Raw genomic sequence first — 56,760 nt, 5'->3', positions numbered from 1 at the left:
AAGAGCTTCGTCGCCGAACTCACCGAGGTCGTGGCGGAGGACCGGATCGCCTGGAAAACGACGGAGGGCGTCCACCACGCCGGTGTGGTCACCTTCCACCGACTGGGCGACGAGTCGAGCCGGCTGACACTCCAGATCGAATACGACCCCCAGGGATTCGTGGAGCACCTGGGAGCCCTCACCAATCTGGACTCGGTTCTGGCCAACTACGACCTCGGTGAGTTCCAGAAGCTGGCCGAGCGGACCGCCGCGGGCGACGTGCCTCCGGACGGTCCCCGCCCGCGGTGATCCACCCAGGGCGCCTGGCGGCAGGTGCCGACGCCCTGCGGCGGGCGCCGGCACCTGCCGCATCGGCTACCTCACCGCCGTCGGCCGACGGGACAGGCTCGTCGCATCCCGCACGTTTGTGAGCGGCCGCAGCCGGTACGTGTACGCGTAGTCCCGGTCGGCGAGCAGCTTGTACGCGTCGTGCGTGTGCGCGCCCCAGCTGTTGTCGCCGCCGACACCCATCTGACGATGGCTGACCCGAAGGATCACCTCGTCACGAGGCGTGAGCTGGTAGTCGTGGCGGGCTCCGACGGACAGGTCCTCCGGTGTGAAGTGGGAGGCGTTCACCTCCAGGAGTCCGTCGCCGCTGACGAGCAGGCCGCGACCGTGCCGGTCGGTGAGCGCCGCCCAGCGTACGTCGGTCCTGTTCCCGTTCTCCTGCGGCCGCAGGTACGGGGTCCACTGCCCGGTGACGGTCCCCGACCAACGCCCCACGTCCGTACCGTCCTTGCGGTCCCAGTGACTTTCGTCGGGGCCTCGGCCGTAGTAGTGGAACTGCTCCAGTGCCGCGGGAAGGCGCAGGATCGTCCCGATCTCGGGAATGTAGGGCAGGGACGGGTCGCCCGGAGCGAGCGTGTTGTCGACCTTGATCTCGCCGTTGCCGAAGACGGTGAAGGTCGTGCTGAAGGCCGAGTCGGTGCTTGTCGGCAGCGTCCCCCGCACCGAGATCTCGACCGCACGCCCTTCCAGCCCGCGCACCGTCACATCGGTCACCTTGCGCCGTGCTCCCGCGTCCCGCCAGGTCTGATTGCGGGTGTGCTGGCCGTTGCCGCGGTCGTTGTCGGTCGGGGCACGCCAGAAGTTGGGCGCGGGGCCGGAAACGAGGAGCTTCGTGCCGGCCGCCTCGTACGACGTGATGACGCCGGTCGACTTGTCGATGACGACCTCGAAGCCGCCGCCGGTGACGGTGACATCCAAATCGCCGCTCCGGAACGACACCTTCGGCACCTCGGCCAACGGAACCGGCACGGTCTCGGGGCCGCTCCCGCCGAGGGGCAGCTGCACCCGCGCCACCTCGAAGCCCTCGTCCGCCCACGGTGTGCGTTCCTTGGTCGTGAAGGACAGCTGGAGGAAGTACTCCGCCCCGTGCGCAGCGCCGCGGGGCAGTTGCACCGGCAGCGTGATGGTCTTCTCCGTCATCGGCGCCACGTCGAGCTGGTCGCGGCGGATGCTGCCGCTCCGTACCGTCTCGCCGTCGGCGGAGAGTTCCCAGGTGCCGTTGTACGTACGGAGGTTGGTGAAAAGGTTCTCGTTCGTGAGGGTGATCTCGCCGGGCGCGGCGTCGTCCGCGCGGGTCGCGTGGATCGTCTGGTAGATCCGTTTCACCTCGGCCGCCTTGCCCGTGTGACGGCGGTCGGGCAGGACGATGCCGTCGCCGGCGAACGCGCCGTCGTTCGGATTGTCGCCCCAGTCGCCGCCGTAGGCGTAAAAGGTCTTCGTCCCAGCCTTCTTCTGCTCGTACCGGGCGGTCCGCGCGTCGAACCAGAAGCGCACGCCGTCGTCGCCGGGACCACGCCCCTCGTCGGCGAGTTCGGCGGCCTTCAGAGCACGTGCGTACACCCGGGCCCGGCGGATGGTCCCGCTGAACTCCCGTGTCGGGTTCTCCACTTCACCGGCGAGGGAGAGCGACGCGGTGCTGCTGCTGGGCTTCCGGTCGGTGTTCTTCGTGGCCTTGGCCTCGCCGTCCACGTAAAGGGTCAGCGTTCCCGCGTCCGCGTCGAAGACGCCCGCGACGTGATGTTCCTCGCCCGTCCAGCCGTCGTCCGGGGTCGTCCAGGAGGCTGCGATCCACTGCCCGTTCGCATAGATGTAGAACTCCAGGCCCTTGTCGGCCTGCTTCAGCGCGTACTGGGTGTCGCCCTTGGCCAGGATCGGCTGGTGGAAGCCGCGGACGTGCGGGGTCAGCCAGGCCTCAAGGGTGAGCGACCCCGTGAGATCGAGCCGGTCGTCGCGCGCGAAGACGGTCGCGCCGCTCACTCCCCGCTCGTGGCTGAACGAGCCCGAGGGGTTGATGACCTCGCCCTTCAGGCCCGTGGGCCCGGTCTCGGTGAGCAGCTTGCGCGTGGGCGTCGGCCAGGTGAGCGCCTGATCGACGAAGTCCCAGATCCAGCCGCCCTGCAGGACGTCGTAGCGGCGGACGACGTCCCAGTACTCCTTGAAGTTGCCGGTCGAGTTCCCCATCGAGTGGGCGTACTCGATCATGACGTAGGGCCGGGTGTCGGAGGTGTCCTTCGCCCGGGCCTCCACCCGGCTCGGCGATTCGTACATCCTGGAGCGGATGTCGCTGGTGGCGGGGCCGTCGTCGCCCTCGTACTGGATGACGCGGCTCGGATCGTAGGAGCGGATCCAGTCGTGCATGGTCCGGAAGGCGGACCCCGAGCCGGCCTCGTTGCCCAGCGACCAGATGACGACGCAGGCGTGGTTCTTGTCGCGGTGGACCATGTTCCGCGCACGGTCCACGCACGCCTCGGTCCAGTCGGCCCGGTCGGTCGGGTACCGGTCACGGATGCCGTGCGTCTCGAGATTGGTCTCGTCGACGAGATAGAGGCCGTACTCGTCGGCGAGTTCGAGCCAGAGCGGGTTGTTGGGGTAGTGCGAGGTGCGGACCGAGTTGATGTTCAGCCGCTTGATGAGCGTGATGTCGTCGACCAGGTCGGCGCGGCTGAGGGCCGAACCGCGGTCGGGGTGCATCTCGTGACGGTTGGTGCCGCGGAAGGTGACCGGCTGCCCGTTGATGCGCATCAGCCCGTCCTCGATCGCGAACTCGCGCAGACCGACCCGGTGCGACAGCGTCTCCACGACCTTGCCGGAAGGATCGCGGAGCTGAAGGACGGCGGTGTACAGATACGGGTCCTCCGCCGACCACAGGCGGGGCGAGGGAACGGACCTGGCCCCCGTCACGCCCACCTCGCCGCCGGCCGGCGAGGCGCTCCGGGCCAGCGGACGCGACCACACCGCGTGCCCGCCGGCGTCGTAGAGCTGTGTCTCGACCGTGTAGGCCGCTGCGCCCGCGCCGCCCGTGGAGTCCCGTACGTGGGCGGTGACGGACAGCTCGGCGGTGGTGAACCCGTCCCCGAGCGGGGTGTCGAGCTTGAAGTCCCGGACATGGACGCCGGGCGTGGAGTACAGATACACCGACCGGAAGATGCCGCTCAGCCGGATCATGTCCTGGTCCTGGAGCCAGTCGCCGTCGGAATAGCGGTAGACCTCGACGGCGATCAGGTTGGTGCCGTCCTTCAGGTACGGGGTGATGTCGTACTCGGCCGGGGTGTACGAGTCCTCGTGGTAGCCGGTGAGATGGCCGTTGATCCACACGTAGTGAGCGGCCTTGACTCCTTCGAAGTGCAGAAACGTGCGCCGGTCCGCCCAGTCCTCGGGCACGGTGAAAGTGCGCCGGTACTGGCCGACGGGGTTGTACCGGGTCGGAGCGGCCGGCGGCTGGGCGTCCTCACCGAGGCCGTTGGGGCCCCACCACGGATAGGTGATGTTGACGTAGACCGGGTAGTCGTGGCCGTGCAGCTGCCAGGCCGAGGGGACCGGGGTGTCCTCCCAGTCGGAGTCGTCCAGATCGGTGCGGTAGAAGTCCGCCTTCTTGTCAGCGGGCCGGTCCACGTAAGCGAACTTCCATGTCCCGTCGAGGCTCTGACGCCACGGGGACGTGGTGCGGTCGGCGGTGAGCGCCTGCTTGAGGTTCGCGTACGGCATGAGCGTGGCGTGCGGAGGCTCGGTGCCGAGCCGGAAGACGCCGATGTGTCCGTTCCACTCGTCGCCGCCGGCCGGGATTTCGCCGGTGGCGCCGAACGCGTGGGCAACGGGCGGGGCGCCGGAGAGAACGAGGCCGCCGAGCACGGCGGCGCCCGCCTCGATGAGGCGGCGACGGCTCACGTAACCGCGCTGAGGGGCGGAGTGGGGGGACGAGTTCGGGTGGGCCATGGCAGGGCCTTCCTAGTGCGCCAGGATGTGCAACTGGTGTGATGGGTGACACCTGTTGAGACGCGCCCACCCTAGAAAGGGAACACAACCACCACAATGACAACGTCAGGTTTTGTTGTTTTCTGACGGCTGGGTGTCCTGGGCCGGACCGGACCACCTGCGTCGCCCGGTCTGCTCCGGCCACGGTGACAGCAACGGCTCGACCACCGTCCGCAACGCGGCGTCCATGATCCGCGGTCGGGTGCCACGCCATACGAATGGCCGAACAGGCAACGGTGCGATGCCGGTGGGGCCTCTCGAATGCGCGGCCCCGCCGATCCGATGACGCGCGGTACGTCAGTGGGCGTGCCGACAGGACCGCGAGGATGCCGGGGCGCCCGCTGGTAAACTGGGGGCACGCTTCGAAGCCGCCGGGGCCCGTACCAAGGGGTACGGGCCCCGGCGCGTGCCGGGCGCCAGGCCGAGGAAGGTTCCCCCCATGAACGCGAAGCAGTCCGCCCCGAAGGACGACCCCGTAACGTCGCGGACGGCGGCCACCGGCCTGCCCCCGGCCGAGTCCTTCGACGCACTGGGGCTGCCGCCGGAACTGACGGCGACGATGACCGGCCTCGGCGTGACGGAGCCCTTCCCGATCCAGGCGGCCACCCTGCCCAACGCGCTGGCCGGCCGTGATGTCCTCGGCCGCGCGCGGACCGGCTCCGGCAAGACGCTGGCCTTCGGGCTGGCGCTGCTGGCGCGGACGGCGGGCATGCGAGCGGAGCCGAAGCGGCCGCTCGCACTCGTCCTGGTGCCGACCCGGGAACTGGCGCAGCAGGTGAGCGACGCGCTGGCACCGTATGCGCAGGCACTGAACCTGCGGCTGGCGACAGTGGTGGGCGGCCTGGCGATCAACCGGCAGGCGGCACAGCTGCGGACCGGCGCGGAAGTGGTCGTCGCGACCCCGGGGCGGCTCGCCGACCTCGTGTCGCGTCGGTTCTGCGAGCTGCAGCAGGTGCGGATCACCGTGCTCGACGAGGCGGACCAGATGTGCGACCTGGGGTTCCTGCCGCAGGTCTCGGAAATCCTGGACCAGGTCCGCCCCGACGGACAGCGGCTGCTGTTCTCGGCCACGCTCGACCGCAATGTCGACCAGTTGGTGCAGAACCATCTGCACGAGCCGGCCGTGGCCTCGCTCGACCGTGTGGCGGGCTCGGTCACCACGATGGAACACCATGTGCTGAACATCCACCCCGCCGACAAGTACGCGACCGCGACCGAAATCGCCGCGCGGGACGGCCGGGTGCTGATGTTCCTGGACACCAAGGCCGGCGTGGACCAGTTCACCCGCCACCTGCGCGCCAGCGGTGTACGGGCCGGCGCCCTGCACAGCGGGAAGTCGCAGCCGCAGCGCACCCACACCCTCGCGCAGTTCAAGGACGGCGAGATCACCGTACTGGTGGCCACCAACGTCGCGGCGCGAGGCATTCACATCGAGGCCCTCGACCTGGTCGTCAACGTCGACCCGCCGGCCGACGCGAAGGACTACCTGCACCGTGGGGGGCGTACGGCTCGCGCCGGCGAATCCGGGAACGTGGTCACCCTGGTCACCCCGAACCAGCGCCGGGACGTCAACCGGATCATGACCGAGGCCCGGATCCGCCCGACCGTCACCCAGGTGCGCTCCGGCGAGGAGAAGCTGACCGCCATCACCGGCGCGAAGCGCCCGCCGATCGAGGGCAAGGGCAGCGGCAACGTCGCCTTCCGAGGCATGGGCACGCGCCCGGGCCGCCCGAAGGAGTCCCGCAAGACGGCCGACGCCCGTAGGACAGCGGAAGCCCGCGCGGCCGCCCGGGTGCGCAAGGGCCGTTGACCCGGACGGACTTGCCGGGCACTATCCCGGCCCTCGCCGCGAGAAGGCCTGCATGACGGTCTGGCGCGGTCTCAGGCCGCGACCCGCAGGGTGTCGGGTGGCGCGCCCCGGATCAGGCTTCGCTCTCGTGGGCGGCACGCTCGTCCCGACTCGCGGGACCACACGATCGCCCGGGCGGCGGTCACGAGGGGACGCGTCGCCTCAACCGGCCGTGATGGCGCTGTGGACGCAATCGCGGAGCAGGGCGCGGCGCCGGTCATGCACGTCATCGGGTTCTTGGCTGTTCGCCGCGTAGACGTTGCTGACCGGTGACCAGGCCATGGACATGGCGATGACCATGGCCATGATGTCGAACGGGTCGCCCGCGCGGACCCGCCCGGCGGCCTGGGCCTCGGTGATGGCCGTGAGCTTGCGGTCGTCGTAGTGCTGGTGCATCTCGACGAGGTGCCCGGCAGGACGGCGCTCCAGTCGTGTCCAGGTCGCCAGCCGGATGAGGTCGGGGCGGCGCAGGTATTCGTCGTAGAGGCGGACAGCCCAGTCCGCGAGATCGTCGGCGTCGATGGGTACGACGTTGGTGATGCGCTCCAGCGAGCTGAGGAAGATGGCGTCGAAGAGTCGTTCCTTGTCGCCGAAGTAGGCGTAGAGCTGTGCCTTGTTGGTGCGGGCTGCGGTCACGATGCGTTCGATCCGCGCTCCGGCGATGCCGTGCTGGGCGAACTCTTCGGTGGCCGCGTCCAGGATGCGCTGGTAGGTCGCGGCGCCTCGCGAGGTCTGGGGCTGTTCCGGCATGCCCGCACTCTACCAAACAGAACGGTTGGTTTGTCTTGCGAGTGCGCCGCGCGTACGCTGCAACAGACAGAACAGTCTGTTTAAGGAGTCACGTATGCGAACGACCATCGGATGGCGTGCGGCCGGCCCGACAGCGCTGCGGCGCAGTTCGCTGGAGCGCCGTGACCTGCGCCCGGATGACATCGCGGTGCGGGTCGACTACTGCGGCGTGTGCCACACCGACCTGCATGCCCTGCACTCCTACGACCAGCACACGAAGGCACCGCTGGTGCCCGGTCACGAATTCACCGGCGTGGTGACCGGGACCGGCTCCGAGGTGACCACCTTCTCGGTCGGCGACCGCGTCGCGGTGGGCAACATCGTCGACTCCTGCGGTGTGTGCGCCATGTGCGAAGCCGGACAGGAGAACTTCTGCCACTCCTTCCCGACCCTGACCTACGGCGGCACCGACCGGCAGGACGGTTCGACCACCCTGGGCGGCTACTCCCGCGAGTACGTCGTGCGCGACGCCTTCGCCTACCCGCTCCCCTCGAACCTCGATCCGGCCGCGGCCGCCCCGCTGATGTGCGCCGGTATCACCGTCTGGGAACCCCTGCGCTCGTTGGGTGTGGGCCCCGGCAGTCGCGTCGCGGTGGCCGGCCTCGGGGGCCTGGGCCACCTCGCCGTCAAGATGGCCGTGGCCCTCGGCGCCACCACGACCGTCATCAGCCGTAGCCAGGACAAGCGCGACGACGCCCGCAGGCTGGGCGCTCACGACCTCATCGTTTCGACCGACACCCGGCAGATGGCCACGGCGCGCGACACCTTCGACGTCGTCATCGACACCATCTCCGCCCCTCACGACCTCGCGCCCTGTCTGAAGCTGGTGGCGATGGACGGCACCCTCAGCCTCCTCGGGTACCTGGGTCCCGTCACCGTCGAGGCCATGGACCTGCTCGTCGGCCGCAAGAAGCTCAGTTCCGCGGGCAGCGGAGGCCGCCGGTCCACGGCCGAGATGCTTCAGTTCTGCGCCGACAACGGCGTCGCCGCCGACATCGAAGTGCTTCCGTCGTCACAGGTGGACACGGCGCTCGACCGCCTCCGGCGGAACGACGTCCGCTACCGCTTCGTGCTCGACATGTCCGACCTGGACTGAGGAGACAGCCGGCCGGACCATTGCGTGCGGGCGGGACACCGGGCGGGCGCAATGGGGTGGCGGTCACGACCGCCTTCAGCCGGCGCGCGCAGGTCTTTCCCTTGCCGGGCACCTCTGCGTCGACGCTGAGCGCGCGCCCACCGTCGGAGAGCCGGGCGGCCGTCACACGGAACGGTGCGAACGTCTGCCAGTGCGGCGCTTGCGTCGTCGTCGGCGACCCGGCCCCGACCCGCTGGGTCCCGCAGGCGCTGAGCAGCAGCGCGACGACGGTACTCAACAGCACGTCGCCGTGACGGCTCCACCGGTGGTCTTCCCGCACATATGGGACAGGGCCAAACCAGGCATCATCGCGGTCAACGACGCCGGACGCCGGTTCGTGGACGAATCAGTTTCCTACCACCGCTTCACCCGTGCCACGTACGAATCCCATGCCTCCGTGCCGACGATTCCCGCCTGGCTCGTGACCGACGCACGCGCCCTGGCCTCGTACGGCCTCGGCATGATCCACCCGCACACACCCCGACCCCTTCCCAAGCGGCACATAGCCTCCGGCTACCTGCGCTCCGGCCGCACTCTTCACGACCTGGCGACCGTCATCGGGGTGGACCCCCATGGCCTCGCCCGCACTGTCGCGGCCGGCAACCGACACGCCCGAACCGGAAGCGACCGGGAATTCGGCAAAGGCCGACACGCCTTCGGGCATCAGTACGGCGACCCCGCCCATCGACCGAAACGTCAACCTCGGCCCGATCGATCGAACGAGCGCCCTTCTACGCCGTCGCCGTCGTTCCGGCACCCTTGGCCACCTCCCTCGGGCTCCGGGTCGGTCCCGAGGCCCAGGTCATCGGCGAACACGGGCAGCCGGTCCCCGGCCTGTACGCATGCGGCAACGACGCGAACTCCGCCATGGGTCCGGAGTACCCGGGCGCGGGATGCCAGATCGGTGCCGGGCTCACCTTCGGGTACCTGGCCGCCCGTCACGCAGCTCGCACAGCTTCGCGACGCGGCTGATCCAGGGCCCTGTGGGTCTGCCGCTGTGGCAGCCGTCCTACGAGAGGTGGTCGGTGTCGGAATTCGCGGCCGGAAGAACTGTTATGCGGGCCGCCTGCGGCGGTCTCCCAGTCATCGGACATCATCGGTGGCTGGCGGACAGGGAAATTCTTACATGAGCAATCAGTACACAACGGACCCGGTAGCTCTGGTGAATGCTGCTCGCGACGGGGACGCGGAGGCACAGGACGCACTGGCAAGTGCGTACCTTCCACTCCTCTACAACATCGTGGGCCGAGCGCTGAACGCTTCGTCGGATGTGGACGACGTGGTGCAGGACACCATGCTGCGTGCGTTGGACGGCTTGAATGGCCTGCGGACTCCGGAGAGCTTCCGTTCATGGCTGGTGGCGATCGCGATGAATCGCGTCCGCGCACACTGGCAGGACCGCATGGTCGCTCCGGGCGCGTTGGAGGAGGCCGGTGAGGTCGCCGACCCCGGGGCCGACTTCGTCGATCTGACGATGGTGCGACTGCAGCTGCGCGGACAGCGCCTGGAGACGGCGCGTGCGACGCGGTGGCTGGAGCCCGACGACCGGAGCCTGCTGTCGCTGTGGTGGCTGGAGTGTGCAGGGGAGCTGACCCGGACCGAGGTCGCCGAGGCCCTTGAGCTGTCGTCGCAAACCACTGCGGTCCGAGTGCAGCGGATGAAAGCGCAACTGGAGACGGCCCGCGTCGTTGTGCGGGCACTCGACGCGCAGCCGCCGTGCCAGGAACTTCGCAGGATGCTCACGGCATGGGACGGCCGCCCCTCGGCACTGTGGCGCAAGCGCATAGCCCGGCACGCTCGTGACTGCGTCCGGTGTGCCGGAATGTGGAGTGGCCTGATGCCCGTCGAGGGACTGCTTGCGGGGCTGGCGCTGGTACCGGTGCCCACGGCGCTGCTCGCTCTGTATCCGGTGCAGGACGGGAGAACGGCACCCGTCGCCGCCGCACGGCCCATCGACTCGGCGGTGAGCGATGGCGATACAGCCGCCCCGTCCGGTCGGCACCGTTCTTCGGGCAGCCGGAACCCACGCGGTCGAAGCACGTCGCGCGCCGACGCGCGCCGACGCCGTCGGAACCAGCGTCGGGCGGTCGGTGGCGCGGTGCTGGCTGCCTGTATGACCGGGGGAGGCCTGTGGTACTCGTCCATCGGGCCCGGAGCCGGCAGTCACGGCGACAGCACGGCGCGCACCTCGGCGGCACCCATCGCTGACCTCGCGGCCCCCGAAACCGCCGCCCCCACGTCACCGCCGCCGCTGCCGTCGCAATCGGCGTCCGCGGCAGCCTCGCCCTCCGCGAAAAGAAGCGCCTCCGCCGCGCCCAGCCGGATACCGAAGAAGAGTGCCGCTCCGACGCCGTCTGCCGCGCGTGCGCCCAAGGCCTCCGCCACACCGCCTGTCTCCGCGAGTACCACGGCCCAGGTCGTCGCCCTGGTCAACAAGGAGCGGGCGGCGGCCGGATGCGGCGCACTCACGGAAGACGCGCAGCTCACGGACGCAGCACAGCGCCACTCGGAAGACATGGCAGCCCGCAACTTCTTCGAGCACACCAACCCCGACGGCGCCGGCCCCGGCGAGCGCGTCACCGATGCCGGATACCGCTGGTCGGCGTACGGCGAGAACATAGCCCGGGGCCAGCAATCTCCCGAATCGGTGATGGACTCATGGATGAACAGCCCCGGCCATCGCGCCAATATCCTCAACTGCTCCTTCGAGAACATCGGAATAGGCATCCACAAGGGTGCAGGCGGGCCGTGGTGGACCCAGGACTTCGGTGCGAAGTGACCGGCCGTCAGCGGCCGTCAGCCCCAGGAGCAGCCGTCCGAGGGAGCGTCGCATCCGCTGACCCCCTCGCCGGGAACAGGGGCCCAGCCCCATCGGCGCCCGACTCCGCGCGGGCCCGCCGTCGGTGACGCAGTTCGAGGCCGGCTCCTTGCTTCACGTCTGCGTTCAGTCAGTGCGTCGCGAGGGTCGTCGCGAGCCGGAGCGCTCCCAGGAGTTCGGCCCCGGTGCCCAGGCCGGCAGGAAGGATGTCGAGGACGGCGGCGATGGCGGGCTGAGCGTACCGGCTGACCGCCGTGGTGATGCCTTGGACGAGAGCACCGGTCGAGGCGCCCAACTCGCCGCCCGCGATGAGCGCTTCGGGGTTGAGGAGGTTGCAGAAGGCGGCAAGGATCCCGCCGAGCGTTCGGCCGGCGTCGTCCAGGATGCGCTCGGTGACGGGGTCGTTCACCTGGAGCGGGAAGCGCAGATCCGTCTCCACCCCGGGGTGGGTGTGAGCGATCTGCGCTGCGAGGGCGGACACGGACACCACGGTCTCCAGACAGCCGCGGTTGCCGCAGCGGCACAGCTCGGTGTGCCCCCGCAGCGGTGTGTGCCCGATCTCGCCCGCGAAACCCTTTGATCCACGGTACGGTTGCCCGTCGATGACGAGCCCCGCCCCGATGCCGTGCGACACCTTGCCGTAGAGGAAGTTGGCGTAGCGGCGGCCGGCGCCGAGGTGCAGTTCGCCGTACGCCCCGAGGAGGGCGTCGTTCTCGGCGTGCACGGGAACGCCGAGGCGCTGTTCGAGCTCTTTCCGTGGGTCGAGCCCCACCCAGCTCGACAGGATCGTCGGGGAGCGCACGAGTTCCGAGTCGGTGTCGAGCGGACCTGGGACACCCGCGACTACCGCCGCGAGGTTGTCGATTCCGGCTGACACCCGTAGCGCGTCGAGCAGCCTCGCGGCATGGTTCATCGCCTCGGTGGCGCGCAGATCGACATCGAGGCCTCGACAGGTTCCACCGCGGGAACCGCCGGCCTGTCTGTGCCGAGCCCAACGGTAACGACGACGTCGGAGTGTTCGCCGTCCCGGAGAGCGCGGTCCGGCTGCTGGCCGCCGCAGACCTCGCCACCCTGCACGAACTGGCCGCGCACCGGACTCGAACGCTCAGGTCCGACGGCGAGACGTGTCTGTCCGACGACGAGCTGCTGAAGACCGTTCAGGAGGTCTAACCTCTCCTCTCGAGGGGTGGGAATGGAAGATCCGTACTTGGTCGAGGCCATCAGGTATTCCGCAGCGTGCCAGGGGTGCGGTGCCCAGGAGGAGCGGTGCGGAGTGCAGGCGCTGGTGGGCGAGGAGCTGCGCTGGGATGTTGAGTCAATGTGTCCGGCCTGCGGGTTTGCCGTCGCTGTTTGTGGTGATGACCTGCCGGATGAATTGCGTGGACGGCTGCTCGTTGAGTACGGGCCGGCAAAGTTGCAGGTAGCCCAGCCGACGAGAGGTGCCGCCGTCATGCGGGTGCTGCGGGCGGAACTCGGCATCGGGCTGGGCGGTGTCCGGGCGGTGCTGGAGCAGGTGCTGGCCGGGCAGTACTCGGGGACCCTGCCCGAGATGGAGCTCATGGCCCGCAAGCTGAGGGCATCAGGTATCGAAGCGGCCGCGTCGCGGACGGTGAATTGAGCGAACCTGTCCGGGCGCGACGAAGCACGGCTTGCTGCCGCCCGTCCCAACCTTGCGGGGGTGGGGGGAGGGAGTCGGCTGGTTCGCGGGTCCTGGCGTTCGGGGACGCCAGGACGAAGTGGGGTGCGCTGACCGAACGTCTCCCTCTTCCTGCGGCACTCGACCTGGTTGACCTGGTGCCGCATCAGGAACGTTGGCCCCGGCTGTACGGTCAGGACATGGATGCAGGGCACCAGCCGACGCTTGATGAGGTTGAGGATCGCCTCACGTCGCTCATCGAGGGTCGGCTGACAAGGGCTGAGGCCGACCGCTGGGCTTTTCGGTGGGTGGCCGACGACCGGCTTGCTTGGGACGACATCTCGTGGTGGGCGCTGAACCTCCTGTGCGGAATTGACCTGCCCGCAGATGAGGGCGGCGGCTACCTGCACGACGACGAGCAAGTACGGGGTTGGCTTGCTGAGCTGAGGAAACGCCGAATGATGTGACACGGCCGCGATACTGGCAGCCGGGGGTCAGGGCGCCGGCGGGCTGTGCGCATGGCCGAGCGGGTACTCATGCGTGAGATCGATGATGACGAGCAACTGCCGGCGCACTGCCAGGACGACCTCCTTGGGCTGGAGCAGCTTTCCGGAGAACGACAGCGCGGAGCCCGGGTGGTGCGGCTTGTCGTGCAGCACCCGGGCTCCGGATGCCGTCCGGGCAGGCGCAGGAGATGTCGATGTCCCTGATGCTCGCGACCTTGAGGTCGGCCATTGCGCTCAGCCTGAAGCCGATCGCCGCGTGCTTGGACGCCGCCAGGGGGCGTTGGCGTTCGGAGGGATCTCTCGGTCGAACCGTTCGTGGTACTTGCGCACGCGAGGGATCTTCGACAGTTCCGGCTGCCCGTTGTCCAGGGAGATGCCGTTCTCCGAGGAGACCCGGACGCCGGCTGGCATGAAGGAGAAGGGCCGGGGCCGGGTGCAATACGTCGCAAGCGACTCGGCGGTGGTATTTCCAGCCGAGATGATGCACTACGGCGTGTCCAAGACGGGGCTGCCGGCGGTAGCCCGTTGATTCGCGAAGGACGCCGCAGGCACGGGTGTGACGGTTGGCTCCGTCCCTGCCCTGAGCCCGGCCGGGGAAGGTGTGGCCCGAGTCATGCCGCACCGTTGAGCGGGCGGCCCGATGGTCGATGCCCCTCGGCGGGCACGCGTCCGGGGAGCAGTGTCCCCGGACGCGTGGTGTCCCTCAGGTCTGCGGACGGCTGCCGTGGTTTGCGCCGTTCTTGCGGCGGGCCTTCTTCTTGCGACGTCGTTTCGAGGACATCAAACTCTCCCTGATCTGCATCGTTCGAATGTTTCTGCCGAATTGTCGCCCATGGCGATCACTGACCCCATACCCACTCGCACGGTGAGAAACTCTCTCAGTGGGTTCATCCGTGTGATGGGCGTCACTGCGTCCGTCATCAGCCGCTCGGCCGCAAGGGATCGGCCCTTCGGACGGTCCCGCGGACTGGTTGGGGTGACAGTGCCGGCATGGGTCTGGGTGATGAGTGGCCAGTGCCGAGGCGACGAGCCCGGCGCGTGGCTCGCAGCATCGGGTGCGAGCGCCGATCCCGTCCCGTTGCGCCGTCTTTGAAGGCGGATCCGGTGCCGCGGCGTCAGGCGTGTCGTCGGGGCGGGGCCAGGCGATCGGCGCCTGCGCCGTGGGGGAGCGAGTGACCGAAAACGTGGCCGCAGGCAGTGGGGCCGGCGGGGCCCGAGGACCCCGGCTGCGTGCCTGTGGAGACGGTGCGTCAGACCGTGGCGAGCCGGTCCACCAGCAGATTCACTCTCGGTGCGGCGTCCTCGGGCAGTAGGCGGCCGGCTCGGGTCAGGGTCGCCAGGCCGTGCAGGGCCGCCCAGGACACCTCGGTGAACAGTGCCGGGTGGACACCGTCGCCGGCGGCCTCGGTGAGGCATTCCAGCAGGGCGGCGAAGGCGTCCTTCAGCTGCTCGGGGGTGTCCTCCTGTGTGTACGCCAGGCCGCCGTCGAGCTGGAACAGGGCGTCGTAGACCGCCGGGTTGTGCTCGGCGAAGTCGAGATAGGCGCGGGCGAGGGCGGCGAGCCGCTCGCGCGGACCGTCAGCGGCGGCGGCCGCGGCCGGCTCGGTGGCGCCTTCCAGGGCGACGGCGCCGATGATCTCGCGCTTGCCGCGGAAGTGGTTGTAGAGGACGGGCTGGCTGTATTCGATGCGCTCGGCGAGCCGGCGGGTGGTGACTGCGTCCCAGCCCTGCTGCTCGGCGAGTTCGCGGGCTGTCACCACGATGAGGCGCTCACGTTCCGCCCGTTCGCTTCCTTGCGTTCCTTTACCGACATGACCCGATCCTAGCACCGCTAGACAACCGAGCGTTCTTAGCACTAGCGTTGCCCCATCACCTAGCAACGCTAGTTCTCGGAGGGATCGTCATGCTCGGCACACTTGAGGTCGTCACCACCGTCGTCGTCGGCCTGATGGTGGGGGTGGAGTTCTCCGTCGCCTTCATCATGAGCCGGATCCTGGACGCGCTTCCCGAAGACAGCCGCCAGCTCGGTCACGCCCACGGCGGCCGGATGCTCGGCGCCCTCATGCCGTACTGGTACATCGGCTCGGTCGTCCTCAGCGCGGTCTGGACCGTAGCCGGATGGCACCACGAAGGCGCCGGACTCGTCGTCACCGCCGCCGGACTGCTGATCGTCAGCGTGATCATGTCGATCCTGCTGCTCGTCCCGATCAACGACCTGAACAAGACCTGGACCCCGGAGAACCGGCCCGTCGACTGGAAGGAGCAGCTGCACCGCTGGAACCGCTACCACTACATCCGCGTCGCCGTCCTCGTCGCCGCGTTCACCCTGCTGGTCACCGCCCTCGCCTGATACCGCCGAAGCCCACGACGCTCACCGAGCCGACGAAGAGTCGCAGGGAGAAGAACAATGTCACTGAGGAAGATCAACACCGTTCTGGCCGCCGCCTTCATACTCTTCATCCTCTGGTTCGGGACGGAGTTCATCCTGCGCCCGGAGACGACGGCGCCCGGCTTCGGCCTGCCAAGCCGGCCGTCCGGTGACGGCGGCGGCTTCCTGGTCGTCAAGGGAATCCGCGACGTCGTCCTGGCCCTGGTCCTGGGCGTGCTGCTGGTGACGGGTCACCGCCGGGCGCTGGGCTGGGCGCTGCTGGTGGAGGCCTTCGCCGCATACGGCGACATGGCCAACGTGCTGGCCCACCACGGCTCTGTGGCCACCGCGCTCGGCGTCCACGGCCTGACCGCGACACTGATGGTGGTCAACGGCCTGCTGATCATGCACGAGACCCGCAAGGTCGCGGCCGCCCCGGCAACGCCCGCCCCGCAGCCCGCCTAGGGTGCGTATCGGGCCGTGATCAACACACGGTCGTCGGCCCGTTCGAGTCGCGGGCCCGGTAGACCGTTGTGCGTGACGCGCAACCGGCGGACGAGGGCCGGGAGTTCATCCAGCCGCGCCCGTCCCGGTTCGGCGGGCGGGCCGGAGATGCTGGTCTCACCGACGGGGGGGCCTCGAAGGGCTCGTACCTCCGCATGGTGACCGCCCTCCAGATCCGCACCACACAAGACCTGGCCGCACTCGGCTTGTCCGAGCCGGAGTACGAAGTGCTCAGCACCCTGTCCGAGCGCCGGGACGGCACCAGCACCCTTCACGACCAAGCCACCAAGATGGGCTGGTCACGCAGCCGCCTGCCCCGGCACGCCTTCCACATGGAGGCACGCGAACTCATCCGCCGCGCACCCGATCCCACCGACGGCCGGGGCTGCCTCATGTAGACGGTGGTGCGGGCGGTGAAGGGGCCGCCGACGGCCGCCGCGTATGCCTCGTTCAGCTCGGGCAGGTGGGCGGGGTCGGTGAGGTAAACGCGAAGCATCACGACGTCCTCCAAGCAGGCGCCGGCCGCCTTGAGTACGGCGGTGACGTTGCGCAGGGTCTGCGCCGTCTGCTCGGCGACCGTCGTCCCGACGACCGCGCCGGTGGCCGGGTCGAGCGGGAGCTGCCCGGATACCTGAAGGACCGGGCCCTTGCGGATGCCCTGGGACAGCGGGGCTGCCGGAGCGGGTGCGTTCTCGGTGGTGATGACGGTTCTCATGGTGTGTGTCCTCGTCGGAAGGGCGAACAGAGCGATCTGCGCGAGGGGGTCAGGCCCAGGCCTGTCGTTCCTGGCTGCGGGGGTCGTCGACCTGGGTCCACTCGGCGTCGATGTGCATCGTGGCCCGGCGTGTGGTGCCGTACTGGTCCCAGCCGGGGTTGCCGGTCCTGGCGAAGCGGATCCAGGCCTCGTGCGTGCGGGTGGCGAGGTCTGCGGGGGGCTTGTCGGGGCCGAGCAGGGCCCCCTCACCCGCCAGCTGCGGAAGGTTCGTGATGTCGAAGACGAAGGGGAGTTCCATCGCATGGGTGGCGCCGAGGTCTCCGCCCAGGGCCTGGGAGCGCCAGGCGAACTCGTAGCTGAACGTGGCGGACTGGGGGTGGGCGGCATGCGCGCCGGCCAGGGCCCAGCTGCCCGCCCCGAACAGAGCGTCGCCCATGATGGCCGACCGCAGCTCACCGAAGGACGCCCCGGGGCGGGTAGTGCGGTACGTCTCCACGAGTTGCGAGGGCTTCGGGTGCGAGCGCGCCGCCGCATCGTCGACATCGTCGGCGGTCGAGCCGGCGTACCTGTCCACCGGGACCAGGTAGAGGTTCCCCTCCTCGGCGTTGATCCCGACGAGCAGGTCGACATCGGCGCTCAGGCCGGCGCCGACGGATACGGCGGGCTGTGTGTCGAGCACCAGGCTGAAGGGGCTGAGGCCGATCAGCGGATCGTGATGCGTCTCGGTCTGCAGGCTGATGCCCGCGAGCCGGGAGGCGGCCTCCACCAGGCGCTCGTCGGAGATGTCCGCGAAGGCGTCGGTGTGCGGCTCGATGCCAAGTTCCGCGGCCGCGGCCTCGGTGACACGGGCGGCCTGCTCGGAGGTGAACGCCCCCAGGCCACTGCCGCTCTGCACGATCGCCCGGCGGAACAGGCCTGCGGCCTCAGGCGCGGCGAGGACGCCGCCGACGACGGTCGCCCCGGCCGACTGGCCGAAGAGGGTGACGTTGTCCGGGTCACCGCCGAAGGCGGCGATGTTCTCCCGCACCCAGCGCAGCGCCGCGACGACATCGAGCAGGCCGCGGTTGGCGGGCGCCCCGGGGATGTCGAGGAACCCGGCGATGCCCAGCCGGTAGTTGAGTGTGACCAGGACGACGCCGTCGCGGGCGAAGGCGGAACCGTCGTACAGCGCGGACCGCGTCGATCCGGCGACGAACCCACCGCCGTGGACGAACACCATCACGGGCAGACCGCTGTCCGCGGCGGTGGGCTGGAAGACGTTGACGGTGAGGTAGTCCTCGCCACGGCTCCAGCCGGCGCCGAAGTAGGGGGCCATGTCGATGCTGCCGAGCTTCCGCTCGGACTGCGGGGCGTTGGGGCCGGGCACGGTGGCGTCCCGTACACCGTCCCAGGGCTCGTGCGGCTGCGGCGGGGCGAACCGGCCGGCGCCCATCGGAGGAGCGGCGTAGGGGATGTTCAGAAAGGTGGCGGCGCCGTCGTCCTGACGGATGCCGCGGACGGCTCCCTGTGCGGTGGTGACGACGGGCTCGGGTCGGTGGCTCACAGCTATGCCTTTCCGGGGTCTCAGCCCTGCTCGGAGTACGGGGCGAAGGGCGCCCAGCCTTTGATGCCGAACGTGTTGCCGTTACGCGCGATTTCGGCGGCACCGTGACCACCCAGATGCGCGGGGACCAGGAGCGCGTTGTTGTCGGCCGCCCAGCCCAGCACCTTGCGGCGGGTGGCGCGGGCGCCCGCGGGGTCCTCGCAGAAGCAGCTGTTGGCGTCCGGCTCGATGATCTGCGCGGGGTTGTGCAGCAGGTCACCGACGAACACCGCGCGGTCCGTCCCGGAGCTGAGGGTCAGCACGGAGGAGCCGGGGGTGTGTCCGGGAGCCGAGTCCAGGCGCAGGTCGGCGTCGATCTGGTGGCTCTTCTCCCACAGCAGTGTCTGGCCGGCCTGGTGCACCGGGGCCACGCTGTCCTCGAAGACGTTCTGGTTGCCGCGGCCGGGCAGCGGCTGGTGGCCGTTTGCCGGGTTCCAGAAGTCGAAGTCGTCCTTCGGCATCAGGTAGGTGGCGTTGGGAAATGTGGGAACCCAACTCCGCCCCTCCAGATACGTGTTCCAGCCGACGTGATCGATGTGCAGATGCGTGTTGATCACGATGTCCACGTCCTCGGGCCGGACGCCTGCCCGGGCGAGGTTGGCCAGGAAGTCCGTCTCCAGGTGGCTCCAGACCGGCGCGTACGGGCGCTCCTTGTGGTTACCCACACCGGTGTCGACGAGGATGGTCTTGCCCCCGCTGCGCAGCAGCCAGGTCTGGATCGCGGAGTTCACGGTGTTGGTCTCGGAGTCCAGGAAATGCGGGGAAAGCCAGTCGACGCCGTCCTTCCAGATTTCCTGCGAGCTTTCCGGGAAGAAGGCGTGGGGATCCATTTCGACGGACCCGTAGTATTCCCGGACGCGGGTGATGGAGACGTTGCCGAGCATAATCTGTTCCATGCGATTTCCTTGGAGTTCGGAAGGTTTCCCCAACCGTAAGAGTGGCTCCGGCGGGTGCGGTATCCGTCACGTGACTGCACCGGTGCGTACGGCTCTGAGCACGGGGTGTTTCCTCTTGCGGGCCAGGTGAAAGGCGAGGCGGCTCCCCGTTTCGAGTTCCGTTGCCGGATGACTTGCGGACGAGCGCGTGGCTGTCTCGCCGCCTTCACGAGACGGCAGCCGGATCCGGTTGCCCGCTTGCCGGCCGTGTCGTGTGCGGTGGCTGTCCCTGCCTTTCACGCCCAAGGCTTTGATGCCGCAGATCAGCGCAATGCAAGGGTGTCCCGTCAGTCCGTGATGCCTTCGAGTGGGTGTCGGACGGCTCGGGCGCCTTTGCACTGGTCCGCGAGATCGACGCAGCGCACTGCGGCAGGCGGGGCCGGCCTCTGCGGCGACGGGATGTGAACGCCCTCGGGCGGGACCGTGGTGGTGCGGTGCGATGCGGCCGTGCAGGTCGCGTTCGTCGGGCATCGTGCGGGTCTCGTCCGAGTCGTGGCCGGCGTCCAGGTGGACGGTGACCTCGTCGGGCAACGGCCCCAGGCCGTCCAGGTGCTCCAGGGCCGGGGCGGTCAGCGGGGGAGTCGTGCCAGTCGGCACCGGCCGGAACACGACCCTGCGGCTTCCGGTCCTCCCGGATCTGGTGATCCATCGCATTCCTTGAGCTGGGGTGTTGCGACGACCACAAGAACGGAAGCACCGACCCCCGGGGGCTTTGGTGATGGAGCCGGCAACCGCGATCTGGCCGAGGACGAGATCTTGGCGAACGCGATCCGGTCGCTGATGCGTCGGCGGTGGCAGCCAAGCGGATGGTCCGGGTGGTATTCCGGCCGCGCGGGCAGCAGGACCGCGCATTGGTCCCGGATCGGCCCGGTCAGTTATGACGGAAGCGCAGGCACAGGTCTCCTCGTTGATCACGGAGCATGAGTAACTCCATGATCAACGGGACCTGTGCCCGCTCGGCCACCTGCCTTCCCCACCGCGCCCGTCCGCGCGGCCACTCAGATGCTGTTGGCGATGCGCTCGTGGTCCCGTTCGCCCTCGCGGGTCTGGATGCCGGCGGCGAGCAGCTTGTGGGCGAGCTCGGTGACCTCATCGCCGAACGCCGCGGACAGGCCCTCGTTCTCGACGGCGTACGCCGGACGCGGAATCGGCTGCGCGACCGCGTCGACTGCGGCCTTGGTAATGCCGATTACCTCGGGCCGCAGGCCGGCGATCCGTCGGGCGAGGGTGTCGACGAAGGAATCGAGTTCTGCGGCGGGCAGGGCACGGTTGATCAGGCCGTACCGTTCCGCGAGCTCGGCGCCCACGAGTTCGGCGCCGAGAATGAGCTCCAGCGCTCGGGCCCTTCCTGCCAGGCGCGTCATGTTCACCGTGCCGCCGCCTCCGGGGAGAATCCCCATCAAGGACTCCGGCTGCCCCTGCCCCGACTTGCCGATGGCCGCGAATCGCATGTCCAGGTACATGAAGAACTCGTTGCCCGCGCCGCGCGCGAAGCCCGCCAGCTTGCCGATGGTGACCTGCGGCAGCGAGCGGACCTCCTCGCTCATCGCCTGGAGGATGTTCAAGCCCTCGGGGATGGGCGAGTCCGGTGCAGCCGCGATCGCAGCGCGAGTGGCTGCGGGCAGCGCGTCGGGGTCGGTGAGGTAGGCCATGTCACCGTGCGCAACGAAGAACTCCGGGTCAGCACTCTCGAAGACGATGACGCGGACGTCGGCGTCGTCCCGCACACGTGCGACGAATGCCCGGAGCGACGGCAGGAGGACCGCGTCCATCAGATTGAGTGGCGGGTGATCGATTGTCACCGTTGCGACCCCCTCCGAGACGTCGATCGTCAGGGCGGGAAGGTCTTCATAGCTCATGAGGGGCTCCATATCGCGGTAAGGGACGACCCGTCACAGGCCGCCGACTGGGCACAGTGTGGCGACTCAGTATCGATGCTGACACCGAGTGTCAGGTTAGGAATCTGTACCCGAATAAGCAAACGAGTGTGCCGGAGTACACTCATCCCCATGAGCGCAGCGCCAGTCGGTACCCGTGAGATCAGCCGCCACGCGGTGCGAGCAGAACTGGCCCGCGTAGCGTTCAACCAGTTCTGCCTCACCGGCTTCAACCAGGTCACCTTCGCCGACCTCTCCAAAGCCGCCGGAGTGTCGCGGAGCACCTTCCTGCGCTACTTCGGCACCAAGGAGGACGTGGTCCTGTTCGTCTTCGACCCCGTCGGCGACGTCATCACTGACGCGCTCGATGCCGAGCGGGCCAACCAGGACGACTGGAGCAGGCTGCGCAACGCCCTGGAGTCAGCCGTGACGTTCCTTGTACGCGACGTCCAGGAACTCGTGACGATCCTCGGCCTCATCGAGCAGACCCCAGCCCTGTGCGCACGCCTCCGCGAGAAGCAGGCTGAATGGCGGCCGGAGATCGTCGCCCGACTTCAGGAGACAGCCGCCTCGACCGTCGGCTCATCGGTCATCGCCAACGTTCGCGCAGCCGCGGCGCTCGAATGCTTGTGGATCGTCCTCGGGCAATGGAGTGCGAGCGACGGCGAAGAGGACCTCGGCAAACTGCTGGACGATGCGTTCGCCGCCTTCGCGACCCCGACATGCCGGCAGACGGACGCTCCGACGTAAAGGGCCGAGGCGGCGGCTTCCTCGGCGGTGCCGAAGCAGTGCCTGGGGTATCTCGATTCCTTGGAGCATCCGTGCAAAACGATGGAAGGGCTCGTGGGGACCAGCACTCCGAACGGAATTCCGGTCCGGCGATGGTGAGCCGAGAAACCGAGACCGCAGAAATCATCCGGCGTGTGGTCACGGACCGGTCCCACAGCGACGTCTTGATCGTCACGGGTGACCCCGGTGCCGGAAAGACCACGCTGCTCGACCTCGCGGCCGATCGCGCACGGGTCACGGGTGGCCGAGTGCTGAGGGCGGTGGGGAGCGAATCCGAGGCGCACCTCGGATTCGCCGGTCTTCATCAGATGCTGCGCCCGGTACTTGCCGAAGCGGAGGCACTGCCGTCGCGGCAGCGCTCCGCGCTCCGAGCCGTCCTGGGGCTCGATGAGTGTGCGGAGACTCCCGACGCAATGCTCGTCGGTCTGGCGGTCCTGACCTTGTGGTCGGACCTGGCGGAATCCGCCCCGCTGCTGGTGGTGGTCGACGACGCCCAGTGGATCGACCGCGGATCACTGGACGTTCTCTCGTTCGTGGCACGACGCATGGACAGCGAACCCGTCACGCTGCTGGTCGGAGTCCGCACGGCGGACGCGCTGCCCGGCTTCGACAAGGGATACGAACGCCTCGAACTCGGCCCGCTGGACGCTGAGGCGGCCAACCAGCTGCTGGACCGGCAGCCCACGCCGCCCACCGGCCGAACCCGGGTGCGGATCCTCGAGGAGGCGGCCGGCAACCCACTGGCCCTGGTGGAACTCGCCCACGCCACCGCGATCCGGCACCCCGAGGGCAGTGGCGTGGAGGGCCCGCTGCCGGTCACCGACCGACTGGAGCGGATCTTCGCGGGGCACCTGGCGGACCTGCCGGAACCGACCCGCCGCATCCTGCTGCTGCTCGCGGCCGCAGACGCGGCGGACGCTCCGGCGGCGGCCGTGGGAATTCCCGAGGCGGACGACGACGCATGGGTACCCGCGGACCGGGCCGGTCTCGTACGCCAGGACGGGCCCGGGATCTCCTTCCGTCACCCGCTCGTCCGCTCAGCCGTCTACCACGCCGCGTCGTTCGAGGAACGGCGCCGGGCCCACCTCGCTCTCGCGGAGTTGCTGTACGAGGAGCCCGACCGCCGAGCCTGGCACCTCGCCGCCGCGACCGTGCGCCCCGACCAGGACGTGTCGGCCGCCCTGCAGCAGACGGCCTACCGGGCCCTGCGCCGGGGTGGCTTCGCGGCCGCTGCCGCGGCCCAGGAGCGCGCCGCGGAACTCAGCCCGCGCCGCGATGACCGGGCGCGTCTTCTGACCGAAGCCGCTGCCACCGCCGTCTTCACCGGTCAACTCGGCTGGGTGGAACACCTGGCAGCCGCAGTCCGCGAGTGCACCGACGACCGAGCACTGCTGGGCAGGGCCGCGCTTGCCACCGGGCAGCTCATGTCCCTGGGCCCCCATCACACAGCAGCCTTCGCCCTGCTCATGCGTGTTGCCGCCGACGCGACGGACGCCCGGTCGCCCCTCGTTCTCGACGCGTTGTGCGCGGCGGCGGTGGTCCGTTACTACTCGGGCGAGGAGTCCCAGCAGCGACAGATTCAGAACCTGCTCTCCCGCATGCCCGACGATGCCGCCGGAGCTGCGCTCCGCGCCTGGGTACTGGCCGTCTCCGACCCCAGCAGCGCAGGAGCCTTTCTCACACCGGCCCTGCCCGGGCTCATCGCCGAGGCCAAGGGCGACGCCGGCCGCCTGACCGCGCTGGCCATCGTTGCCTGGGTGCTCGACCAGACCACCCTCGCCGCCAGGACCTTCGACGAGGCGTTCGACCAGTGGCAGGCCCATGGATGGCTCCCGGACGGACTGGGATGCGCGGCCGGCTGGACCCGCCTGGAGCAGGGCCGATGGGCGGAGGCCCGCTCGGTGGCGACTGACATCGCGGCCATGGCATCGTCGGCCGGACTCGACCACGCCGAGGCGTGTGCTCATGCACTCGACGCCACGGTGGTCGGCCTGCTCGGTGACCCGGCCACCGCACGCCGGCTCGCCCAACGAGCTCTGGCTCTCGTCGATCCACTGGAGAGCCGCTCCGTCGCGGTCTTCGCGCGTCGGGCCCTGGGGATGGCGGCCGTGGCCGAGGGCGACTACGACACCGCGTACACGCATTTCCGCTCCGCTTTCACCGACGAAGGCGATCCGGTCCACTACCACGTCTCCTACACCGTCCTGGCCGAACTGGCGGCAGCGGCCGTCCGCCGAGGACAGCAGGCGCACGCCACAGAGCTGCTCGAACGGTCGGCGCGGCGCCTCGGTACGGGCATGTCGGCACGGGTGCGCGCACTGATAGACCGGGGCCGCGCCCTGCTGGCGGATCCCGACTACGCGGAGCCGTTCTTCCGGGCAGCGCTCAAGGAACCCTCAGGTGAGCAGTGGCCGTTCGAACGGGCGCAGACACAGCTCGACTACGGGGAATGGCTCCGGCGGCAGCGCCGAATCGCCGAGGCCCGTCCGCTGCTGAGCGCCGCCCTGGAAACCTTCCAGCGGCTGGGCGCGCGGCCGTGGGTCGAGCGGGCACAGGCAGAACTGCGCGCCTCCGGCATCGACGCCGTCGACGTCGTGCCCGTCGCCTTCGCCGAACTCAGCCCCCAGCAGCAGCAGATCGCCCAGCTGGCGGCCCGTGGCCTGACGAATCGTGAGATCGGGGAGAAGCTGTTCCTCTCACCGCGCACGGTCGGTTCGCACCTCTACCGTGTGTTCCCCAAGCTGGGCATCACCGCCCGCTCACAGATCCGCGACGTGGTCGAAAGCACTCTGTCGGGTACCGGTGTTCAGAGCTGACTGACGTTCCCCGTGACACTGGACACTCGATGCTTGGCGATGGTCGTCGCGTGGAACGTGCGCTTGCAGTCTTCCGTGGTGGGGCGGGCGGTGGTCACCCAACGACGCCGCGCCTGGCGCAGCCAGGGCCGGCGGACTGTGCGGAGATCGACGGCCGAGGTCAGGCGCCGAAACGGCAGCGGGGGTAGGGCCACCGACGAAATGCTCTGACCTGCTGTGAGGGTTCAGGTCACGCGTGTGGGATCCCGAGCTCAGTGGATGCGGTTCCCAGCCGGATCTGCGGGGCACCGAGGCAACTCGTAGCACCCGAACGGAAGTGGCACGTGGCGACGAACCGCACGTGTGGACGGACAACGACGGGGCGATCGTGGACCTGCTCGCGGGCCGTCTGCCGGCGACGGACCGCTGGTAGGGCTCTCCCGGGTGGCGCCCGTGCCGGAGCACTTCGTGGGGTGGCCACAAGGGCTGTTGTCCGAGGCGATTGGCAGGATTGCGGCCATGAATGTCACTCCTGTCACTCCGCCACGGCCGATCGATGTTGCCGCGGTCTTTCCCCAACTGGCTCCGCTGGCCCGCACGGCGACCCGCCTGCACCCCCGCCCTGGGGCGCCGACGTGGCACGACAGCTCGATCGGCGGGCCGCTGCTGTGGCCCGCCGAGGAGCCGTGGCCGCACTGCGAGGAACCGCATGTGGTGGACGGCATCAACCCAGCCCAGTCCCCGGCGGATCTGCGGCTGGAACGACGGATCTTCGCCGCCTCGCACGGCCGTGACCTGACTCCGGAGGAACGGGAGACTCTCGAGCGGATCCGACCCCCTCGGAGGTATCCGGTGAGCCTGGCGGTCCGGACGTACGACGGCCCCATGGCGATGCTGCCCGTCGCGCAGCTGTACCGACGGGATGTGCCCGATCTGAGCCCGCCGGAGGGCAAGGACCTGCTGCAGGTTCTGTGGTGCCCCTTCGATCATCCGATCATGCCCAGGACCCTGCTCTTCTGGCGTTCGACAGCCGCCGTCACCGACGTTCTCGACACGCCCCCTGAGCCGCCCGCTGTGCAGTTCGACGGCTATCTACCGGAACCGTGCGTGCTCGAACCGGAGCAGATCACCGAGTACCCCGACCATATGGAGCTGAGCGAAGAACTGCGGGAGCAGCTCAAGCGGTGGAGTGTGCCGCGGGCAGCAGAGGAAGACATGGACCCGGACACGTACTACGACTGTGCGCTGTCCAACGCCCCCGGCTGGAAGGTCGGAGGCTGGCCCGCTTGGAACTCCACCGACCCCGGCCCGCGGCCCTGCTCCGAGTGCGGCACGGGCATGGAGGTCCTGATGACCGTCGCCACGTTCGAGGAAGGGGACGACGCCGCGAACAGCTGGTCTCCGCACCCCCACCCAGGTGCTGGGCCGTACCCCGGCCACCGCGGCTACAACGCGACCGGGGTCCAGATAGGCAGCGGCTACCGGCAGCATCTGTTCGTCTGCCCGGCGAAGCCCGAGCATCCGCACATCGAGTTGATGACGTAGCCCGTCCACAATGTGCAGCCGGGGTGTCACGGTGCGGGCATGCCGTGGCGCCGGGCGGCCGCGAGGCCCAGGGTCCGGACCGCCGACGGATTTTGTTGACCGATGTTGCAGGCCGGCGGACACGACTGCCCGCTCCGATCCGCTGCAGGCGGCGGACGACCGCCAGGCAGTAGCCGGGCATCGCATCGCTCCTCTCGCTGGGGGCGAACCATGGACGACGTGGGGCCGCCACCGCGTCCAGACCTGCGGACGATGAGGCTTGACGCCCTGCGCTACAAGGGGCTCAAGCCGGGCCCCATGGGCGTGTGCGCACCGTGCCAGAAGGCACAGTGGTGCGCGTCGTACGCGTCGTACGCGCGGATCGCCCCGGGGCCGGGCGCCAGCGACAGAACGGGTCCCGTGGTGCGCAGGACCGGCCAGCGAGGAGCGCCGGGTGTGTTCGGGTTCCCGGTGTGGGCGAAAGACGCCCAGTAGTCGATCATGCGGTCGGACAAGGTGCCCTGCGCCTCCGTCAGAGGTTGTTGGGTGGGCACGGAGGAGAAGAGGTAAGGCAGTTCGAAGCCGTGCGCAGCCCCGTAGGGGAGGTCGGCATGTGGGGGGAGGCCGGTCAGGACGGGGGCGTCCGGGTCGTTGAACTCGTAGCCGTAGAGCGGCGTCCGAGGCGCCTTCGTGGCGATTTCGCGGGCTGCTTGGAGCGTGGTGCATGTCAGGGAGCGGTCGGTCAGCGCCGCGGACCAGGCCAGCGCCGGGGTCGGGTAGCGCGCTGCCGGGTAGCGCGAGGCCACGGCGGCGCCGGCCGGGCCGAAGGCGTCGCTGAGACGGGCGTGGTAGTCCTCCTCGGTCCGGAGGGGGTACGCGGTGAGTGACTGGCCGACGAACATCCGCATCTCGTCATGGTTGGTGCCCTGGAGCAGCGGCACACGGTGGAAGCGGCCGGAGGCGAGGGACTCGCCCGGTGCCGTGGGAAGCAGTGAGTTGCCGAAGGCGGGGCGGTTGAAGGACTGCATGATCTGCGTGGTGGCGAGGCGTTCCGTGCTCTGCTCGCGCAGGCAGGCAAGGACTCGGGCGTCGTCGTTCGCCGCGCAGCCGAGTTCTCGCGCTGCCCGGGCGCCGCTGTCCTGGACGTCGTGTTCGGTGGCGAAGGGCTCGTATGCCGCTGTTCCGGGGCCGAGGGCGCCGGGCGGGAACGACATGAGACAGGAACCGCTCTGCAGCACCGCCTTTTGGAAGAGCCCGGCTGCGCGCGGGGAGGTGAGGTGCGCGCAGATGCTCAGGGCACCTGCGGATTCGCCGAACAGAGTGACGGCGCCGGGGTCGCCGCCGAAGCGCTCCGCGTTCGCCCGTACCCAGCGCAAGGCGGCCTGCTGGTCCGCGAGGCCGAACGGCGGCGCGGAGCCCAGGGCCCGATGACCGAAGTAACCGAAGACGCCGAGGCGGTAGTTGACCGTGACGACGAGGGTGTCACCGCGAACGGCCAGCCGCTCTGCTCCGTAGTCGCCGCCGGACCCGCCGAGGAACGCCCCACCGTGCAACCACACCAGGACCGGGCGCCGTTCGCCGGCGGGCGGACGTGCCGACGGCACGGTGACGTTGAGATAGAGGCAGTCCTCGGAACCGCTCACTCCTTCCATACCGGGCATCGGCATCTGTACGCAGCGCGAGGCGGGGACCGTCGCGTCCCTCACCCCCTGCCACGCCGCCGCCGGCGCGGGCTCCTGCCAGCGCAGGCGACCCGTGGGCGGTGCAGCGTAAGGGATGCCGTCGAAGGTGACGTACGAGCCGTGGGCGGCGCCGCGGATCAGGCCGTGATCGGTCCGTACGAGAGTCCCTGTCAGAACTCCGTAGGCGCGCGGGGGTTCGGCCGCAGCGCTCGTGACGGACACGACCATGACGGCGAGCAGAACGGCCAGGCGCAGTAGGCGGACGCTGTGCGTGCCCGGGCCGACTCGCGTACGCGGACGCGGTGGTGGGATCGAGGTCATGCGTGTTCCCCTGTCTCGATGGGCCGTCCGGAGGCGGCCGGTGCTCGTTACGCTAGAAGCTCCCGCGCACTGGAGGTTCAAGGGTCTGTGACGCACCGCACATGGAGCATCGGCGAACTCGCTGCCGGGACCGGGATCGCAGTGAAAACCCTGCGCTACTACTCCGACAGCGGTCTGCTGCCGGTCGCGGAGCGCAGCAGCGGGGGTCACCGGCGCTACGGCCCGGAGGCGTGGGAACGGATCGGGCTGATCAGGCGCCTGCGGGCACTGGACACCCCGATCGCGACCGTCTCGCGGGTGGCGAGCGGGGAGCAGGCTCTCAGTGACTTCGTAGCGGCCGAACTCGACGCCGTTCAGGAGCAGCTGACGCAGTTGCTGTGGCGGCAGGCCACACTTCGCGCCCTCGACGACTGCGTGGACGGCGAGCGGATGCGGCGCCTGGAGATCCTCGCCCGGGTGCAGCGGCTTCCGCAGGCGCGGCGAACCCTCACCGATCACTGGTACCGCGAGCTGCCGGCGGAGATGCCGAAGCGGCGGCTCGACCTCATGGTCGCCATGCTGTCGCCCGAGCCCCCGCACGATCCCTCTCCCCTCGCGGCACTGGCCTACGCAGAGATCCACGTGCTGGTCTCCACGCCCGGTTTCACGCGCTGGACGGGGGATCACTCGCAGGAGATGCGGGACGCACCCGCCTTCTACGGCGAGATAGACGAGGCGGCCGCTCTGACGGCCGCTGCTGTGAGGGCCGGGCTCCCGCCGGGCCCCGGGGAGGCGGTCGACGCGTTCGTGTCCGCCCACGCGCGGGCTCGGAGGGAGTCGGACACCCCGGCCTTCCGTCGCTTCCTGCACACGCTGGTCTCCGGATCGTCGGGCTTCGACCCGCGTCTGCGCCGCTACTGGGGTCTGCTGGACACCGTCACCGGCGGACGCTCCCTGAACATGACTGCGGCCCACGCGTGGCTGACCGACGGACTGGGCCTCTCGATCACCGACTCTGCGCCTCGGGCCTAAGGGGCTGTCCCGCGAGTGCTGGTGGATCAGCGCGCGGCGTCGGATGCGTCCATCGCAAGAGCGGGCGGGGTCCCGTTGAGGCACCTGAAACGCTACCTTCCTCAGCCTCTTCTGAAGAATTTCCAGGAGTCCGATGACATTCGTGAGGCGCTTCGACCACGTGGGCATCACCGTCGCTGACCTCGACGCCGTGACGGCGTTCTTCGGCGGCCTCGGTCTGGAGGCCGATCGGAAGACTGCCGTTGAAGGCGAGTTCCTCGACACGGTGATCGGCATGACCGGAGCCCGCACCGAGATCGTCATGCTGCGACTGCCCGGCGGAGGTACGACGCTGGAGCTCTCGAGCTTCACGCGGCCGGACCACCTCCCGGGTTCGCCGGCCGCGCCGGCCAATGAGCCGGGCCTGCGCAACGTCGCCTTCGGAGGGCACGACCTCCGAGCCGCGGTCGACCATGCCGCGGGCGACGGCTACGGCCTCGTGGGAGGCATCGGCGCATACGAGGGCGTGTGGCGGATGGCCCGTGTCCGCGGGCCCGAGGGCATCATCGTCTCGTTGGCCGAGAGCATCAAGAAGTAGGGAGACATCATGAGCACGACCGTGACCGACGAACAGATCCGGGCTCTGGCCGCGACCGCGAAGCCCTACAGCCTGGCGCTCCTTCACTGGGGGCCGGAGCGGACCATGGACGGCGCGGACGCCATCGAACTCGAACACCAGCGACGCATGGTGTCGCTGCGCGTTGAAGGGGTGATCGCTGTCCTGTGCCCGGTCGCCTCCGCTACTGTGGCCGGCGTAGCGATCATGACCGTGCCGGCTGAGGAGGCCTCGGAAATCATGGCTGGGGACCCCTGTGTGCGAGCCGGGATGATGCGCTGCGAGGTTCACGCGTGCCACGGCTTCCCCGGAGACGCCCTTCCCGTATGACCGTCACCGAATCGTGCAGACCCGAGAGTCGTGGGTGCGCGCTGCCAGGTGGATTCGAGTCGTCCGGATCGCGCATGATCGATTCCTTGTGGGTGCGACGGTGCGACGGTGCGACGGTGCGGTGTGGGGGACTGCGGCTCAACCCGACGTTCGTGATGTGTCGGGCTCTGGTGGACGGGGCCGGTCCGGCCGCGTTCGTGGGAGGCCCGTTCGACGTCCGGGCCGTGTGGCGGCTATCTGGACCGAGACCAGCAGCAGAGCTGTCCTCGACGACCTCCCCGTGGGGGAATCTCCCTCATGGGGAGGAGGCCCGAGACGCTGTTCGGCAGCCGCACACCGCAGACGGGACCGGCCCCGATGCGACGGCTGTACTGATCGGTATGTGCGCCGACGACAGCCGGGCCGCCGCAGCTCGCGCCGTACCGCTCCTGATCCGGATCGCCGCCGACCCTCACCACCCACACCGCGCTGACGCTCTTGGCGCTCTCGCCGCCTCGGCCCGCGCCGTCACTTCGGAACCGCCCCCAGCGGCGAACCCCTCCGCCGCTCCGGCCTCCTGCACGGCGTCCTCGACGAATACGGCGTCGGGCGACCAGCTACCCGGCGGGCTGGTCGGTAGCCGCAGTCCGGGCCGCGATCACCGCCGGAATCTCAGTGCTCCTGTCTGCTCTCCGCAACGAGGTCTACCTCTCCGCAACGAGACCGACCCCGCCATGGAGGTCCTGCCCTGGATGACGGCCGCCGGAAGCGGCGAACCGGGGCTCCTGCGCTGCGTCCGCCGCATTCCCCACCCGGAAGAGGCCGAACCGTACGACGACCCTTGGCCCCGCCGGCCTGAAGAATGAGTGGTCGGCCCTCGACCATGGCACGCGCGGATCGGCCGGCGTTCTGTGCGTCGCACTTGCCTGCGGAGGCCAACTGTCGCGCTCTGTCACACGTACGGTGACAGAGCGCGAGAGAGTTGGCCTCTGTGTCCTGCCAGGTCGGGCTGAGCGTGGCGGTTGGCCGGGCCGTTCTCTCGTCACTCCACAGCGCGGCCGATGAGTTTGTGGCTTCCGGCCGGTCCAAGCTTGTGAGACCTGAGGAAAGGACACTGCCATGTCGGAGCTTCTCGTCGACTTCATCACCTCCCTCGACGGCTACGCATCGGGGGAGGGGTGGCCCGGATTCTGGGGTCTTGAGGGCCCGGAGTACCTCGCCTGGCTTGGCGAGCAGCCCGAGGCCACCTACCTGATGGGGGCGAACACCTACCGTTTGATGTCGGGCTTCGCCGCAGGCGAGGTCCCGAATGGCCAAGACGAGTTCAGGCCCGAAGAGGAGGCGTCCGTCGATGAGCTCGCGCAAGCGCCCAAGGTGGTGTTCTCCTCCTCTCTGAAGAAGCCCTTGACCTGGGCCAACTCCACGCTCGTCCGCGGCGACGCTGTCGAGGCGGTCCGCGCCTTGAAGTCGAGTGGCTCGGGGCTCCTCAGCACGATCGGCAGCCTCAGCCTGTGCCGGTCTCTGCTACGTGCCGGACTCGTCGACCGGTTCCGGGTCGTGATGTTCCCGGTGATCACCGGGGCCACAGGTGAAGAACGCATCTACGACGGCTATCCGGACGTCGCCCTCGACATGATCGAGCACCGCACCTTCGACGGCCGCATCCAGCTGGTCGAGTACAAGCCCCGCGTGCTCGCGCACCCGCCGCTCGGTGTGCCTGCGTGACCGTCGCCCCGTCGCCCCGTCGCCCCGTCCGCCGGTCGGGACGGCCGCCAGGACGCCGCCGGGGGGGCGGCCAATGTCAGGGCACCCGGCCCAGCTGTCCCCGGGCCGTCCCGCGATTCCGGTCGCGCCTCGCGCCCCCATCGGCCTCAGCCGCAGGGACCGGAGGTGGGCCGAGCCTTGGACCTTGACTGGTAGGAACCTGTTGCTGAGGTGCAGCCCTGACCGACGATCCGGCTGTCCTTCGGCGCCGGACCGCGCTACTGCCTGGGAGCCTGACTGCACCGGGTCGAACGGCAACTGGCCGCCGACCGGCCGGCCGGCGGCCAGGTTCCCGGGCTCGGGCCGGCAACCCGCGGCAATCCGTCCACTGGTGTAGCGGACCGCCTTGCGCAGCCCGGAACCCCTCCTGGTGACCCGGTCTTGGACGGAGCGGACCCGGTGGTTTCCACGCCCTGCCGCTCCGGGCGCGTGAGCGGATCAGGCCGGGTGCACGAGGCCGCTGACCGGGTACGAGACGGTGTCCCGGGCGGGACGGGACAGATGGACGGCGGTGTGAAAATGGCCGTCCGTCTCCTTCCCTCGAGGGTCCTCGCCGGCCGCGGTCACCGCCTCGACGGCGAACTGCCGCTCCTCGGCACTGGTGAACCGACGCTGGACGAAAGTAGGGGAAGCCGCCTTCTCCGTGACCGTCCTGGAGGAACTCACCCTGACGGCACCCCTGCCGCTGCCCTCCGACGAACCGGTCGAGCTGCAAGTGAAGGTGGCGGGACCGGACGCGGGCGGGCGGCGGACCGTGGTGTTCCACGCGCGGCCGCGCACTCCCGGGTACGACGGGCCCTGGAACCGCCACGCGTCGGGGATCCTCGCGCCCCAGGAACTGCCGGAGCCCGCGGTCGCGCCCGCCCCGTGGCCGCCCGCGGGCGCCGTCCCCCTGCCGCTCGACGCCCGGCCCGGCGAAGACTTCTACGACCGGCTCGCTCACGGCGGGCTCCGCTACGGCCCGGCCTTCCAGGGACTGCAGGCCGCCTGGCAGCTGGGCAACGACATTCTCGCCGAGGTCGGGCTGCCGGAGGAGGAACACAGCAACGCGGGCCGGTTCACCCTGCATCCGGCCCTGCTGGACTCGGCGCTGCACACCATGATGCTCCCGGGAGCCGCACCGGCGCCGGACGACAGCGCAGGCGGGCTGTCCCTGCCGTTCGCCTGGAGCCAGGTGCGACTTCACGCGTCCGGTGCCCGCCGGCTGCGGGTGCGGCTCTCGCCGACGGCGGAGAACGGAGCACGGCTGGAGCTGACCGACGGGTCAGGAGCCCCCGTGGCAACGGTACGGTCCCTGGTGCTGCGGCCGCTTCCCCGCGAGCAGTTGAAAGGCGTCCGGGCACACGGCGACTGTCTGTTCCGCCAGGACTGGATCCGCCTGCCCGATTCCCTCGACGCGGCTCCGGTGCCACGCGTGTGGGGTCTGGTGGGCGAGCCCGGACCGGCGTTGCGCGGCACCGTCCTTCCGCCAGGGGACCGGCCGAAGGCGTACGCCGATCCGGCCTCGGCGGGCGCCGACGCACCGGACGTCGTCATCGCCTGTCCGCCGCTCACCGAGACGGAAGGAATGGACCGCGCGTCAGCCGCACACCGCATGGCCGGATGGGCACTGCGGCTCGTGCAGGACTGGCTGGCCGAGGAGCGACTCAGCAATTCCCGCCTGGTCGTCCTGACCTCGGGTGCCGTCGTGACCGGGGCGGAGGCAGCCGCCTCCGCGGCGAACGACGATGCCGCGCTCGTCTGCGCGCCGGTATGGGGACTGCTCCGCTCGGCGCAGACGGAGAACCCCGGCCGGTTCGCACTGGTCGATGTCGACGACACCCCCGCGTCCGGGGCTGCCCTGGCCCAGGTCACGGCGAGCCGGGAGCCCCAGACGGCCGTGCGGGAAGGAGTCGTCCACGTACCGACGCTGGTGCACGCCTCCCGCACAACGGCGGACGAGGGTCCGTCGCGCCGGGTGGACCCCGGGGGGACCGTCCTGATCACCGGGGGACCGGGCTCCCTGGGCGCCTCCTTCGCCCGCCACCTCGTGGTCGCGCACGGCATGCGCCACCTGCTGCTCGTCGGACGGCGCGGAGCCGACACGCCCGGGGCCGCCGAACTGCGAGCGGAACTCGCCGGGCTCGGTGCCGAGGTGACGGTCGCTGCCTGCGATGTCGCCGACCGCACTGCGCTCGCCGCGCTACTCGCCACTGTGCCGCGGGAGCACCCGCTGACCGCAGTGGTGCATACCGCGGGCGTGCTGGACGACGGCGTGATCGCGGCGCTGACACCGGAGCGCATGGATCGCGTGCTGCGGCCGAAGGCGGACGCGGCCCTTGCCCTGCACGAGTTGACCCGGGACAGCGACCTGGCGGTCTTCGCCCTGTTCTCCTCGGTGGCCGGCGTGTTCGGATCCGGCGGCCAGGGCAACTACGCGGCGGCGAACTCGTTCCTGGACGCGCTGGCACAGCACCGCAGGAGCATCGGCCTGCCCGCCACCTCCCTCGTCTGGGGCCCCTGGCAGCAGAACGGCGGCATGACCGCCGAGCTCGCAAGCGCGGATCTGCGCCGGATGGCACGCTCCGGGCTCGTCCCGCTGCGGACCGACGAGGGCCTCGCGCTCTTCGACACCGCCGTCGAGAGCGGGGACGCTGTCCTGGTGGCAGCACGCCTGAACCCGCAGGTGCGCGGGACCGCCGATGCCCCCCTCTCCCGCTTGCCGGGCCCCGGGCCCGTGCGCCGGACACCCGCGGGGCCCGAGGCCGGCGATTCCCTGCGACGACGGCTGGCCGGCACGCAGTCCGGCGACCACGGAGCGCTGCTCCTGTCGGAAGTACGGACCGAAGCCGCCGCAGCGCTCGGATACACCGAGGGACAGTCCGCGATCGAGGCGGACCGCCCGCTGGCGGAGCTGGGCCTCGACTCACTGGCCGCAGTCGAGCTGCGCAACCGGCTCGCGACGGTGACCGGGCTCGTCCTGCCCGCCACACTCCTCTTCGACCACCCCACACCGTGCGCGGTCGCCGCCCACCTCGAGGAACGCTTTTCCGATACGGCCCCGAAAACGCTCCCCGCCCCGAACGTCACGCCAGCCAACGCGACGGGCGGAGCCCCGGAAAGGGCTGCGGAACCGGGTGGCGCCGACTCCCTTTCCGCCCTCTTCCGCAAGGCGTGCGCCCTCGGCAAGGCATGGGACGGCATGGCACTTCTGACGATCGCTTCCCGCTTCCGTGAGGTCTTCGACAGCACGGACACCCTTCGCACCCCGCCCGCGGCCGTCAACGTCGCAACCGGCCCTGCCCGCCCCCGGCTGATCTGCTTCCCGGCTCTCAGCGCGCTTTCGGGCCCTCATGAGTACGCCCGTTTCGGGTTGTCCCTCCAGGGCCTGCGGGACGTCTGGGTGCTGCCGAATCCGGGATTCCTGCAGCGCGAGGCCCTGCCCGCCACACTGGAGGCCTTCGTGTCGGCGCAGGCCGCCGCCGCTCTCGCGTGCTCGGGCGACGAGCCGTTCGTCCTGCTGGGGCGCTCGGCCGGCGGCTGGGTGGCGCAGGCCGTTGCCGAACACCTGGAACGTGCGGGCGTGCGCCCGTCCGCGGTCGTCCTGGTCGACACGTTCGCCGGGGACAGTGTCAGCGGGGCGGAGGACGGGCCCGCGCTCTCCGCCATGACCGTCGGAATGCTCGACAAGGCCGCCCAGTTCGCCTCGGCCGAGACCGACCGGCTCACGGCGATGACCGGCTACCTCGACCGGTTCTCCGGCTGGGAACCCTCGGAGCTCTCGGCGCCCACACTCCTCGTCCGGGCCCGGGGACGGCCTGCCCGGCATCGAAGCGGCGGAGCCGTGGAGTCTGCCGCACTCGGAAGTCACCGTCCCGGGCGACCACTTCAGCGTCCTTGAGGAGCATGCCCGCACGACCGCCCTCGCCGTCCACGCGTGGCTTTCCGAGCACCGCAGTCCCTGAATCCTGCCCTGCTTGAATCCCGCTTGTCGTTGTCCGCTGTCATCCCATCGAGGTCACTTGGTCGATCTGGTCCGGGCCGTAGCGTGCTTCGATCGTGGTGAACTGGTGGCACGACCGGAAGGGGCCGCGGCATGACTGACCAGCCGTTCGACGCGGAACCCCCCGAGCACCTCCGCTACCGCAGGTACCTGGGGGATCTGGGAGATGTCTCGGAGGCGGCCGAGGCCGTCCTGGTGGCCACGGTTCTGGAAGACCCGGACGTGTCGATGGCGGAGGCCGCGGTCAACCGCCACCTTGAGCGCCAGGCAGCCCGTCTGCTGACCGACCCGGCGTTCCCCGCCTGGGCCCGGACCATGGCCACGGTAATCGGAAACCGCCCCTTCCTCGTCCGTCGGCTGCGCGAGTGGGCCCTGCTCAGGGCAATCGCGCTGGATGAGCCATGGACCGCCGAGGACCTCACCACTGCATCCGACTGGTTCCAGCGCACGGCCTCCGTCGTACTCGTTGTCACCTCACCCGAGGCCCTCAGCCTGCTCGCCGAACGGGGACGAACCCGTCGCGTACGGAACGCAGCGAGCCGCCGACTGCAACATTCAGATCGACACCGGCCTGACTCGGTCCACAAGCCTTGACGATTCCGCCCTCAAGTCCCCGAAAGCATCAGGTACTCAGCGATGGTGCCCCATAGGTGGCGGCCTGTTTGTCCGTGCTTCGATGCGGGCCGTTACGGATGGTGAAGGCGCGTCAGTATGGTGCGGCAGAGGCGCTGTACTTCCGCGTCGTTGTCGACGCTCCGGAATCGTCCCCCTCGTCGGGGCAGTGCGAGCTCGGCCTGGATACGGGGGAGTGCTGGTGCTGCGGCCTGGCCCATCCGGTCGAGGCAAGCCAGGACGTGGTTGCCTGTTGCGTCGTTCTCCTCCCAGGCGGCCAGCAGCGTCTGCACGACGATATCGGCTTCGGCTTCGCCTCCGATGTCCCAGAGCGCGGCTGCGGCGTGGACGCGGGTCCACTCGTACTTGGCGTCCAGAAGTTCGCGCAGTCGTGGCAGCGCGGTCTGCGCGGGCGGGCCGATGCGGCCGAGGGTATCGGCGGCGTCGCGGTTGCAGTGGCTGTCGAGCAGGGCCTCCAGTCCTGGCACGGACTCGGCGGCGTTGCGCCCGAGTTCCCACACAGCGATCGCGGCAGCTGCGCGGAGATTCACGTCTTCGGCGCCGGTCAGCGGGCGGATGACCATCAGGGCAGGTGCGGCTCCGGGGCCGAAGGATGCGAGGGCGTTCACGGCGGAGGTGGCGGTGGACCAGTGTTCGTGCCGGGCCGCAGCGCTGACGGCATGGGTAAGTGCGGGGAAGCCCGCAGGGTGACGCAGCTCAGCCAGGGCGGATATGAGTGCGCCGGTGTCCGTTTCGGGCCACTGCTTTGAGAGGTCGGCCTCGGTAAGGAGCCGGGCCAGTCTCGGCACGAGCTCCTCGGCGGCCGAGCTCAGGTGCCCGGCGACCTGGACGGCACGCCACGCGTCGCACCCTGTGTCCAGCGCGGTCAGCAGGCAGGGCAGGGCCCGTACGTCACCGAGGCGAGCCAGTGCCATGACGGCTTCCTGATGCGCCCGACGCCGCAGCGGATGGGGCGACGCCCACACGTCGGATCCGTACACAGCGCGGTGGGCATCGATGTAGTCGGCGAGGGCCTCGCGGGCCGGCTCGGAGACAAGGGGCAGAGATCCGAGGACTTCGGCGGCCGCGGCGGCGGTGTACGGGTCCTCAGGCAGCAGGCATTCCGTGAGGAGCATGACGAGGCCGGTGTGCTCGCCCCGCCAGGAGGCGATCAGGTCCTTGGCCATACGGATCGCGTCGTACCGGGTGGCAGGGTCTGGGCTGCGGAGCTGTTCGGCGAGCAGCGCGGTGCGCTCGGGCAGGCGTGCGTCGAGCACCGCGTGGAAGCGGCGAAGGAGATCGGTGGTGGGTGCGTGCACACGGTTGTGCCGTTCGAGGTCGGCGAACGCGGCAACTATCTGCGCCGGCACATCCTGCCCGGTTGTGGTTGCCGGCTCGGCAGCGCAGGCACAGGCATCGGGGCCGGCCTCGCAGTGCTTGCCCCGTGGTTCGGGCTGGGGTGCGGGCGTGAGCTGTCGGAGCAGGCTGATCGCCGTGGGAACGGTCTCGGCGCCGATGCTCGCGGGGGAGCACCGTGCCTTGTGGACGAGTGCGGCCAGGCGAATGTCGGGGTCTGCGGTGGCTTCGCCGGCCAGGGTGTCGAGCCACGACGTGGCGGAGGAGCGAGCTGCCGGCAGCCGCAGCGCCAGGTCTGCCATCGTCCGGACAACCAGTAGCCGCTCGACGATCCCGCGTTCTGCGGACAGCCGGTCACGCAGGAGCGCAACGGCGTGGTCGGCGTCTTCGAGGAAGTGGCCGAGGCCCTCGATCGCCGGTTGGCGTACGGAGGCGTCGGGGTGGGAGGAGTGGGAGATGAAGATGTCGGCGCGCTCGCGTATGAGGGCCAGGCTGTCTGCGCCTGCTGTGGACTCGGTGCCTTCCGGTGAGTAGGAGAGGCCGTCGCTCCGGTCGGCGGATTCGCGGCCGATGCTGAGCAGCAGCCGCACGATGGAGGCACGGTCGGGGGTCTCGGCGTCGTCTGCCATGGCGAACAAGTACGGCAGGCTGGCTGCCGTACAGGGATACACGTCGCCCTGGTGGTGGGCCGCGTTGTGGAAGTCGTTGAACGCCTTGTCCCGGACCTCTGGGTCAGGGGAGGCCATCGCCCGCAGCCATACGGGGACTTCGACGGCCGGGCCATAGGCGTGGCTCATCGACGACCAGTCGATGCTGTCCAGTTCGTTGATCATGGACGGCACTCTGCCGGAGGGCACTGACATTGATGCTGATTCTCAGGTTCCGGTGGTCGTGGCTCTGCCACTGGCTGACGCCCTGCTGGGCTCTCTTCCCGCTGTTCTGTCCGGCTGCCGGGGCCTGTTCTGATGGCTCCGGCCGGGCGGAACATGACCCGATAGCCAGCCCGAAGGCGGCAAGAAGCACTGCGGGCCCGTGCCGACCGACGCTGTCGGGACGGGCCACCAGCACCCCGAAGGACGCCACCGTCGCCGGCATACGTGCCCTGCGCAACGCCGCCCGCTCCGCAGTCAAGGCACGCACCGCCGCTCTCAACCAGATCACCCACATCCTCTTCACCGCACCTGAGACCATCCGCGCCAGATTCCGGCGCCTGAACGGGACGAACCGCACCGATGCCCTGGCACGCCTGCGGCCGGCCGGAGACGCGATCCACATCGCCGTCCTCTCCGCGCTCAGAAGTCTCGCCCGGCGCGTCAGGGAACTGACCGCCGAGCACGAAGAGCTGACCCGGGCCCTGGACCGCGAGGTCACCGCCCATAACCCTGGTCTGAGGGGCTGCCTACGGGGTCGGTCCCGACACTGCCGCCCAGCTGCTGGTCACGGCAGGCGCCAATCCCGAGCGGATGCGGACGGAGAGCGGGCCGCCGCCATCGCCGGACTGATCGACACCGGACTGCTGATCGTCGGTCGAGACGGCAGCGCAGTCCTGACCGACGACGTCCGGTACGGCCTCCGTGTCCTCGACGCCAGTGAGACTCCGTCTACCTACTGACACAGCTCATGGCAGAACCACTGACATCCAGTGGCAGAACCCACTGATGTCCTCGCGGCTGTCGTCCGACATGGAAATGTCAGGGGTCCCGACATCGGAAACGTCAGTGGGGTCCGTGCTCTGGTGCTGAGCTGGTTCTCGCCGATCTGTCCGAGGAGTGGAGGTAGGTGGAGAGCTGACCGGCGGCGTACAGCTGGGCCATTCCGCGGGACGTGAGGTCGCGCCGCCACCCTTCCAGGGTCCTGGCCAGCGCATCGAGGCTGCCGGCGTCGCGGAGTTCTCCGAGGACGGTGGCGATGGTGCTCAGGGGCTGGCCTCCCCGGCGCAGCAGGTGCGCCAGTTGGGCGTCGCGCACGTCCTGGGCGAGGTACTGGCGGTGCCCGCGCGTGTCACGTTGGGGGACGAGGACTCCAGCGCGTTCCCAGGCGCGCAGGGTGGCTGGGTTGAGCGCGAGGTGGCGGGCGAGTTCACCGATGCTGTACGGCGTCCGAGTGCTGGCCGCTGCATCCGGGGTGACGGCTCCGAGGTGTGAGAGTGCCGCTTCGACCGTTCGTAGCGTGTTGCGGTCGCGAGCCAGGAGTGAGTGCCCGTCGTCGACGTACTCCAGTGCTTCGTCGAGCTGGCCGCTGGTGACGGCACGCATGATGCGTCGGCTGGTGGAGTAGCCGAAGGCAGGGACGAGCGCCAGGTATGCCGCGAGGCCGGCGGCATGAGTGGCGGTGTAGTCCCGGTACCCCGTCCGGCTGCGGTGGGCCGGCGGAATGATGCCGGCGTCCTCGTAGTTGCGGACCGCCTGCGTGGACAGGCCATGGCGACGGGCCAGGTCCACGGGCCGCACGTGACCTCCGATTGAGGGTTCCGACGCAGATGAGCGGAGTATTCGTCGCAAAGTCTCCACCGAGCGTTCAAGGATACGATTCAGGGCCATGGCACAGAGCACGCACACCGTGTCCGGAGACTTCGATCTGACGATGGACGAACTGCGCGTCGTGGCGCGTTACGTGGTTCGGCACGCGGAGGACGTCCTGTTGGTCTTTGAGCAGGCTGTTTCCGATGATCCGCGCCCCCGTGCGGCGATCGACGCGGCCTGGGCGTTCATCGACGGTGCCAACAGGACGAAATGGCAGCGCGTCACTTCCCTCGACGCGCATCGGGCCGCCCGGTCCGCGCCGTCCGAAGCGGCGCGGCTGGCCGCGCGATCCGCCGGTGACGCCGCGTCGGCCGCATACCTGCACCCCATCGGCCAGGTCGGCCAGGTCGGCCACATCCTGCGGGCCTGCGCGAGCGCCGCGCGCGTCGAGGAGCTGGAGGCAGGCGGTGATCCCGCGATCGGGGACGCCCTGCTGGAACGGTCGCGGCAGCGTGCGACACCGGTGCTCATCGATGTGCTCTGCCGCTACCCGCCCGCGACAGGCGGCAGCAGTCGTGTCGCCCAGCTGATGAGCACTCTGGATCATTCCATGCGCCAGGCGGCTGACCGGCCGCCAGGGCACACCGCAGCGAGCGGCGCCGATGTGCGCAGGAGGGAGTGCACGTCATGATCCTCCCGAAGGTCCGCGACCCCCGCTTCGTGACGATCCGCCGTGGTGGGACTCTCACTGACGCGGATCACCGGCTCCTCGCTCTATGGGCTGCCGCCTGTGCAGAGCACGTCCTTGGCCTCTTCGAGTCGGCCCAGCCTGGGGACCAGCGACCGCGCCAGGCGATCGAGCATGCCCGGGCCTGGGTGCGTGGCGAGGCCAAGATGATGCAGGCTCGCGCGGCGGGCGGCCATGCGATGGGGGCAGCCAGAGACCTGCGTGGGGCAGCACGGCATGCCGCGTACGCCGCCGGTCAGGCCGGGGCCGTCGCCCACGTCGCCGCGCATGAGCTCGGCGCGGCCGCCTACGCGATCAAGGCCGCACGTGCAGCGGCACCGGAAGGCGAGAGCGAGATCGCAGGACGACTCGAGTGCCAGTGGCAGCGCAATCAGCTCCCGGAAGCGATCCGAGAGCTCGTACTTGATGACCAGCGGCTACGCAACGACATCTGTTGGTCGGTGTTCGACTGCTGAATGCGAAGTCACCGGGATCGGTGCCGGCCCCGCCCCCCTGACCGACTGGATGACCGCCCGCCGCATGGACGTGGTGATCCTGTCCGACGAAGGCCCCGACCGGTGACCGACCGCTTGCACCCGCCCCCGCGCTACAAGCCCCGAGGATGGGGTGACGAACTGCGCCGCCGGCTGCACAACGCGGGCCTCTCCGCATGGGAGCTCGCCGACCTCCTCGGTGTCCACGAGAGCGCCATCACCATGGACGCCCTGCCCAACCAGCCGCTGCACATCATCCTCGAACTGGCCCGGCGCCTGGACCTCCACCCCGCCGACCTCACCCCGTACGCCGAGGCCGTCTACCGGCTGCCCCGCTACCGCGACGCCGAGCACCCGCCAACGAACCCGGCGCCGACGCCGACACGGCCGCCGTCCTCAACGCGCTCGCCCACGCTGGCCGCCCGCTCACCGCGGACTACCTCGCCGAATCGCTGGGCTGGGCCTACGACCGCACCGCGGAGGCCCTCGCCCACCCCGAGCTCGGCGGCCCGTACGCCCTGCGCCGCGCGGCACCTCACCACTTCACCCTGAGCCCGCGCAACGACGTCCAGTACGGCCTACGTCTCATCGACGACGAGACCACTACTGTCGTGCGCAGAGTAGATGTCAGTTCTGCGCAGGGTTCTGTCAGTGCGTGGGGTGCTCGTACGACCTCGGGGAATATCGGTGCAGTGGCTCCGCCACCGGCCCGGCCGCCGCCGAGCACCAGACCCGGCGATGACTGGTCAACCAGCCGTGACTGTGACCAGCCCGGTCTATTCCTCGGAGGAGTCGCTGCGGGCAGCCGCCGCGAGTTCGATCCCGCGTACCCGTCGCAGCCAGCGTGCCAGGATGTACAAGCCGCCGCCGAACAGAGCGCACGGCTCCCAGATCTCCGTAACCAGGGCCGGGATCCCGCCGCTCCCCACGACGTAGACCGCCTGCCCGCCCACCGCCATGGCGATGAAGCGGTTTGTCCGAGACTCGTTCGACAGTAGCCAGTCCACAGGAAGCCACAGCGGACCGACGAGATCATGAGCCCTCAACCGGGCCGCCGCCCAAAGGCATCCGAGCGCATATCGCATCCTGCGGCTCGCGGAGAGAACGATGCCGTTCTCGGGGTCGCCGGCGAGTAGCGCAGCCCATTCGTCACGCAGGTGCGCGCGACGCGTCCCCGCAACAAACGAGGCGAATCCCAGTGTCCGATCGGCTGCCCCAGTCCTGGGACAGTCCGAGGAAGCCGCGGTTTCTGACTGATCGTCTTCGAGCGGGCGGGGGCGCAGCGCCGTGACCAGGAGACCGACTGCCGACACTAAAATACTTAGCGCAGTCCCGGCGCCAGAAACCCAGCCCATCGTCACCAAGGTCTCCGAGAAAGCCAGCTCTGCGGTCAGCAATTTGAGGCCGTAGCCGGAGCCGAGGAAGATTACTGCCCCAGTTCCGAAGAGAATCGGAGTGAGCACCGCGATGACGGCGGTCAGGCTCGCACCCGACGGCTCCGTGAGCTGCTCGCCCTCGCTCATGCCACGCCATTCTCGCTGGCAGCCCGCAGGCCGAAGAGGCGCGGCCTGCTCTCCCTGGCACGCTGCGTCGCAAGATGACCAGCAGCGGTGAGTTCGTAGTAGTACCGCCTTGGCCGCCCAAAGTGCTCGCCCTGTTCCTCTGTGCGTGTGGCCCATCCGGCGCCGACCAGCCGTTCAAGGATCGGGTAGACCGTGCCGGAGCCGAGATCAGCCTCCTCGCAGATCTTCAGGCCCCATGCCGGGTCATCGGGGGTGGCCGTGAGCAGCACCTTGAGCACTTCAAGTGTTGGACGTGTCAGCCGAATTGATGCCATGTGACGAGTGAAGCACCCTCTAGAGCGTATGTCGAGAACGAGTTATCTGGGAGCCGATTATCTCGCCTGCACCTGCCACCCACCCTCCAGGGAGTCCAGCCCGATGGTGGGGATGCAGAGGCCGTTGACCCGAGCCGAGAGTGCGTCGGGGACCGCCACCGTGCTCCCGACTCGTCCGCACACCTGGTCGAGCCCGCCCGTGCGCCTGTGGTCATTGGTGGCTCGTAGTGGCGGCAGCTTCGTCGTACGCGGCGAGGGTGCGGTAGAGGGTGGAGCGGCCGACGCCGATACGCCGGGCGATGGCGGTGACGGACTCTTTCGCGTCGTCGGCGGCGCAGGGCGACGGCGAGCATGTCGCCGTCGACGGCCGACGGGCGGCCGCCGTGCTTGCCGTTCGCCGCGGCGGTGTCCAGGCCGACCAGGGTCCGCTCGTGGATGAACTCCCGCTCGACCTCCGCCATTGCGGCGAATACGACGAAGGGGACCTTGCCCGCGCCGTGCGGGTCGTAGATGCCGGCAAGGGGGCCGGTGCGGATCTCCAGGCGCTGGCCGCGTTCGGCGAGGTCCTGCGCGCTGGTGATGAGTTCGACCATGTTGCGGCCGAGGCGGTCGAGCATGGTGACGGTGAGGGTGTCGGCTGGGCGGAGGTCGGCGAGGGCGGCGTTGTACTCGGGCCGGATCTTCTCCCGGGTGCCGATCTTCTCGACGTAGATGCGTACGCACTCGGCTTCCTTCAGTGCGCGGACCTGTCCGGCGAGGTCTTGGCCCTTGCTGGACACCCGGGCGTAGCCGATCCGGTCGCCGGTGCGCTCCCGCGCGGCGAGCAGACCGGGGTCGGGCTGCCAGGGTCGGCCGGGGCCGCGGGCGGCGGGGATACGGATCGCGGGTCCGGACTTCAGCCCGAGAATCTTCGCGTAGTGGCCGGTGTGGTAATCAACGGCGACGACGCCGGAGTTGGCCCGGCACGCCGATCCGGGCGCGGCCCCGCAACGCGGGCACGGTTCGCGCTCGACGAGCTCGGCGCGGGCGATTTCGTCCAGGTCGCCGTTCACGTGTTCCCCTCCCGCCCGGCCGCCCGACACGGCCGTCCCGAATACCCGTCCCGCTTCTCCGTCGCGTCCACCGGTTTCGGGACGCCTTTCGGGACACCTCCCGAGCTCCGGCCGCGCCGGCAGGCCACCGTCCCGGAATCGACCGTTTCCGGGACGCGCAAGTGAACGCCTGTCGTACGGATCTACGCCCGGATCACGCCGTAGCGTCCTTCGCGGTGATCTTGTCGTCCAGGTAGACGACCGCCGTCGCCCCGGAGGCGTCCGCCGCGGGTACGACGTTCTGCATGGCTTGCGAGATCGCTGCACCCACCCGCCGCCCGATCGCCTTGTCCAACTGGGTGTAGGCGTTGTTCGGGCGGTAGGGTCCTGGATGTTGGAGCAGAAGTGCAGTACCGCGGCGAGGGTGCTGCCGGACAGCGGCACGGTGACCAGGCCGTCCGCCTCGGTGGTGATCTCCTCATCCGCCGGTGCGCGGAAGACGTTGTCCACGACGTCCACGGGAGCTGACGGGCCGCCCCTCTTGTGTTGCGGGACCTGCTGGGCCAGGTAGTCCCAGGTGTTGCGGTGGCATCGCACACGCGCCACCCCCACTCCGGCGGCCATCGCCATGTCGCTTGCCACGTACTCGTAGTCCTTGGGCCAGTCCACGTAGGGCAGCTTCCTCTTGAACAGCGACTCGATCCCCAACACGGTCTCCCCTTCGGCTGTGCGTCCTTCGCACCCGTGATCAGCGTGTACGGGACCGGGGCGACTGCCCGCCGATCACGCCTCGTTCACTCGTGCGGGTGAAGGGTTGAGGTGTCCCGAACAGGTTTCGGGACACTGCCGGAGACTTCCGATCATGGAGGGGGCACAGGAGTCGAAGCGGGCCGCGGCGGTGGCCCGGCTGATGCACCTGTGAGCCGCGAGTGTCCGCGAAGCAGATCGAGTCGACTCCCCGCTCGCCGGTGATGTCCACCCCCTCCCCGAGAACGCGAACGCTCGCGAGGAAGGCACGGTGCACCCGGCGCCCGGTGACGTCGACGCCGTTGGCGAACTGACGCAGCGCCTCCCGCCGCTCGGCTACGAGGTGGTCCCCGCACAGCCACGCCGACCAGACGCGGTCCGGGGGTACGTGGCGGCCGGCCTCCAGCTCGTAGAACTCCGCGTCGATCGACGACTTCGGCAGCCGGTCGGCGGCGGCCAGGTCGGCGTCGGACGCTTCGTTGACGTACAGGTGGGCTGCGGTCTCGGGGAGCTTGTCCGCGAACGCGCGGGCTTCCTCGACCTTCTGGTGGAACGTCATGACCGTACGCAGGTTGTACGCCGCCGCGTGCTCCAGAAGTGCGGTCTGTAGCAGCGCCAGTCGCCGGCCCCGCCGCGCTTCCTCGGACTCCCCGACGACCGGGGCCGGGTCGCGGATCTCCAGGACGTCGATCTCGAACCCGGCGAGGATTTCCCGCTCGATCGCCTCTGAGAGTCCCAGCTCCGCGCCGGGGAGCCAGGCGCCGAACACGCCGTCCGGGTCGTCCGACATCGTCGCGATCTCTGCCTCCTGGCCGCCGCTGCCCTTCTGGGGGCGGAGTGCGGCGAGGATGCGCGGGGTCGCGGTGAGGTAGAGCCGGAAGTCGGCGGGGATCCGCTGGTTGTCGTGGATCGCGGCCCACGGGCGCCCGAGCTCTCCGGTGGTTGAGTGGGCTTCGTCCACGATGGCGAGGTCGAAACGGTCCATCTGCTGCCCGTAGAGCCGCTCTCCGCCCGCCAGAGCGGCCTCCAGCGGCCCGCGAACCCTCCCCTGGCCTGTCGGTGCTGTGATGTCCTCGCGGTCCACGAGGGAGGCGTACGTGGCGAGTACGACTACGGGCCCGTGCCCGGCCCACAGGGCCAGCTGGATCGGGTTCGTGGTCGTCCGCACGCCTAGGGAGTTGAGTACCGCGTCGTTCTCCAGCGAGCACACCGCGACCATCGGTGCCCGGTGGCCCACCAGGCGCCACGCCTGGGCGGTCTGCGCGAGCAGGTCCAGGGTTGGCACCATCACGAGGATCCTGCCGCCCGGGAAGCATTCCAGGGCGCTCGCGGCGGCCATGATCGTTTTACCGGAGCCGGTCGCGGACACGATCGTGCCCCGTATGCCCTGCGGGGGCACCGGCGGCCGGGCGGGGAAGCCAGACCATCTTCGGAAGGCCGCTTTCTGGGCTACTTGGTGTTCGCGGAGATTGATAACGGTCACGTGCGTCCTCCCTTCCGGTTCGGTACGGATCAGTGCTGGGGATCGTTCCGCCGGAGTTCACGGCGGAGGCCGTCCAGTGTGCGCCCGTCAGGGGCAGACAGGTGCCACAGGGTCCAGCCGTTGATCACGTTGCCGGTGATCGCTTGCACGAATTCCGCCGTGCTCTGCGTCATAGTGACGCCTGCTGGCTCACCCACCGCAGCTTCCGCCCCGCAACGGCTGGCTGTAACCGCCACGGCCGCGCCCGCCCCGGTGCGCCGGAGGAAGCGGCCAGGGGCGGGGCCCCGGCGGGGGCGGCCGGGGCCCGCCGTGTCGTCCGATCGGGATGTTCCTCGCGGAGTCCGGGACGCGGGCGGGCTCTTCTGGGAAACTGCCGACGGCAGACCTGGGGGCGACGTTGGCCGTCAGGGGGGAGCGGACCGGTGGCAGGTGTGCATGGTGCAGCTTTTTCTCAGCTTCTCGGGGGAGGACAACGGCAATGGGCTGGTCAGCGACTTCTTCAACGACCTGTGCACCGAGATCGGTCACATTACCGCCCTCGCGCCGGACAGACTGGGCTACAACTACCTGGACATGCGCAAGGCGATGAGGTGGCGCAGAGAACTCAGTGAGGCACTAGGCTCCTGCAAGGTGTTCATACCGCTCTACTCCCCGCGCTACTTCGCCAGCCCGTTCTGCGGCAAGGAGTGGTGGGCCTTCAGCCGTCGCCAGGCCGACCACATCCTCGGCACGGCCGGCCCCGAACCGGAGATGATCTTTCCGGTCATCTGGGAGGGGGTCTTCGACGGCAGGATGTCCGTCCCCAAGGCCGCCGCGGACATCTGGGCCAAGCAGCCCGACCTCGCCGACCGGTACGCCAAGCGGGGGTTGCGCCAGCTGGTACAGCTCAAGCACAACAAGGAGTACGCCCCCCTCTACCAGGAGATCATCTTCGCTCTGGGTAAGCGGCTGGCCGAGCTCATCGACGACAGCCCGCTGGCGGCCGGCGTGATGTCCGAGGACTTCGACTCCTTCGGCAACGCCTTCTGCGACCCGCTGACCGCGCAGAAGGACACCGCGGCGGCCGGGGCGGTGGCGACCCCGGCCACGGACGACGGTCCGTCGCGGGAGCGGCCGGCCTCCCCGCGCCCCGTGCCGGGTCCCCGCACGTCCCCCTCAGGCCCCAAGCACGTCCGGCTGGTGGTGGCATCGGGCACCCAGGAGGACCTCAGCGGGCTCCGGGAGGACACCACCCCGTATGGCGATCGGCAGCACGACTGGGCCCCCTACGCGCCGGACCACCCCGAGCCGGTCCTCATGTACGCGGTCGAGGTCGCCTCGGAGCTACGGCTCATGCCGCACCCGGAGGAATTCGATGGCGAAGTGGCCCAGTTACTAGACAAGGTGGAGGCCGACAACGAGCTGGCCGTCATCATCCTCGACCCGTGGACCATCGGACTGAGGGACCGTCAGGCCGCGCTGGGCGAGTACGACAAGCGCCTAACCATGAACACCGGGATGGCCGTGCCCCAGAACGCCTCCGACACGGAGACGGCCGCCCATACGGACGCGCTGCGCCAGCAGCTGCTCAGTGTGCTCGGCCGTCACGCGCAGCTGCGTGAGCCGGTGTTCAAGATGTCGCTCAAGACGGTGGCGGCCTTCAAGGACGCGTTACGTCAGATCCTCGTCGAACTCACCCGCCAAGTGATGATGCAAGCGCCCCAGGTGCGCCCTGCCCTGCGCAGTGGTCCGGGCGTGTCGTTCGATTCCAGGCCCTTCCTCGACGGACCCTCGGAGGGATGATGGGGACAGCGACGGCTGAGAAGCCCGGCGAGATCGTGACGTTCTACTCGTACAAGGGCGGCACCGGCAGGACCATGGCCCTGGCCAACGTGGCCTGGATCCTGGCCAGCAACGGCAAATCCGTCCTGGTGGTCGACTGGGACCTGGAGGCGCCCGGCCTGCACCGCTATTTCCACCCCTTCCTCCTCGACAAGGAGCTCCAGTCCACGTCCGGCGTGCTCGACCTGCTGTGGGACTTCGCGTTCGCCGCGCTGGACCGGGAGGGCGATGACGGGCCCGGCTGGCACGAAGCCTTCGCCGACCCGCTGGAGCACGCGGTCTCGCTGCGCTGGCAGTTCCCGGACAACGGTCACATTGACCTGCTGTGCGCGGGCAAGCAGAACAGGTCGTTCGGCCAGCGGGTCAACTCGTTCGACTGGCACTCCTTCTACAATCGGCTCGGCGGCGGGGCCTTCATCGAGTCGCTGCGCGAACAGATGGCGCGTGCCTACGACTACGTGCTGATCGACAGCAGGACCGGGCTGAGCGACACCTCGGGCGTCTGCACCATCCAGCTGCCCGACACCCTGATCGCCTGCTTCACCATGAGCACCCAGTCCATCTCGGGATGCGCCAACGTGGTGGAATCCGTGATGCGGCGGCGGGCCGACCGCGCGGTGCGCGTACTGCCAGTCCCCATGCGGGTGGAAAGCGGCGAGGCCGACCGGCTGGAGGAGAGCCGGGACTGGGCGCAGTGGAGCTTCCGCCACGCGTTCCCACTGGACAGCACGATGGACGTGGAGCGGTACTGGGGCGATGTGGAGGTGCCCTACCGCAGCCTGTACGCCTACGAGGAGCTGCTGGCGACGGTGGGCGACCGGCCGCAGCAAGAGGACACCCTGCTGGCGGCGTTCGAACGGCTCACGACCCATCTGACTCGGGGCGAGATCACCAAGGCCGTGCCGATGGAGTCCGGTCAGCGAGCCACCCTGCGCCGGCGCTACCGGCAGCGCCCGCACGGCCGGATCAGGTTCGACTTCTTCCTCGCGCACGTGGCCGCGGACAAACCCTGGGCGGACTGGATCGCCGCCCAGCTCACCGACGCCGGCTACCGGGTCTCGCCCGACGTGGCGGCCGCCTCCGGCGGCACGTGGTCGTACATGCTGCGCAACGCGCTGGAGGGCAGCGCCAAGGTCCTGGTGCTGCTCTCCCCCGACTTCTCCAGCGGAGCCTGGGCGGCGGAGGAGGCCACCTGGCGCGCCGAAGCGGCCACCGAACAGCCCTCGCACGTCCTTCCGGTGCGGGTCTCGCAGTTCGACGGGCACACGCCTCCCGAGCTGTCCGTCCTCGCGGAGCTCGGGCTCGCCGGGCTGACCGAGGAGGAGGCGAGGGAGAGTCTGCTGGAAGCTGTTGTGGCCTGCCATGGCCCGGCCCCGGAGGCACCGGAGAGCTCCGGCTCCCGCGGGCGGCCCCCGGGGCCCTCTTACCCCGACGCGCTCCCCGGCCTGTGGGAGGTCCCCGAGCGGACGCCGCCGTTCGTGGGGCGGGACGCGGAACTCCTGCGGATGCTGCGGCACTTCCGCGACGACGGGTCCCCCTACGCGATCACCGGCATGGCCGGTGCGGGGAAGACGACGCTCGCGGTGGAGTTCGCCCATCGCGCCCGGGGGCACTACGGCGCCGCCCTGTTCATCCGGCAGTCGGACGTGTGCCACGACTGCGACGACGAGTCGGCCCTCGGGGCGGCGCTGCGCGACGTCGGACACCGGATGCGGTCCCTGCCGCCCGGGCCGAAGGTGCTGCTGGTGCTGGACGGGTTCGAGGGGGTGACGCTCGACGCGCTGCTCAGGCATCACCTGCAGTGCCACGTCATCGTGACGCGCCGCCGGGACGCGACCGCGGACTTCCGCTACAGCACCACCCTGCGGGGCTTCTCCCCGGCCGAGGCGACCGAGCTGATGAACCGGTACGTGCCCGGCATCCCCGCCCACGCGGCGGACCAGATCGCGGTGCGGCTCGGCTTCCTGCCCCTCGCGCTGCGGATCGCCGCCAACCAGCTGAGTGTGTCTAGTTCCAGCGTCTCGGACTTCCTGGTCCTGCTCGACAAGCGGCTGGACCAGGTGGTGCTGCGGGCGGGTGGGGATTCCGGCCATTCGCTCATGGCCCGCTTCCAGCGGATGTTCGACCGGCTGGCGCGGCAGAGCCCGGCGGCGGCCCACCTTCTGGCGCTGCTGGCCCTCACCGCCCCCCACCCCATTCCGCTGCGGCTGCTGAGGGCGGATCCCGAGGTGTTCGGGCCGCCGCTACGGCTGACGGTGGTGGACGGCGATCACCAGGAGAAGGCCGTACGGCCCCTGCTCGTCGAGAACCTCGCCGAGGAGAAGGGGGCGGGGCTGCGCGCGCACCCCGTGCTGGCCGCGGTGATCCGCACCAACCTCTCCGCCGAGGACCACGAGCGCCTCTCGCTGGAACTCACCCGCATGCTCGTCGCGAACGATCCGGGCGACCCCGGTGACGCGGCCGACTGGCCCGTCTACCGCTCGCTCATGCCGCTGGTCAACTCCGTGCGCTGGTCGGCGGAGACCGGGTTCCGCGAACTGCTGCTGCGGTTGTGCTGGTACCAGCTGTCCACGGGTAACCCGCTGACCGCCAAGGAACTGGCCGACCGGGTGACCAAGCAGTTCGAGCCGCTGCTGGGCTCGGTCCACGAGGACACCCTCGCGGCGCTCCACATGGTGGCACTGTGCGAGTGGGAGCTGGGCAATGTGCAGCAGGCCGAGGCGGTGCTGCGCCGGCTCACCGAAGCGCGTGAGCGGCTGCTGGGTCCCATGCATCCGGCGACGATGGCCTCGAGGAACAATCTGGCGGCGGCGCTGGCCGGTCAGGGGAATTGGCTGGAGTCGGTGGAACTGCACCGGCAGATCCTGCGGGCCAGGATCACGAGTCTCGGCCACGACCACCCCGACACCCTCGTCTCGGAGGGGAATCTCGCCTCCTCCCTGTACGGCGCCGGGGATTTCGACCACGCGCATCAGATCGAGTCGTCCGTCTGGCGAAAAAGGGTCGACCGGTTCGGTGAGGACCATCCGGCGAGTCTGGCCTCCGCGGACAACCTTGCGTCCATCCGGGAAAAGGTCGGTGAATTCGCCGACGCCCTGGTCCTGAGGCGGCGCTCGCTGGCCGGCCGTCTCAAGACAATGGGAGAACAGCACCCCGATACGCTCCGCTGCGCAGCGAGTCTGGTTTCCGCCCTGGTGGCCAGGGGGGAAACGGATGAGGCACGTGATCTGGCCCGGCTGATCAATGAGAACATGCACAAGGTTTTCGGCCCCGACAACGCCCTCGCGCGTCGCATGAAAGAGGTCGCCGAAGGGGACCACTGAGACATGCGGAAGAACGGTCTCGGCAGTCGGGAGCAGACTTTATGAATGTATGGAGGTGATCAGGGGTGGAACCATTCGCGGCGTCGATCGCGGCGGCGGCCGGCCGGGTGCTCGTCCAGGCCATGGTGACCGAGTCGTGGCCCGTCCTGCGGGATCGTCTGGCGCGGCTGATGAGCCGTCGGGCCGAGGACCGCGAGGCGCAGATGACCAGCGCACTGGAGGACACCCGCCATGTCGTCCTGAGCGGCTCCTCCAGCAGTGAGGTGGCCGCGATCCGGTGGCAGGGCCGTCTGGAGGCGCTGATTGAGGACGATCCCAGCGCGGTCGAGGAGCTCCAGTCGATCGTGGACAGCTCCGCCGACCCGTCGGTCTACCGCCCGATCTCGGTGGTTAACGGCAGTACGGCCGGATGGACGCAGATCGTGCAGCACAACCTCGGAGGAGGGACCATCCAGGTCTCGCACGCCTCCGCGCGCCCCAGTCCCTGACCGGTGTCCGGCCATGCCCCGGTCCGAGGTCAGTAGGGGGCAGGGCGGGACGGCAGGGACACGGACGCCACGAGGCGTCATCGAACGAGGGGGGAAGGCACCTGGAAACCTGTGGAACGTCCAGCATGAACCACCCCCGATGAGGGACTCGGACGGTCCCGGGGCGGTCTGACCTCCAAGATCCACCTCGCCGGTGAAGGCGGCTGCCGCCCCATGGCTCTACTGATCACTCCAGGTCAGTGGGGTGGCGCCCCACAGATGATCGAGGTCTTGGACCGAATCCGGGTTCCCCGCCCGCTGGTCGGGCGGCCCCGGACCAGGCCCGATCATGTCAGCGGCGACAAGGCTTACAGCTCCCGCCGAAATCGCCGCTACCTGCGAAGACGCCGCATCAAGCACACGATCCCCGAGCCGAAGGACCAGCGGGCCAACCGCCGGCGCAGAGGCAGCGCGGGCGGCAGACCCGCCGACTTCGACCCCGAACGCTACCGGCGACGCAACGAGGTCGAACGGACCATCAACCGACTCAAGAACTCCCGCGCGGTCGCCACCTGTTACGACAAGCGGGCCTATGTCTTCCACGGCACGGTCACCGGAGCGGCAGTCCGCCTATGGCTCCGCCCATGATCCGCCGGACAGTACCTAGCGCACACCGGCTGAGAAACAGGACGGCTTGTCATGGTTCAGGTGGTGCGCTGTACGGTGACTGACGGCCTTGTACCTACGGACCAGAAGGGCCCCTTGTGCCCACCACTGTCACAGGTCTCGTGTTGCTGGTTGTTCTCCTGCTTCCGGGCCTGACGTTCGTGATCATCCGAGAGCGGCGGGGGAGCGAGCGCCGTCCCACACCGTTCCGTGAGACGGGCGCAGTGGTCTTCTGCAGCGTTCTTACCGAGCTCGCCGCCCTCGTACTCTTCGCCCTGGCACGTGGGTTGATGCCTGGACTGACGCCGGACGTCGGCCGGCTAGTCCGTGAAGGACTTGGTTATGCGCGGGATCATTACGCCCAGTTGGGCTGGTGGGCTGTAGGGCTACTGTTGTTTGCCTGTGCGCTGGCCGCAGCTGCTGCTGCGCTCACGGCAGGCAAGCCGCATGCGTCTGCGATGTCGGCGTGGTGGATCATGTTCGACAGCTGGTTTCCGGGAGAGAACCCCCTCGTCGGCTGCATCCTTGAGGACGGCTCTTACATCGAGGGACGCCAGGCATCGTTCAACGTCAGTTCAGAAGACTCGCCGGACCGGGACTTGGTCCTGGTGGAACCGCTGAAGTACCGCCCGCCCGGCGAGACTGAGACACATGCCGTTCCCTGGGGTGCTGCATGCGTCTCGGCCCGCCGGATCGTGACGATGTTCGTCAGCTACCCCCCTGCCCCTGAGAGGGCGACGCGGGCGGCGGCGGTGGCGACGCAGGGGTCCGCCCCGGCTGCATCGTAGGTTTGTGACCCCGGCCCCCAGACTGGCCTGCCGGCTTGGTCTGAGGCTGGCTACCTGAGCGGGGCACCTTCGGCGAATCAGCCACGAGGCCTCCTTCACGGACATCGGTGCTCTGACGACCGCAGGCAGCCACCAGAACCTTCCGCAGTACACCCTACCGAGCAACCGCGGGCCACAAGACCCCGCTGACTAAAGCTTGTCCCGCTATCTATACGGCGAGGATGAGGTTGTGCAGGCGGGCGATCCCGAGCATGGCGTGGTGGACTCCGTTGCCCTTGAGGCGGCAGTCACGAAGGATCTTCCAGCTCTTCATTCGGGCGAAGGTGTGTTCAACGCGGGCGCGTACCTGCTTGTGGGACTTGTTGCGTAGCAGTTTCCAGTCGGGCAGTTCCTCGCCCTTGCGGCGCCGGTGAGGCATGACCAGGTCGGTGCCGGGGCAACCACCGTCGGCGATCGTCATCGTGTTGCCGACGGCGGCCTTGGCCCCGGATTCCTCCCACGCCTTGCAGTCGTTCCGGTTACCCGGAAGTGGCCGGCCGACCACGACGACCAGGCGGCTGTCGGCATCGATGACGACTTGGTGGTTGGTGGAGTACCGGTAATTCTTGGACTGCTCGGCCACCGTGTGGTCGCGAGTGGGCACCAGCGTGCCGTCCACGATGAGCACGGTGTCCTTGCGGAACCGCTTCCGGGGCTGGAGCGCGAGCAGGGGCCCGAGGTGGGTGATGATGCGGTCAGCCGCGGACTTCGAGATGCCGAACAGCAGGGCGAGCTGGCGCATCGTCAAGTTCGTCCGCCAGTACGCCGTGACCAGCAGTACCCGGTCCTCCAGCGGCAGGCTCCACGGTCGGCCCCTGCGAACCGCGGCCGCCCCGTCGTGCCGCAGCATCGTCACCAACTTGTTGAAAGAGCGCGGGCTCAGCCCGGTGAACGGAGTTATCCACGCCGGCTGCGTAGCCGTGATCACAGCAGTCACGGCAGGGTCGTTCCAAACATGACCACTTGCCGTTGGGAATGGGCGTGTGAGTCAGGGCGTCAGCGCGGCTGCCACCCGGGCCAGGCGATCGGCTGACAGGGTGAAGCGCTTGGTGGGGTTGCGGAAGGAGTACTCGCCGTCGTTCCCGGAGAAACCGTGCCCGGCTATCGTCCAGCGTGCGGGGCCGGGAGCCCCTTGGTCCTGCAGAAGAGCAGAGGCGAGGGTTTCAGGGTCTTCCACGCTCGTGCGGGCGTGCAGCGCACCTGCCAGACGGCCAACGGCATCATCGGGTACTGCATCGTCGCCGAACGCGGGCAGCAGGAGCAGCAGGCGGGAGTGGGGATCGGTGGTGCTGCCGCCGGGCAGGGTGTTGTCCGCTGCTGCCACGAGCTCGGGCCAGGACAGGCCCGGTCCCATGAAGTGCCCGTCATCCCTGGCCAGGAGTTCGGCCTGGTCCCAGTCGGGGTGGTGGAGGAGGTAGTCCGTGCCGGTGTCGTCTGCGACCGTGCGGTAGACCACGTGAAGACGGTGATCAGCACCGAGGGAAACCGTGAATGCTGGCCACTCGGCCCGCGCCCACAGCCGCCGCTGGAAGTCGTTGGCCGCGTCGTAGTCCGCGCCGAACAGCAGTTCCTCGGCGTTCTCGCTCTGGATGCACGAGTAGAGGTGCCCCAGCCAGAAGAGCGGCTCGTCCAGGAGCCCGGCCTGGTACGTGAGGGGGCCGCCGCCGTAACCCGGTATCCGGGCAGGCTGCAGGTCTGCACTGTTCATCACGGGAACATCATGCCGCCCTGGCGCCGCGCCCTTGAGGCCGGGCGCACCAGACGATCTTTGCGGGACAGCCCTTAGGGCGATTTCCGGTAACCCCTTGCCCCATGTCCACGGCGGTATTTGGGCAGGAGCGTCAGCTCGACAACCGAGTGCACCGCGCCGGACGCATACAGCACCGCGTCCGCGAGTTCGAACAGCTCATCGCCACGTCGGGTCAGACACGCGTAGAACTCGTCCCGGAAGCGCGACGCTTGCGCGAACGCTTCCCCCGGGACCTCCTGAGACAAGAGACTCACTCTCACGGCCTTCGTCTTGATCAGTGCACCTTGGTCGGAGCTCATGATCAGACGAAGGCCGCCTCACTGTCCGGCGAACGCCTAGCTCAACGGCATAGTTCGAAGCACATTTCGAGGCCGCAGGGTAAAGAACAAGCTCAGTCGGTCAGGATCTCGATGACTGTGGGCAGGTATCGTTGTACCTGCTCGCGATCGCTCTCCTGTACTTCGGGCGGAAGTTCCTCGTAGGGGGTGCGGATCTGTTCCTCCCATCGAGAGACGAGCTCTGTGGGGATTACCAATGAGCCGTCGTCGCGACGCTCGCACTGGTCGTGTAGATACTGCTGCCAATGGGCCCAACGGTCGTGTTCGATCGCCGCGAGCCTGTCGATTGCCCGATGGTTCTCGAGCGTTTCGCGGATTCCTTCTGTATCCGACATCAGATCAATTCCTGCTTCACGAGGGACCAGTAGTGCTGGCCTAGCACGGTTAGCTCGCACGTCTTGGAGTTCATGGCCGCGTGCCACATGTGTGGTGCGCTCACTGGGCGCACCAGGTTGACGCGCACCAGCGCCTGCAGGACTGCGAAGTCCGCATTCTTGACCGGGTCCGGCGCCGGGAACGAGGGGTCCTCGGCTCCGGTGCGCTCGGGCTCGTAGCTGGGATCCAGTTGGAGCAGGGTGGTGGGCTCCTGGAACAGCTCGACAAGCTTCTGCAGCTTCTCAAGCTCGATGGGGGCATCGGCCTTCCGCAGCGACACGAACTCCTTGACGTTCGTCTTGAAGATCGGCCGTTGCGACCACGGGCCGAGAGACTGGTCCACGTGAGCGTAGACGCTGCCCGGCGTGACCTCGCCGACGAGGTTGGCCGCAGACCCGCTGAGGGCGTCTACGAACAGGCTTGTGAAGACGCCTGAGCCGCCTGTCTCGATCGCGTACTGATTCGCCGCCGATGCGGTAAGGATCGTGACGCCCTCGGAGATCTCTGCGACCTTGGCGGAGACCGCGCTGCCGCCAGCTGCGCCGCTGTGGCAGCTGTCGAGGATGATCACCTTGTTCTTTGCCGGCGACCTGTTGGCGTAGCCCATGATGTCCGCGAGCGAGAGGCCGTCGTGCTCGCTGTCGAAGTCGCTCGCGCAG

46 protein-coding genes and 9 pseudogenes (1 of these 55 only partly in view) are annotated in these 56,760 nt (G+C 69.3%); 31 read left to right on the top strand and 24 right to left on the bottom strand.

Annotated features, from left to right (window positions below; genetic code table 11):
• A protein-coding gene (locus OG446_RS00265) for an SRPBCC family protein (RefSeq protein ID WP_328892057.1) crosses the window boundary here: on the top strand, nt 1-288 show its 3' portion. 168 nt of this gene lie to the left of the window's left edge; the window shows 288 of its 456 coding nt (coding positions 169-456); its start codon lies off the left edge, out of view; it ends in the stop codon at nt 286-288.
• Nucleotides 289-354: 66 nt separating this feature from the next.
• Here the strand turns inward: OG446_RS00265 and OG446_RS00260 are convergent, their stop codons facing one another.
• Nucleotides 355-4,260: a glycoside hydrolase family 2 TIM barrel-domain containing protein gene (locus tag OG446_RS00260; protein WP_328892056.1), complete on the bottom strand. Its 3,906-nt coding sequence runs from the start codon at nt 4,258-4,260 to the stop codon at nt 355-357.
• Nucleotides 4,261-4,738: 478 nt separating this feature from the next.
• Between OG446_RS00260 and OG446_RS00255 the strand changes: the two genes are divergently transcribed.
• Entirely contained in the window at nt 4,739-6,109 is a 1,371-nt protein-coding gene (locus OG446_RS00255; protein WP_328892055.1) for a DEAD/DEAH box helicase, read from the top strand.
• A gap of 201 nt (nt 6,110-6,310) precedes the next feature.
• On the opposite strand, the gene OG446_RS00250 is transcribed toward OG446_RS00255, so the two are convergent.
• On the bottom strand, nt 6,311-6,898 hold the full coding sequence (locus OG446_RS00250; protein WP_328892054.1) for a TetR family transcriptional regulator: 588 nt from the start codon (nt 6,896-6,898) through the stop codon (nt 6,311-6,313).
• 94 nt (nt 6,899-6,992) lie between these two features.
• On the opposite strand from OG446_RS00250, the gene OG446_RS00245 reads away from it, so the two are divergent.
• The 4 genes and pseudogenes from OG446_RS00245 (at nt 6,993) to OG446_RS00235 (ending at nt 10,851) form a co-directional block, all read left to right on the top strand.
• Nucleotides 6,993-8,033 carry an NAD(P)-dependent alcohol dehydrogenase gene (locus OG446_RS00245; RefSeq protein WP_328892053.1) on the top strand — a complete coding sequence of 347 codons (1,041 nt, stop codon included), beginning with the start codon at nt 6,993-6,995 and terminating at the stop codon, nt 8,031-8,033.
• Nucleotides 8,034-8,223: 190 nt separating this feature from the next.
• Nucleotides 8,224-8,751: pseudogene (locus tag OG446_RS37115) on the top strand (FAD-binding protein); the annotation flags it as partial.
• Nucleotides 8,706-9,044, top strand: coding sequence for an FAD-binding protein (locus OG446_RS37110; RefSeq protein ID WP_443050257.1), 339 nt, complete (start codon nt 8,706-8,708; stop codon nt 9,042-9,044). The pseudogene OG446_RS37115 and the gene OG446_RS37110, both read left to right, overlap by 46 nt.
• A 154-nt stretch (nt 9,045-9,198) precedes the next feature.
• Complete coding sequence (locus OG446_RS00235) at nt 9,199-10,851, top strand: sigma-70 family RNA polymerase sigma factor (RefSeq protein WP_328892052.1); 1,653 nt, start codon at nt 9,199-9,201, stop codon at nt 10,849-10,851.
• A 169-nt stretch (nt 10,852-11,020) separates the two neighbouring features.
• On the opposite strand, the gene OG446_RS00230 is transcribed toward OG446_RS00235, so the two are convergent.
• Entirely contained in the window at nt 11,021-11,803 is a 783-nt protein-coding gene (locus tag OG446_RS00230; protein WP_328892051.1) for an ROK family protein, read from the bottom strand.
• A gap of 101 nt (nt 11,804-11,904) precedes the next feature.
• On the opposite strand from OG446_RS00230, the gene OG446_RS00225 reads away from it, so the two are divergent.
• From OG446_RS00225 to OG446_RS00215, 3 genes are all read left to right on the top strand, one after another.
• Nucleotides 11,905-12,060: a hypothetical protein gene (locus tag OG446_RS00225; RefSeq protein WP_328892050.1), complete on the top strand. Its 156-nt coding sequence runs from the start codon at nt 11,905-11,907 to the stop codon at nt 12,058-12,060.
• A 103-nt stretch (nt 12,061-12,163) separates the two neighbouring features.
• Nucleotides 12,164-12,508 (top strand): hypothetical protein, encoded by a 345-nt coding sequence (locus OG446_RS00220; protein WP_328892049.1) that lies wholly within the window; start codon nt 12,164-12,166, stop codon nt 12,506-12,508.
• A gap of 218 nt (nt 12,509-12,726) precedes the next feature.
• Complete coding sequence (locus OG446_RS00215) at nt 12,727-12,993, top strand: hypothetical protein (RefSeq protein ID WP_328892048.1); 267 nt, start codon at nt 12,727-12,729, stop codon at nt 12,991-12,993.
• 27 nt (nt 12,994-13,020) lie between these two features.
• Here OG446_RS00215 and OG446_RS00210 read toward each other — a convergent pair whose 3' ends face one another.
• Nucleotides 13,021-13,185 carry a hypothetical protein gene (locus OG446_RS00210; RefSeq protein WP_328892047.1) on the bottom strand — a complete coding sequence of 55 codons (165 nt, stop codon included), beginning with the start codon at nt 13,183-13,185 and terminating at the stop codon, nt 13,021-13,023.
• A 253-nt stretch (nt 13,186-13,438) separates the two neighbouring features.
• Between OG446_RS00210 and OG446_RS00205 the strand changes: the two are divergent.
• Nucleotides 13,439-13,558, top strand: a pseudogene (locus OG446_RS00205) (oxidoreductase); the annotation flags it as partial.
• A gap of 177 nt (nt 13,559-13,735) precedes the next feature.
• On the opposite strand, the gene OG446_RS37105 reads toward OG446_RS00205, so the two are convergent.
• Both OG446_RS37105 and OG446_RS00200 read right to left on the bottom strand, forming a co-directional pair.
• Nucleotides 13,736-13,813 carry a 50S ribosomal protein bL37 gene (locus OG446_RS37105; RefSeq protein ID WP_371604899.1) on the bottom strand — a complete coding sequence of 26 codons (78 nt, stop codon included), beginning with the start codon at nt 13,811-13,813 and terminating at the stop codon, nt 13,736-13,738.
• A gap of 469 nt (nt 13,814-14,282) precedes the next feature.
• Nucleotides 14,283-14,845, bottom strand: a pseudogene (locus tag OG446_RS00200) (TetR/AcrR family transcriptional regulator).
• Nucleotides 14,846-14,935: 90 nt separating this feature from the next.
• Here OG446_RS00200 and OG446_RS00195 point away from each other — a divergent pair.
• The 3 genes and pseudogenes from OG446_RS00195 to OG446_RS00185 form a co-directional block, all read left to right on the top strand.
• Nucleotides 14,936-15,382 (top strand): DUF1772 domain-containing protein, encoded by a 447-nt coding sequence (locus OG446_RS00195; RefSeq protein WP_328892046.1) that lies wholly within the window; start codon nt 14,936-14,938, stop codon nt 15,380-15,382.
• 57 nt (nt 15,383-15,439) lie between these two features.
• Nucleotides 15,440-15,865, top strand: a complete 426-nt coding sequence (locus tag OG446_RS00190; RefSeq protein WP_328892045.1) for a DUF4267 domain-containing protein — start codon at nt 15,440-15,442, stop codon at nt 15,863-15,865.
• A gap of 194 nt (nt 15,866-16,059) precedes the next feature.
• Nucleotides 16,060-16,227: pseudogene (locus OG446_RS00185) on the top strand (MarR family transcriptional regulator); the annotation flags it as partial.
• Here OG446_RS00185 and OG446_RS00180 read toward each other — a convergent pair.
• The 4 genes from OG446_RS00180 to OG446_RS00160 all read right to left on the bottom strand — a co-directional run bounded on the left by OG446_RS00180 (nt 16,176) and on the right by OG446_RS00160 (nt 20,995).
• On the bottom strand, nt 16,176-16,619 hold the full coding sequence (locus OG446_RS00180) for a RidA family protein (RefSeq protein WP_328892044.1): 444 nt from the start codon (nt 16,617-16,619) through the stop codon (nt 16,176-16,178). The pseudogene OG446_RS00185 and the gene OG446_RS00180 sit on opposite strands and share 52 nt — an antisense overlap.
• 49 nt (nt 16,620-16,668) lie before the next feature.
• The gene (locus OG446_RS00175) at nt 16,669-18,162 is read right to left on the bottom strand and encodes a carboxylesterase/lipase family protein (RefSeq protein ID WP_328892043.1); all 1,494 of its coding nucleotides are present in this window, start codon (nt 18,160-18,162) and stop codon (nt 16,669-16,671) included.
• 20 nt (nt 18,163-18,182) lie between these two features.
• A complete protein-coding gene (locus OG446_RS00170) occupies nt 18,183-19,097 on the bottom strand; it encodes an MBL fold metallo-hydrolase (protein ID WP_328892042.1) in 915 nt (304 codons plus the stop codon).
• Between the two features lie 1,037 nt (nt 19,098-20,134).
• On the bottom strand, nt 20,135-20,995 hold the full coding sequence (locus OG446_RS00160) for an enoyl-CoA hydratase/isomerase family protein (RefSeq protein ID WP_328892041.1): 861 nt from the start codon (nt 20,993-20,995) through the stop codon (nt 20,135-20,137).
• A gap of 150 nt (nt 20,996-21,145) precedes the next feature.
• Here OG446_RS00160 and OG446_RS00155 point away from each other — a divergent pair, with 150 nt between their 5' ends.
• From OG446_RS00155 to OG446_RS00145, 3 genes are all read left to right on the top strand, one after another.
• Nucleotides 21,146-21,763 carry a TetR/AcrR family transcriptional regulator gene (locus OG446_RS00155; RefSeq protein ID WP_328892040.1) on the top strand — a complete coding sequence of 206 codons (618 nt, stop codon included), beginning with the start codon at nt 21,146-21,148 and terminating at the stop codon, nt 21,761-21,763.
• 131 nt (nt 21,764-21,894) lie between these two features.
• On the top strand, nt 21,895-24,618 hold the full coding sequence (locus tag OG446_RS00150; protein WP_328892039.1) for a helix-turn-helix transcriptional regulator: 2,724 nt from the start codon (nt 21,895-21,897) through the stop codon (nt 24,616-24,618).
• Between the two features lie 498 nt (nt 24,619-25,116).
• Complete coding sequence (locus tag OG446_RS00145) at nt 25,117-26,142, top strand: hypothetical protein (RefSeq protein WP_328892038.1); 1,026 nt, start codon at nt 25,117-25,119, stop codon at nt 26,140-26,142.
• Between the two features lie 272 nt (nt 26,143-26,414).
• Here the strand turns inward: OG446_RS00145 and OG446_RS00140 are convergent, their stop codons facing one another.
• A complete protein-coding gene (locus OG446_RS00140) occupies nt 26,415-28,124 on the bottom strand; it encodes a carboxylesterase/lipase family protein (protein WP_328892037.1) in 1,710 nt (569 codons plus the stop codon).
• Between the two features lie 87 nt (nt 28,125-28,211).
• On the opposite strand from OG446_RS00140, the gene OG446_RS00135 reads away from it, so the two are divergent.
• The 4 genes from OG446_RS00135 to OG446_RS00120 all read left to right on the top strand — a co-directional run bounded on the left by OG446_RS00135 (nt 28,212) and on the right by OG446_RS00120 (nt 31,764).
• Complete coding sequence (locus OG446_RS00135; RefSeq protein ID WP_328892036.1) at nt 28,212-29,135, top strand: helix-turn-helix domain-containing protein; 924 nt, start codon at nt 28,212-28,214, stop codon at nt 29,133-29,135.
• A 133-nt stretch (nt 29,136-29,268) separates the two neighbouring features.
• Nucleotides 29,269-29,712 carry a VOC family protein gene (locus OG446_RS00130; RefSeq protein WP_328892035.1) on the top strand — a complete coding sequence of 148 codons (444 nt, stop codon included), beginning with the start codon at nt 29,269-29,271 and terminating at the stop codon, nt 29,710-29,712.
• Between the two features lie 9 nt (nt 29,713-29,721).
• The gene (locus OG446_RS00125; RefSeq protein ID WP_328892034.1) at nt 29,722-30,060 is read left to right on the top strand and encodes a hypothetical protein; all 339 of its coding nucleotides are present in this window, start codon (nt 29,722-29,724) and stop codon (nt 30,058-30,060) included.
• Nucleotides 30,061-31,158: 1,098 nt separating this feature from the next.
• Nucleotides 31,159-31,764, top strand: a complete 606-nt coding sequence (locus OG446_RS00120) for a dihydrofolate reductase family protein (protein ID WP_328892033.1) — start codon at nt 31,159-31,161, stop codon at nt 31,762-31,764.
• A gap of 477 nt (nt 31,765-32,241) precedes the next feature.
• On the opposite strand, the gene OG446_RS00115 is transcribed toward OG446_RS00120, so the two are convergent.
• Nucleotides 32,242-32,469 (bottom strand): hypothetical protein, encoded by a 228-nt coding sequence (locus OG446_RS00115; protein ID WP_328892032.1) that lies wholly within the window; start codon nt 32,467-32,469, stop codon nt 32,242-32,244.
• Here OG446_RS00115 and OG446_RS00110 point away from each other — a divergent pair.
• Nucleotides 32,447-35,683: a type I polyketide synthase gene (locus OG446_RS00110; RefSeq protein ID WP_328892031.1), complete on the top strand. Its 3,237-nt coding sequence runs from the start codon at nt 32,447-32,449 to the stop codon at nt 35,681-35,683. The two genes, OG446_RS00115 and OG446_RS00110, sit on opposite strands and share 23 nt — an antisense overlap.
• Nucleotides 35,684-35,878: 195 nt before the next feature.
• Nucleotides 35,879-36,379 (top strand): hypothetical protein, encoded by a 501-nt coding sequence (locus tag OG446_RS00105; RefSeq protein ID WP_328892030.1) that lies wholly within the window; start codon nt 35,879-35,881, stop codon nt 36,377-36,379.
• Nucleotides 36,380-36,471: 92 nt separating this feature from the next.
• Here OG446_RS00105 and OG446_RS00100 read toward each other — a convergent pair whose 3' ends face one another.
• Entirely contained in the window at nt 36,472-38,586 is a 2,115-nt protein-coding gene (locus OG446_RS00100; RefSeq protein WP_328892029.1) for a HEAT repeat domain-containing protein, read from the bottom strand.
• 32 nt (nt 38,587-38,618) lie between these two features.
• Here OG446_RS00100 and OG446_RS00095 point away from each other — a divergent pair, with 32 nt between their 5' ends.
• Nucleotides 38,619-39,365: a hypothetical protein gene (locus OG446_RS00095; RefSeq protein WP_328892028.1), complete on the top strand. Its 747-nt coding sequence runs from the start codon at nt 38,619-38,621 to the stop codon at nt 39,363-39,365.
• 103 nt (nt 39,366-39,468) lie between these two features.
• On the opposite strand, the gene OG446_RS00090 is transcribed toward OG446_RS00095, so the two are convergent.
• Complete coding sequence (locus OG446_RS00090; protein WP_328892027.1) at nt 39,469-40,203, bottom strand: MerR family transcriptional regulator; 735 nt, start codon at nt 40,201-40,203, stop codon at nt 39,469-39,471.
• Between the two features lie 88 nt (nt 40,204-40,291).
• Here OG446_RS00090 and OG446_RS00085 point away from each other — a divergent pair, with 88 nt between their 5' ends.
• The 3 genes and pseudogenes from OG446_RS00085 to OG446_RS00075 form a co-directional block, all read left to right on the top strand.
• On the top strand, nt 40,292-40,906 hold the full coding sequence (locus OG446_RS00085) for a putative immunity protein (protein WP_328892026.1): 615 nt from the start codon (nt 40,292-40,294) through the stop codon (nt 40,904-40,906).
• Complete coding sequence (locus OG446_RS00080) at nt 40,903-41,418, top strand: putative immunity protein (protein WP_328892025.1); 516 nt, start codon at nt 40,903-40,905, stop codon at nt 41,416-41,418. The genes OG446_RS00085 and OG446_RS00080 overlap by 4 nt, the downstream gene beginning before the upstream one ends.
• A 194-nt stretch (nt 41,419-41,612) precedes the next feature.
• A pseudogene (locus OG446_RS00075) lies at nt 41,613-41,885 on the top strand (hypothetical protein); the annotation flags it as partial.
• Nucleotides 41,886-42,212: 327 nt separating this feature from the next.
• On the opposite strand, the gene OG446_RS00070 reads toward OG446_RS00075, so the two are convergent.
• The 5 genes and pseudogenes from OG446_RS00070 to OG446_RS00055 all read right to left on the bottom strand — a co-directional run.
• Nucleotides 42,213-42,959, bottom strand: a complete 747-nt coding sequence (locus tag OG446_RS00070; RefSeq protein WP_328898537.1) for a hypothetical protein — start codon at nt 42,957-42,959, stop codon at nt 42,213-42,215.
• Nucleotides 42,956-43,273 (bottom strand): PadR family transcriptional regulator, encoded by a 318-nt coding sequence (locus tag OG446_RS00065; protein WP_328892024.1) that lies wholly within the window; start codon nt 43,271-43,273, stop codon nt 42,956-42,958. The genes OG446_RS00070 and OG446_RS00065 overlap by 4 nt, the downstream gene beginning before the upstream one ends.
• Nucleotides 43,274-43,484: 211 nt before the next feature.
• Nucleotides 43,485-43,562: a hypothetical protein gene (locus OG446_RS37100; RefSeq protein ID WP_443050256.1), complete on the bottom strand. Its 78-nt coding sequence runs from the start codon at nt 43,560-43,562 to the stop codon at nt 43,485-43,487.
• A 106-nt stretch (nt 43,563-43,668) separates the two neighbouring features.
• Nucleotides 43,669-44,325 (bottom strand): annotated as a pseudogene (locus OG446_RS37095) (recombinase family protein); the annotation flags it as partial.
• 892 nt (nt 44,326-45,217) lie between these two features.
• A pseudogene (locus OG446_RS00055) lies at nt 45,218-46,534 on the bottom strand (DEAD/DEAH box helicase family protein); the annotation flags it as partial.
• Between the two features lie 435 nt (nt 46,535-46,969).
• On the opposite strand from OG446_RS00055, the gene OG446_RS00050 reads away from it, so the two are divergent.
• The 5 genes and pseudogenes from OG446_RS00050 (at nt 46,970) to OG446_RS00030 (ending at nt 53,599) form a co-directional block, all read left to right on the top strand.
• Nucleotides 46,970-48,316 carry a TIR-like protein FxsC gene (locus tag OG446_RS00050; RefSeq protein ID WP_328892022.1) on the top strand — a complete coding sequence of 449 codons (1,347 nt, stop codon included), beginning with the start codon at nt 46,970-46,972 and terminating at the stop codon, nt 48,314-48,316.
• Nucleotides 48,313-51,678, top strand: a complete 3,366-nt coding sequence (fxsT, locus tag OG446_RS00045) for an FxSxx-COOH system tetratricopeptide repeat protein (RefSeq protein ID WP_328892021.1) — start codon at nt 48,313-48,315, stop codon at nt 51,676-51,678. The genes OG446_RS00050 and fxsT overlap by 4 nt, the downstream gene beginning before the upstream one ends.
• Nucleotides 51,679-51,743: 65 nt before the next feature.
• Nucleotides 51,744-52,166, top strand: a complete 423-nt coding sequence (locus tag OG446_RS00040; protein ID WP_328892020.1) for a hypothetical protein — start codon at nt 51,744-51,746, stop codon at nt 52,164-52,166.
• A gap of 135 nt (nt 52,167-52,301) precedes the next feature.
• A pseudogene (locus OG446_RS00035) lies at nt 52,302-52,793 on the top strand (IS5 family transposase); the annotation flags it as partial.
• 116 nt (nt 52,794-52,909) lie between these two features.
• Nucleotides 52,910-53,599, top strand: coding sequence for a DUF6338 family protein (locus OG446_RS00030; protein WP_328892019.1), 690 nt, complete (start codon nt 52,910-52,912; stop codon nt 53,597-53,599).
• A gap of 208 nt (nt 53,600-53,807) precedes the next feature.
• Here OG446_RS00030 and OG446_RS00025 read toward each other — a convergent pair whose 3' ends face one another.
• The 5 genes and pseudogenes from OG446_RS00025 to OG446_RS00005 all read right to left on the bottom strand — a co-directional run.
• Nucleotides 53,808-54,575, bottom strand: a complete 768-nt coding sequence (locus OG446_RS00025; RefSeq protein WP_328892018.1) for a transposase — start codon at nt 54,573-54,575, stop codon at nt 53,808-53,810.
• 51 nt (nt 54,576-54,626) lie between these two features.
• Nucleotides 54,627-55,346 carry a hypothetical protein gene (locus OG446_RS00020; protein ID WP_328892017.1) on the bottom strand — a complete coding sequence of 240 codons (720 nt, stop codon included), beginning with the start codon at nt 55,344-55,346 and terminating at the stop codon, nt 54,627-54,629.
• 98 nt (nt 55,347-55,444) lie between these two features.
• Nucleotides 55,445-55,642, bottom strand: a pseudogene (locus tag OG446_RS00015) (NF041680 family putative transposase); the annotation flags it as partial.
• Nucleotides 55,643-55,779: 137 nt separating this feature from the next.
• On the bottom strand, nt 55,780-56,061 hold the full coding sequence (locus OG446_RS00010) for a hypothetical protein (RefSeq protein ID WP_328892016.1): 282 nt from the start codon (nt 56,059-56,061) through the stop codon (nt 55,780-55,782).
• Nucleotides 56,061-56,760: caspase family protein (locus tag OG446_RS00005; RefSeq protein WP_328892015.1), on the bottom strand; the 700-nt coding region annotated here is incomplete at its 5' end. The genes OG446_RS00010 and OG446_RS00005, both read right to left, overlap by 1 nt.

The organism is Streptomyces sp. NBC_00236 (genome assembly GCF_036195045.1).
GTDB lineage: Bacteria > Actinomycetota > Actinomycetes > Streptomycetales > Streptomycetaceae > Streptomyces.
Note: the sequence above shows the minus strand (reverse complement) of the source record. Positions and strands in the feature narration are given on the sequence as shown.

Bases quoted from the DNA above. Each gene is read 5' to 3' on its own strand.
- OG446_RS00125 (WP_328892034.1), top strand. From the start codon at position 29,722: ATGAGCACGACCGTGACCGACGAACAGATCCGGGCTCTGGCCGCGACC.
- OG446_RS00095 (WP_328892028.1), top strand. From the start codon at position 38,619: ATGCTGATTCTCAGGTTCCGGTGGTCGTGGCTCTGCCACTGGCTGACG.
- OG446_RS00150 (WP_328892039.1), top strand. From the start codon at position 21,895: ATGGTGAGCCGAGAAACCGAGACCGCAGAAATCATCCGGCGTGTGGTC.
- OG446_RS00195 (WP_328892046.1), top strand. From the start codon at position 14,936: ATGCTCGGCACACTTGAGGTCGTCACCACCGTCGTCGTCGGCCTGATG.
- OG446_RS00250 (WP_328892054.1), bottom strand. From the start codon at position 6,898: ATGCCGGAACAGCCCCAGACCTCGCGAGGCGCCGCGACCTACCAGCGC.
- OG446_RS00190 (WP_328892045.1), top strand. From the start codon at position 15,440: ATGTCACTGAGGAAGATCAACACCGTTCTGGCCGCCGCCTTCATACTC.
- OG446_RS00130 (WP_328892035.1), top strand. From the start codon at position 29,269: ATGACATTCGTGAGGCGCTTCGACCACGTGGGCATCACCGTCGCTGAC.
- OG446_RS00235 (WP_328892052.1), top strand. From the start codon at position 9,199: ATGAGCAATCAGTACACAACGGACCCGGTAGCTCTGGTGAATGCTGCT.
- OG446_RS00155 (WP_328892040.1), top strand. From the start codon at position 21,146: ATGAGCGCAGCGCCAGTCGGTACCCGTGAGATCAGCCGCCACGCGGTG.
- OG446_RS00160 (WP_328892041.1), bottom strand. From the start codon at position 20,995: ATGAGCTATGAAGACCTTCCCGCCCTGACGATCGACGTCTCGGAGGGG.
- OG446_RS00245 (WP_328892053.1), top strand. From the start codon at position 6,993: ATGCGAACGACCATCGGATGGCGTGCGGCCGGCCCGACAGCGCTGCGG.
- OG446_RS37105 (WP_371604899.1), bottom strand. From the start codon at position 13,813: ATGTCCTCGAAACGACGTCGCAAGAAGAAGGCCCGCCGCAAGAACGGC.
- fxsT (WP_328892021.1), top strand. From the start codon at position 48,313: ATGATGGGGACAGCGACGGCTGAGAAGCCCGGCGAGATCGTGACGTTC.
- OG446_RS00085 (WP_328892026.1), top strand. From the start codon at position 40,292: ATGGCACAGAGCACGCACACCGTGTCCGGAGACTTCGATCTGACGATG.
- OG446_RS00080 (WP_328892025.1), top strand. From the start codon at position 40,903: ATGATCCTCCCGAAGGTCCGCGACCCCCGCTTCGTGACGATCCGCCGT.
- OG446_RS00020 (WP_328892017.1), bottom strand. From the start codon at position 55,346: ATGAACAGTGCAGACCTGCAGCCTGCCCGGATACCGGGTTACGGCGGC.
- OG446_RS00065 (WP_328892024.1), bottom strand. From the start codon at position 43,273: ATGGCATCAATTCGGCTGACACGTCCAACACTTGAAGTGCTCAAGGTG.
- OG446_RS00120 (WP_328892033.1), top strand. From the start codon at position 31,159: ATGTCGGAGCTTCTCGTCGACTTCATCACCTCCCTCGACGGCTACGCA.
- OG446_RS00010 (WP_328892016.1), bottom strand. From the start codon at position 56,061: ATGTCGGATACAGAAGGAATCCGCGAAACGCTCGAGAACCATCGGGCA.
- OG446_RS00140 (WP_328892037.1), bottom strand. From the start codon at position 28,124: ATGACCTCGATCCCACCACCGCGTCCGCGTACGCGAGTCGGCCCGGGC.
- OG446_RS00100 (WP_328892029.1), bottom strand. From the start codon at position 38,586: ATGATCAACGAACTGGACAGCATCGACTGGTCGTCGATGAGCCACGCC.
- OG446_RS00230 (WP_328892051.1), bottom strand. From the start codon at position 11,803: ATGAACCATGCCGCGAGGCTGCTCGACGCGCTACGGGTGTCAGCCGGA.
- OG446_RS00070 (WP_328898537.1), bottom strand. From the start codon at position 42,959: ATGAGCGAGGGCGAGCAGCTCACGGAGCCGTCGGGTGCGAGCCTGACC.
- OG446_RS00050 (WP_328892022.1), top strand. From the start codon at position 46,970: ATGGTGCAGCTTTTTCTCAGCTTCTCGGGGGAGGACAACGGCAATGGG.
- OG446_RS00255 (WP_328892055.1), top strand. From the start codon at position 4,739: ATGAACGCGAAGCAGTCCGCCCCGAAGGACGACCCCGTAACGTCGCGG.
- OG446_RS00260 (WP_328892056.1), bottom strand. From the start codon at position 4,260: ATGGCCCACCCGAACTCGTCCCCCCACTCCGCCCCTCAGCGCGGTTAC.
- OG446_RS00170 (WP_328892042.1), bottom strand. From the start codon at position 19,097: ATGGAACAGATTATGCTCGGCAACGTCTCCATCACCCGCGTCCGGGAA.
- OG446_RS00105 (WP_328892030.1), top strand. From the start codon at position 35,879: ATGACTGACCAGCCGTTCGACGCGGAACCCCCCGAGCACCTCCGCTAC.
- OG446_RS00215 (WP_328892048.1), top strand. From the start codon at position 12,727: ATGGATGCAGGGCACCAGCCGACGCTTGATGAGGTTGAGGATCGCCTC.
- OG446_RS00180 (WP_328892044.1), bottom strand. From the start codon at position 16,619: ATGAGAACCGTCATCACCACCGAGAACGCACCCGCTCCGGCAGCCCCG.
- OG446_RS00145 (WP_328892038.1), top strand. From the start codon at position 25,117: ATGAATGTCACTCCTGTCACTCCGCCACGGCCGATCGATGTTGCCGCG.